The 48,381-nt window shown below is 37.0% G+C and carries 41 protein-coding genes and 1 pseudogene (1 of these 42 cut by a window edge); 15 read left to right on the plus strand and 27 right to left on the minus strand.

Annotated features, from left to right (window positions below):
* The 3 genes from M983_RS03550 to trmJ form a co-directional block, all read right to left on the minus strand.
* Nucleotides 1-418: the start of an IscS subfamily cysteine desulfurase gene (locus M983_RS03550; RefSeq protein WP_066747130.1), read on the minus strand. The gene continues 797 nt to the left of window position 1, outside the view; only the first 418 of its 1,215 coding nucleotides appear in the window; its start codon is at nt 416-418; its stop codon lies off the left edge, out of view.
* A gap of 70 nt (nt 419-488) precedes the next feature.
* Entirely contained in the window at nt 489-980 is a 492-nt protein-coding gene (gene iscR, locus M983_RS03555) for a Fe-S cluster assembly transcriptional regulator IscR (RefSeq protein WP_066747133.1), read from the minus strand.
* Nucleotides 981-1,110: 130 nt separating this feature from the next.
* Nucleotides 1,111-1,839, minus strand: coding sequence for a tRNA (cytosine(32)/uridine(32)-2'-O)-methyltransferase TrmJ (gene trmJ / locus M983_RS03560; protein ID WP_066747136.1), 729 nt, complete (start codon nt 1,837-1,839; stop codon nt 1,111-1,113).
* A 124-nt stretch (nt 1,840-1,963) separates the two neighbouring features.
* On the opposite strand from trmJ, the gene suhB reads away from it, so the two are divergent.
* On the plus strand, nt 1,964-2,767 hold the full coding sequence (gene suhB, locus M983_RS03565; RefSeq protein WP_066747139.1) for an inositol-1-monophosphatase: 804 nt from the start codon (nt 1,964-1,966) through the stop codon (nt 2,765-2,767).
* Nucleotides 2,768-2,863: 96 nt separating this feature from the next.
* Here the strand turns inward: suhB and M983_RS03570 are convergent, their stop codons facing one another.
* Both M983_RS03570 and glyA read right to left on the minus strand, forming a co-directional pair.
* Complete coding sequence (locus M983_RS03570; protein WP_066747142.1) at nt 2,864-4,021, minus strand: 3-phenylpropionate MFS transporter; 1,158 nt, start codon at nt 4,019-4,021, stop codon at nt 2,864-2,866.
* Between the two features lie 92 nt (nt 4,022-4,113).
* Nucleotides 4,114-5,367, minus strand: coding sequence for a serine hydroxymethyltransferase (glyA, locus tag M983_RS03575; protein ID WP_066747145.1), 1,254 nt, complete (start codon nt 5,365-5,367; stop codon nt 4,114-4,116).
* Between the two features lie 365 nt (nt 5,368-5,732).
* On the opposite strand from glyA, the gene hmpA reads away from it, so the two are divergent.
* Nucleotides 5,733-6,923 (plus strand): NO-inducible flavohemoprotein, encoded by a 1,191-nt coding sequence (hmpA, locus tag M983_RS03580; RefSeq protein WP_066747148.1) that lies wholly within the window; start codon nt 5,733-5,735, stop codon nt 6,921-6,923.
* 97 nt (nt 6,924-7,020) lie between these two features.
* Here the strand turns inward: hmpA and M983_RS03585 are convergent, their stop codons facing one another.
* The 7 genes from M983_RS03585 to purL form a co-directional block, all read right to left on the minus strand.
* Complete coding sequence (locus M983_RS03585) at nt 7,021-7,641, minus strand: hypothetical protein (protein ID WP_425415162.1); 621 nt, start codon at nt 7,639-7,641, stop codon at nt 7,021-7,023.
* 267 nt (nt 7,642-7,908) lie between these two features.
* Nucleotides 7,909-8,247 carry a nitrogen regulatory protein P-II gene (gene glnB / locus M983_RS03590; RefSeq protein ID WP_066747154.1) on the minus strand — a complete coding sequence of 113 codons (339 nt, stop codon included), beginning with the start codon at nt 8,245-8,247 and terminating at the stop codon, nt 7,909-7,911.
* A 15-nt stretch (nt 8,248-8,262) separates the two neighbouring features.
* The gene (locus M983_RS03595) at nt 8,263-9,879 is read right to left on the minus strand and encodes an NAD+ synthase (RefSeq protein ID WP_066747156.1); all 1,617 of its coding nucleotides are present in this window, start codon (nt 9,877-9,879) and stop codon (nt 8,263-8,265) included.
* A 68-nt stretch (nt 9,880-9,947) separates the two neighbouring features.
* Nucleotides 9,948-11,285, minus strand: coding sequence for a two-component system response regulator GlrR (glrR, locus tag M983_RS03600; protein ID WP_066747159.1), 1,338 nt, complete (start codon nt 11,283-11,285; stop codon nt 9,948-9,950).
* An 11-nt stretch (nt 11,286-11,296) separates the two neighbouring features.
* Complete coding sequence (gene qseG, locus M983_RS03605; RefSeq protein ID WP_245684004.1) at nt 11,297-12,253, minus strand: two-component system QseEF-associated lipoprotein QseG; 957 nt, start codon at nt 12,251-12,253, stop codon at nt 11,297-11,299.
* 53 nt (nt 12,254-12,306) lie between these two features.
* Nucleotides 12,307-13,755, minus strand: coding sequence for a sensor histidine kinase (locus M983_RS03610; RefSeq protein ID WP_066747166.1), 1,449 nt, complete (start codon nt 13,753-13,755; stop codon nt 12,307-12,309).
* A gap of 696 nt (nt 13,756-14,451) precedes the next feature.
* Complete coding sequence (gene purL, locus M983_RS03615) at nt 14,452-18,342, minus strand: phosphoribosylformylglycinamidine synthase (protein WP_066747169.1); 3,891 nt, start codon at nt 18,340-18,342, stop codon at nt 14,452-14,454.
* Nucleotides 18,343-18,605: 263 nt separating this feature from the next.
* On the opposite strand from purL, the gene mltF reads away from it, so the two are divergent.
* The 6 genes from mltF (at nt 18,606) to M983_RS03645 (ending at nt 26,522) form a co-directional block, all read left to right on the plus strand.
* Nucleotides 18,606-20,075: a membrane-bound lytic murein transglycosylase MltF gene (mltF, locus tag M983_RS03620; protein ID WP_066747171.1), complete on the plus strand. Its 1,470-nt coding sequence runs from the start codon at nt 18,606-18,608 to the stop codon at nt 20,073-20,075.
* Between the two features lie 787 nt (nt 20,076-20,862).
* The gene (locus tag M983_RS03625) at nt 20,863-21,414 is read left to right on the plus strand and encodes a fimbrial protein (RefSeq protein WP_066747173.1); all 552 of its coding nucleotides are present in this window, start codon (nt 20,863-20,865) and stop codon (nt 21,412-21,414) included.
* Between the two features lie 171 nt (nt 21,415-21,585).
* On the plus strand, nt 21,586-24,072 hold the full coding sequence (locus M983_RS03630; protein ID WP_066747176.1) for a fimbria/pilus outer membrane usher protein: 2,487 nt from the start codon (nt 21,586-21,588) through the stop codon (nt 24,070-24,072).
* 30 nt (nt 24,073-24,102) lie between these two features.
* The gene (locus M983_RS03635; RefSeq protein ID WP_066747258.1) at nt 24,103-24,867 is read left to right on the plus strand and encodes a fimbrial biogenesis chaperone; all 765 of its coding nucleotides are present in this window, start codon (nt 24,103-24,105) and stop codon (nt 24,865-24,867) included.
* A 24-nt stretch (nt 24,868-24,891) separates the two neighbouring features.
* Nucleotides 24,892-25,962 (plus strand): fimbrial protein, encoded by a 1,071-nt coding sequence (locus M983_RS03640; protein ID WP_066747179.1) that lies wholly within the window; start codon nt 24,892-24,894, stop codon nt 25,960-25,962.
* On the plus strand, nt 25,962-26,522 hold the full coding sequence (locus M983_RS03645; RefSeq protein WP_066747184.1) for a fimbrial protein: 561 nt from the start codon (nt 25,962-25,964) through the stop codon (nt 26,520-26,522). The genes M983_RS03640 and M983_RS03645 overlap by 1 nt, the downstream gene beginning before the upstream one ends.
* A gap of 36 nt (nt 26,523-26,558) precedes the next feature.
* Here M983_RS03645 and tadA read toward each other — a convergent pair whose 3' ends face one another.
* Entirely contained in the window at nt 26,559-27,074 is a 516-nt protein-coding gene (tadA, locus tag M983_RS03650) for a tRNA adenosine(34) deaminase TadA (RefSeq protein ID WP_066747188.1), read from the minus strand.
* Between the two features lie 486 nt (nt 27,075-27,560).
* On the opposite strand from tadA, the gene fruB reads away from it, so the two are divergent.
* Genes fruB through fruA form a run of 3 tightly spaced genes read left to right on the plus strand, consistent with a single transcriptional unit; the run spans nt 27,561 to nt 31,365 of the window.
* Nucleotides 27,561-28,706 carry a fused PTS fructose transporter subunit IIA/HPr protein gene (fruB, locus tag M983_RS03655; protein ID WP_066747191.1) on the plus strand — a complete coding sequence of 382 codons (1,146 nt, stop codon included), beginning with the start codon at nt 27,561-27,563 and terminating at the stop codon, nt 28,704-28,706.
* On the plus strand, nt 28,703-29,647 hold the full coding sequence (fruK, locus tag M983_RS03660; protein ID WP_066747194.1) for a 1-phosphofructokinase: 945 nt from the start codon (nt 28,703-28,705) through the stop codon (nt 29,645-29,647). The genes fruB and fruK overlap by 4 nt, the downstream gene beginning before the upstream one ends.
* A gap of 11 nt (nt 29,648-29,658) precedes the next feature.
* On the plus strand, nt 29,659-31,365 hold the full coding sequence (gene fruA, locus M983_RS03665) for a PTS fructose transporter subunit IIBC (protein ID WP_066747197.1): 1,707 nt from the start codon (nt 29,659-29,661) through the stop codon (nt 31,363-31,365).
* Nucleotides 31,366-31,446: 81 nt separating this feature from the next.
* Here fruA and M983_RS03670 read toward each other — a convergent pair whose 3' ends face one another.
* Together M983_RS03670 and M983_RS03675 are read right to left on the minus strand one after the other, a co-directional pair.
* A complete protein-coding gene (locus M983_RS03670) occupies nt 31,447-32,628 on the minus strand; it encodes an SGNH/GDSL hydrolase family protein (protein ID WP_066747199.1) in 1,182 nt (393 codons plus the stop codon).
* A gap of 26 nt (nt 32,629-32,654) precedes the next feature.
* Nucleotides 32,655-33,263, minus strand: coding sequence for a TetR/AcrR family transcriptional regulator (locus M983_RS03675; RefSeq protein ID WP_066747202.1), 609 nt, complete (start codon nt 33,261-33,263; stop codon nt 32,655-32,657).
* A gap of 234 nt (nt 33,264-33,497) precedes the next feature.
* Between M983_RS03675 and M983_RS03680 the strand changes: the two genes are divergently transcribed.
* Nucleotides 33,498-34,472, plus strand: a complete 975-nt coding sequence (locus M983_RS03680; RefSeq protein ID WP_066747205.1) for an alpha/beta fold hydrolase — start codon at nt 33,498-33,500, stop codon at nt 34,470-34,472.
* Between the two features lie 347 nt (nt 34,473-34,819).
* Complete coding sequence (locus M983_RS03685; protein WP_066747207.1) at nt 34,820-35,080, plus strand: YfhL family 4Fe-4S dicluster ferredoxin; 261 nt, start codon at nt 34,820-34,822, stop codon at nt 35,078-35,080.
* A 46-nt stretch (nt 35,081-35,126) separates the two neighbouring features.
* Here the strand turns inward: M983_RS03685 and acpS are convergent, their stop codons facing one another.
* The 12 genes and pseudogenes from acpS to trmN form a co-directional block, all read right to left on the minus strand.
* Nucleotides 35,127-35,507, minus strand: a complete 381-nt coding sequence (acpS, locus tag M983_RS03690) for a holo-ACP synthase (protein WP_066747212.1) — start codon at nt 35,505-35,507, stop codon at nt 35,127-35,129.
* On the minus strand, nt 35,507-36,238 hold the full coding sequence (pdxJ, locus tag M983_RS03695) for a pyridoxine 5'-phosphate synthase (protein ID WP_066747215.1): 732 nt from the start codon (nt 36,236-36,238) through the stop codon (nt 35,507-35,509). The genes acpS and pdxJ overlap by 1 nt, the downstream gene beginning before the upstream one ends.
* A gap of 69 nt (nt 36,239-36,307) precedes the next feature.
* Nucleotides 36,308-37,048, minus strand: coding sequence for a DNA repair protein RecO (gene recO, locus M983_RS03700; RefSeq protein ID WP_066747218.1), 741 nt, complete (start codon nt 37,046-37,048; stop codon nt 36,308-36,310).
* A 10-nt stretch (nt 37,049-37,058) separates the two neighbouring features.
* A complete protein-coding gene (gene era / locus M983_RS03705; RefSeq protein WP_066747221.1) occupies nt 37,059-37,967 on the minus strand; it encodes a GTPase Era in 909 nt (302 codons plus the stop codon).
* Nucleotides 37,964-38,643 (minus strand): annotated as a pseudogene (rnc, locus tag M983_RS03710) (ribonuclease III). The gene era and the pseudogene rnc overlap by 4 nt, the downstream one beginning before the upstream one ends.
* 194 nt (nt 38,644-38,837) lie before the next feature.
* The gene (lepB, locus tag M983_RS03715) at nt 38,838-39,809 is read right to left on the minus strand and encodes a signal peptidase I (protein ID WP_066747223.1); all 972 of its coding nucleotides are present in this window, start codon (nt 39,807-39,809) and stop codon (nt 38,838-38,840) included.
* A 14-nt stretch (nt 39,810-39,823) separates the two neighbouring features.
* The gene (lepA, locus tag M983_RS03720; protein WP_066747225.1) at nt 39,824-41,620 is read right to left on the minus strand and encodes a translation elongation factor 4; all 1,797 of its coding nucleotides are present in this window, start codon (nt 41,618-41,620) and stop codon (nt 39,824-39,826) included.
* A 314-nt stretch (nt 41,621-41,934) separates the two neighbouring features.
* Nucleotides 41,935-42,399 (minus strand): SoxR-reducing system protein RseC, encoded by a 465-nt coding sequence (gene rseC / locus M983_RS03725; RefSeq protein ID WP_066747227.1) that lies wholly within the window; start codon nt 42,397-42,399, stop codon nt 41,935-41,937.
* Between the two features lie 14 nt (nt 42,400-42,413).
* Nucleotides 42,414-43,382, minus strand: a complete 969-nt coding sequence (gene rseB, locus M983_RS03730) for a sigma-E factor regulatory protein RseB (RefSeq protein WP_066747234.1) — start codon at nt 43,380-43,382, stop codon at nt 42,414-42,416.
* Nucleotides 43,383-43,442: 60 nt separating this feature from the next.
* Nucleotides 43,443-44,063 carry an anti-sigma-E factor RseA gene (gene rseA, locus M983_RS03735; RefSeq protein ID WP_066747237.1) on the minus strand — a complete coding sequence of 207 codons (621 nt, stop codon included), beginning with the start codon at nt 44,061-44,063 and terminating at the stop codon, nt 43,443-43,445.
* Nucleotides 44,064-44,100: 37 nt separating this feature from the next.
* Nucleotides 44,101-44,679 carry an RNA polymerase sigma factor RpoE gene (gene rpoE / locus M983_RS03740; RefSeq protein ID WP_066747240.1) on the minus strand — a complete coding sequence of 193 codons (579 nt, stop codon included), beginning with the start codon at nt 44,677-44,679 and terminating at the stop codon, nt 44,101-44,103.
* A 293-nt stretch (nt 44,680-44,972) separates the two neighbouring features.
* Complete coding sequence (gene trmN / locus M983_RS03745; protein WP_066747243.1) at nt 44,973-45,728, minus strand: tRNA(1)(Val) (adenine(37)-N(6))-methyltransferase TrmN; 756 nt, start codon at nt 45,726-45,728, stop codon at nt 44,973-44,975.
* A 253-nt stretch (nt 45,729-45,981) separates the two neighbouring features.
* On the opposite strand from trmN, the gene srmB reads away from it, so the two are divergent.
* Together srmB and M983_RS03755 are read left to right on the plus strand one after the other, a co-directional pair.
* Nucleotides 45,982-47,322 carry an ATP-dependent RNA helicase SrmB gene (gene srmB / locus M983_RS03750; RefSeq protein WP_066747246.1) on the plus strand — a complete coding sequence of 447 codons (1,341 nt, stop codon included), beginning with the start codon at nt 45,982-45,984 and terminating at the stop codon, nt 47,320-47,322.
* Nucleotides 47,323-47,518: 196 nt separating this feature from the next.
* Complete coding sequence (locus M983_RS03755) at nt 47,519-48,352, plus strand: two-partner secretion domain-containing protein (protein ID WP_083954534.1); 834 nt, start codon at nt 47,519-47,521, stop codon at nt 48,350-48,352.
* The last annotated feature ends 29 nt before the right edge of the window (nt 48,353-48,381 follow it).

Genomic DNA, 48,381 nt, shown 5'->3' on the forward strand with positions numbered 1-48,381 from the left:
CGTTTTCAAGCTCGTTAAGGTCAATAAGGCCATCACTTTTAGGTGCCAAATAAGTTACTTCAAACCCTTCACGTTCAAGCTGGCGACAAGTATCTAGGATAGCTTTGTGCTCTGTTTTTGACGTAATAATGTGCTTACCTTTTTTTTGATAAAAGTTAGCAACACCTTTTAATGCTAGGTTATCAGCTTCTGTTGCACCTGATGTGAAAACGATTTCACGAGGATCAGCACCAATTAAATCGGCAATATGATTGCGGGCAATATCAATTGCCTCTTCAGCTTGCCAACCAAAACGATGTGAACGGGAAGCGGGGTTACCAAAAATGCCGTCCATAGTCAGACATTGCATCATTTTTTCAGCAACACGAGGATCAACGGGGGTTGTTGCTGAATAGTCTAAATAAATGGGTAATTTCATTGCTCACTAACTCCAAAGACGACAAATCTTTCTTTAATAATTTTGTTTTTTACTGGCTTAGCTGTCGTCACTACACTCGCATATTAACAATAGTTTCTTGTAAACGACCATTAATCGCATGACGTTTTTCATTGTCTTGACGATCAGCAACATCCATAACCTCTTCGTTATTAACTAACTCTTCAAGGCTAATACTACTTAAGAAACTTGTGATACGATCACTTAAATCACGCCACAAAGTATGAGTTAAACAACGATCACCACCTTGACAAGCTTCTTTACCTTGACAGCGCGTTGCATCGACAGATTCATCAACCGCAGAAATAACTTGAGCAATAAAAATTTGCCCAGATTCACGACCTAGTAGATAACCACCACCAGGGCCACGAACACTTGCGACTAATTCATTTTTACGCAAACGAGAAAAAAGTTGCTCAAGGTAAGAAAGGGAAATTCCTTGACGCTCTGAAATATCAGCGAGGGGAACAGGGCCCTGCTGCGAATGCAATGCAACATCAAGCATCGCAGTAACCGCATAACGCCCTTTTGATGTCAGTCTCATAACAAATACTCCGTGGTGAACAATAAGCAAATTGTGTCATTCCTGAGTATTTTAGTCAACTATTTATCTGAGTGTTTTAGTCAAGTATTATTTTCGTCATTTTACGATGAAAAATACTTAGCCTAACACCTTATTTTTTTGCCCATTTCTCAACTGAGGTTAAAATACCTCGTAATATATGAAGCTCTTGTGTTTCTGGTCTTGCTCGCGTAAAAAGACGACGCAGACGACTCATGACCTGCCCTGGATGTTTGGGTCTAATAAAGCCTGATTCATTAAGCACTTGCTCTAAATGAACATAAAAACGCTCAATATCTTCTGCTGGCGGATAATCAATCTCTAGAGGTGTATTTTCCTCTTGTTTTTCCTGTTGAGCAAGCGCCGCCATACGAATTTCATAACAAACCAGTTGTACTGCCATCGCTAAGTTTAGTGAGCCATATTCAGGGTTTGTTGGAACATATAAGTGAAAATCACACTTTTGAAGTTCTTCATTCGTTAATCCCGTACGCTCTCTACCAAAAATAACGGCCACGGGCTTATTAGCTGCTTCAATAACACAACGTTCACCGCATTCACGAGGAGCTAGCATTGGCCAAGAAAGTGTACGACTACGTGCGCTAGTCCCAATAACTAAGCCACAACCTTCTATTGCCTCATCAATTGTATCAACAATATGTGCATTACCAATGACATCGCTGGCACCTGCGGATAACGCAATAGAGTGAGAATCAGGTTTTTCTTTTGGATTAACAAAATAGAGATTCGTTAATCCCATGGTTTTCATTGCTCGTGCAGTAGATCCCATATTGCCAGTGTGCGAGGTTTCTACGAGGATAATACGGATATTTTCTAACATTGATTTTTAACTAATTGTTTTGTGATCCATCTATTTTATCACAAATGTAGCCAAAAACACGAATGGCTGTTATACTCCGACTCGTTTTTTATCCCCGTTCTTTAACATCTTGTGGAAGATAACCATGCATCCGATGCTGAATATTGCCATACGCGCAGTGCGTAAGGCCGGTAATTTAATCGCCAAAAATTACGAAAATCCTGAATCTGTAGAAACAAATCAGAAAGGTAGCAATGATTTTGTCACTAACGTTGATCGTGACGCTGAAAGAGCAATCATTGAAATTATTCGTAAATCTTATCCAAAACACACCATTATTACGGAAGAAAGTGGCGAGTTACTAGGTGAAGATCACGATATACAATGGGTTATTGATCCACTCGATGGCACCACTAACTTCATCAAACGTTTTCCACACTTCTCTGTTTCTATTGCTGTACGCATTAAAGGCCGTACAGAAGTTGCTGTTGTTTACGATCCTATGCGTAATGAGTTGTTCTCTGCTGTTCGTGGGCAAGGCGCGCAATTAAATGGTTATCGTATCCGTGGTTCGAATGCGCGTGATTTAGATGGTGCTGTTCTAGCCACTGGTTTCCCATTCAAAAGTAAACAACACTCAGCCGCTTACATCAACATGCTAGGTAAACTCTTTGTTCCTTGTGCTGATTTTCGCCGTACTGGTTCAGCGGCTTTAGATTTAGCTTATGTTGCAGCTGGCCGTGTTGACGGTTATTTTGAAATTGGCTTAAAACCATGGGATTTCTTAGGTGGTGAGCTTATCGCTCGTGAAGCCGGTGCAATTGTTTCTGATTTTACAGGTGATCACGGTTACTTAAACAGCGGTAATATTGTTGCTGGTAATCCGCGAGTAGTAAAAGCATTATTAGCTGAAATTCGTAGCGAATTAACAGACGCATTAAAGCGTTAATAATCGTTAATACGAAATTAGATTAAAAAATATTATGTAAAGTGCCCCCAATAGTTGAAAACCAATTATTGGGGGCCTTTTTAATTCCAAATAATGCTATTCGTTTTTCTGGGCCATTATTTTAGGGCGTATAAACATTGCAGGAATCGTTAACGCGGCCATTAACCAGAAAATTAATCCTTCTTGATGAGGTAGTTTTTCATATAACCAGCCAGAAATTACCGTCATAATAGCAATACTCCCTCCCATTGCTAACGCCGAATAAACGGCTTGAAGTCGAATAATTTCATGTTCATGACGAGCACTAATGAACCGCATTGCGGCTAAATGACAAACCGTAAATGTTCCGCTATGTAATATTTGAACAATAATCAATACAGGGAGAATAGTAAAACTGCCCATTAATCCCCATCGTAGCAATCCACAAAAGGCCGATAATAAGAGTAAGTTTCTTGCACTCCAGCGACGAAATAGGCGATGGCTTAGCATAAAAACAACGACTTCAGAGACAACGCCTAAAGACCAAAGATAACCAATTGTCGCAGTATCATATCCAGCTTGTTCCCAATACAACGCACTAAATCCATAGTAAGCAGCATGGGCGCCTTGTAATAAAGAAACACAGACTAAAAATCGCCATACTGGCCCATCGGAAATTAATTTAATAAAGGAAATTTCACTATGCTCTGCCTTTTTAATTTTACCTTGTGGCATCACTTTAGGTCGTAACATAGACGTTAAAAATAAAGCAAGCGTACTCGCAATCAAACCATACAGAATAATAGGATGACCAAAAGCATCAATCAAAATACCAAGTAATGACGAGCTGATAATAAATGCAATCGATCCCCAAACTCGAATTTTACCGTAATCAAAAGGAAATTGTTTTTGCCAAGTGCCAGCAAGAGAGTCGCCTAATGGTACCATCGGTGAGAAAAAAACATTAAAGCCTATCATTACAAAAAATAACCATGCCCAGTGAGTTCCTAATAAAAAAGCCACGGTAAAGAGCAGTGTTAAAAAAGCCAAAAGACGTAATGCAGTAATAAGTTTAGAAGGATCTTTAACCGCGGGCGTTAATACTAAACTACCAACAAAGCGAGCGGTTAATCCAACACCTAATAATAGGCCTATCATTGCAGAATCAACACCCTCACCTTTTAGCCAAATAGACCAAAAAGGTAAAAAAATGCCATATGAAAAGAAATACGTAAAATAATCTAAGACGAGCCACAATGTTGATGGAATAGCCATCAATTCCCCCATTTTTAGAATGCAAAAAAACCCGCCAAGAACAAGTTCTCGAAGCGGGTTTGTATAACGGGTTTTATTATATCTTTATAGACTTATGCGTAAACTGGAAACTTAGCACAGATATTCAAGACTTTTTGTTTAACTTCCTCAATGTTCGCTTCATCATTGATATTATCTAGAATATCACACATCCAACCGGCTAATTCACGAGCTTGCGCTTCTTTAAAACCACGACGTGTAATTGCTGGAGAACCAATACGAACACCTGAAGTAACAAATGGGCTACGAGGATCGTTAGGAACACTGTTTTTGTTTACTGTGATATTTGCACGACCCAGTGCAGCATCTGCATCTTTACCTGTAATATCTTTATCGACTAAGTCGAGTAAGAACAGATGATTTTCAGTTCCACCAGACACTACTTTATAACCGCGTTCTAAGAAAACGTCTACCATTGCTTTCGCATTTTTAGCAACTTGTTGCTGATAAACTTTAAATTCTGGCTCCATGGCTTCTTTTAATGCAACAGCTTTACCGGCGATAACATGCATTAAAGGTCCACCTTGATTACCAGGGAAGACAGAAGAGTTCAGTTTTTTATAAAGTTCTTCATCACCACCTTTAGCAAGAATAAGACCACCACGAGGACCTGCTAATGTTTTATGCGTTGTTGTTGTAACGACATGAGCATGAGGAACTGGGTTAGGATAAACACCCGCGGCAACCATTCCTGCAACGTGAGCCATATCTACAAATAAATAAGCACCAATACTATCTGCGATTTCACGCATTTTAGCCCAGTCAACAATACCAGAATAAGCAGAAAAACCACCAATAATCATTTTAGGTTTATGTTCTTTTGCTTGAGTTTCGATATCTTGGTAATCAATTTTTCCTGATTCATCAATACCATAAGGAACGATATTATATAATTTACCAGAGAAATTGACGGGAGAACCGTGAGTTAAGTGCCCACCTTGTGCTAAGTTCATACCCAAAACGGTATCACCTGGTTTTAGCAGTGCCATATACACAGCAGCATTAGCTTGAGAGCCTGAATGAGGCTGAACATTCGCATAATCGGCACCAAATAATTCTTTTGCGCGATCAATGGCTAGCTGTTCAACGATATCAACATATTCACAACCACCATAGTAACGTTTACCTGGATAACCTTCTGCATATTTATTTGTCAGCTGAGATCCTTGTGCCTGCATAACACGAGGGCTGGTATAGTTTTCAGAAGCAATCAGTTCGATATGCTCTTCTTGGCGAGCTACTTCCCCTTCCATTGCATTCCATAATTCTGGATCATAATCAGCAATATTCATTTCACGTTTTAACATTCACATCTCCTGACTCAGCTAACTTCACTAAAGGCAAACTCCCTTACGGGAGAAAGAATGGCATACAGTGTAAACTCTTTTTACTTATTGAGATAGTCCTTAGAGAAAAAATACGCAATCGATTGCTATAGCTTTACAACAACGAATGAGTTCTTTTTAACAACCTCATTTTATTCTGCACTTATTCCACTTTTGAGGCATACCTCGCCTATTTATGTAAACACTCCGTATCATTCTCTAATATTTACGTATTTTCTTAAAAAAAATAACCATACCCATTTACAAAAGTGTTAAAAATATATAAGTTGTATATAAAATACAATTTATAAAATTCACATTAAACTGAATAATTTTCAGGAGCAATTATGCTAGATGCACAAACTATCGCGACAGTTAAATCAACAATTCCCCTTATTACCAAAACCGGTCCAGCTTTAACCGCTCACTTTTATGATCGTATGTTTGCTCAACACCCTGAGCTTAAAGATATTTTTACGATGAGCCATCAAACGAATGGTGCACAGCGTGAAGCTCTCTTCAATGCGATATGCGCTTATGCTGCAAATATTGAGAACTTACCCGCTATTTTGCCTGCGGTTGAGAAAATTGCTCAAAAACATGCAAGCCTAAATATTCTTCCTGAACATTACCCTATTGTTGGTGAAAATTTATTAGCCACAATTGATGAGATGTTTAATCCAGGTCAAGAAGTACTTGATGCTTGGGGTGCCGCTTATCAGGTATTAGCGAATGTTTTTATTAATCGTGAAGAACAAATTTATAAGCAAAAAGAACAGACATCAGGTGGTTGGAGGGGGTTACGCACATTTAAAGTAAAACAAAAAATAAAACAAAGTGATGTTATTACAAGCTTTGAATTAATGCCTGAAGATGGATTAGAAGTAGAACCTTATCAAGCTGGGCAATATTTAAGTATTTATATTCGTGATAAACGTCTTGATAACCAAGAAATTCGCCAATATTCATTAACGCAATCACCCAATAATAAAACTTACCGCATTGCGGTAAAACGTGAAGATAAAGGTATTTTATCTAATTTCTTACATGATAATGTTAAAGAAGGTGATATTTTACAAGTCGCCGCACCAGGGGGTGATTTTTATTTAGACGTATCACCAACAACACCCGTTACTCTTATTTCTGCCGGTGTTGGCCTTACACCAATGTTAGCGATGTTGCACTCATTAGCTGGGCATAAAGCAAATGTCAATTGGCTTCATGCGGCACAAAATAGTAATGTCCATGCTTTTAAAAATGAGGTAGCAAAAGCTGGGGATGATATTGAACAATTTCATCAAGCAGTATGGTATAGCGCACCACATCAACAAGATATTTTAAATGAAGATTATCAATTCAAAGGGCTTATGGACTTAACATTAGTTAAAGAGTGGCTAACTGTTCCTAATATGCAATTCTATTTTTGTGGTCCTGTACCTTTCATGCAATTTATTGCAAATCAACTTATTGCATTAGGGATTGATAGTCATAATCTTCATTACGAATGTTTTGGTCCTCATGCAGTCATCACAGAATAATAAATAATATATAAAGAACACTTTTAAAATAATAAAAAGCACTGAAGTATATAAATATATTCAGTGCTTTTTTTATATATTTAATTAATAGAATTTTTTAATTTATATTTTTAACTCTATTAGATACTTTATTACTTATTCCATACCAAAGAACACTAATAAAACATAATGTATATCCAAATAATTCACAGCCTTCTTCTGCCATATTTTTAACAGTACGGTTAAAGTCATCTCCTAATATCGTCTTCCATAATATTCCCATTCCAAATAAACGAGAAAAAAGAAGAATACATAATAATCCTGAAATTAACATACCATTACTTGGATGAGAGATAAATTGAGTTAGCGCTGATAATGTATTCTTTCCTTCTCTTATCGCAATCGCAATACAAATAAAAGTGACCGTTAATGCAAACCAAACCCAAGAGCCATGGGCTAATTGGTCAAAAACACTATCTAACTCACGAATAAGAAGGCAAAGGAAAAAGCCCATAATCAAGGTATAACCGCCTCTCATTTGACTATTCTGATAGGCTTTAACAAAGAAAAAGAGACAAATAATCGCAAGAAGACTTTCTTGGGCATATTCTGTTATTGAGGCTTCAGAAATACCTCCATCAAATATTAAAATATCAATAAAAATACACCCCGTCGTGAGTGCGACAATCACTGCAGCACATAAAAAAAAAGCAAAACGCTTTAATAAGAAATTAAGCACAATCTCATCCATATTATTAGTAGAGAATAAACTGGCATGATAATAACTTTCTCTTAAAGTTATTAAATAACATTTCGTGCTTTACGTATTATCAATATTCGTTAAGTTAATTAACTGACACAATTTGCAAAATTAATTTTCATAATTTTAGCACTATAGGTTAAACATGAACAAATATTTTATGTATCTCAAAAAGAAAAGTTCCAATATTGATATATTAACAATATTGGAACTTTTAATAATAAATACATCTATTTGGCGTAATAATTAAATAGCGTCTTCGTCTTGTTCACCAGTACGAATACGAATAACACGACTAATATCAAACACAAATATTTTACCATCACCAATTTTACCCGTTTGTGCTGTTGCCATAATAGTCTCGATACAGGTTTCAACAATTTCATCAGAAACAGCAATCTCAATTTTTACTTTAGGTAAAAAATCAACCATGTATTCAGCACCGCGGTAGAGTTCGGTATGCCCTTTCTGACGACCAAAGCCTTTAACTTCAGTTACAGTCATTCCTGTAATACCCACTTCGGCTAATGCTTCTCTTACATCATCCAGCTTAAACGGCTTAATAATCGCTTCAATTTTTTTCATCGTGTTATCCTGATATTACCAGTTGTGGCGACCAAAACCGCTGGTAATAGGGTACCTGCGATCTCTTCCAAAATTACGACTTGTAATACGTGGCCCTACTGGCGCTTGGCGTCGTTTGTATTCATTAATATCGACTAATTTTATCACTTTACGGACTATTGCTTCATCAAATCCATCAGCAACTAGATCAGAAACAGATTTATCTTGTTCAACATAACCTTCAAGAATAGCATCTAAAATATCATAAGGAGGCAGATTATCTTGATCTGTTTGGCCTGGTGCAAGCTCTGCTGAAGGGGGTCTATCAATAACACGCTGAGGAATAGCAGGCGATACCGTATTACGATATTCAGAAAGCGCAAAAACTAATGTTTTAGGAATATCTTTTAATACATCAAACCCACCAGCCATATCACCATATAATGTGGAATAACCAACAGCAGATTCACTTTTGTTACTTGTCGTTAAAACTAATCGACGTCGTTTATTCGACATTGCCATCAAAATAACAGCACGACAGCGAGCTTGAAGATTTTCTTCTGTTGTATCAACGGCGCTATCTTTAAACATAGGCGCTAATTGCATCATAAAAGCATCAAACATAGGCTCAATAGAAACTGTATCGAATTCGACACCTAATAAATCTGCTTGCTCTTTCGCATCATGAATGCTCATTTCAGAGGTATAACGAAATGGCATCATAACAGCATGTACACTTTCTTTTCCTAACGCATCAACCGCGATTGCCACAGTTAAACCAGAGTCAATTCCCCCTGATAAACCGAGAATAGCGCCTTTAAAGCCATTTTTAGTCACATAGTCACGCGTTGCTAGTACAAGAGCCTGGTATACCTGCGCTAATGGTGTTAATTCTATAGCTGGGTTTTTCATTGGAATGATGTGCTTGTCATCAAGCTCTACAATAGTGATTTGCTCTTCAAATGCAGCTAAACGATGAGTTACATTACCTTGTTCATCAAATACTTTAGAACAACCATCAAAGACCAATTCATCCTGACCACCGATTTGGTTTAAATACACAACGGGTAATTGTGTTCTTTGGCAATGTTCTTTAATTAATTGTGTACGAATATGTGGTTTTTCACGGCTATAAGGCGATGCATTTATCGAAAGAACGAAATCGGCACCTGCTTGTTTTAGCGCATCAATAGGTTCGTTGATCCAAATATCTTCACAAATGAGTAAACCTAAATGATAGCCTTTGAAAGGTACTACACAACGCTCATTGCCTGATTGGAAATAGCGTTTTTCATCAAATACGCCGTAATTCGGTAGTTGTTGTTTAAAATAGCGTGCTTGTAACTCACCTTTATAGAAAAAAGACAGCGCATTATAAATATTGCCGTTTTGCCACCATGGATGCCCAACAACGATTGCTGTTTTTTTGCTGGCTTGTTCTAAGCGAATGAGTTGTGCTTCACAACGTTGTTGAAAGTCAGGGCGAAAAAGTAAGTCTTCAGGTGAGTAACCGCATAATGCAAGTTCAGAGAATAAAACTAAATCCGCCTCTTCTTGCTGTTTAACAGTTGATAGCATGCGTTCGCAGTTACCTTCAATATCACCAACTACCCAGTTTAGCTGAGCAAGTGCGAGTTTTAATTTACGACTCATAAAAATTCATCTCTCCAGCTATCTTTCTATTAAAAGAAAGCGAGTTTAAAAATAGTAGTTATCTAAATTTATTCTTTAAAATCATTAGCATCTAATTCGTGACGAGATAGTAACTTATAAAATTCTGTGCGATTTCGCCCTGCCATACGTGCAGCTTGAGTGACATTACCTTTTGTCATTTGTAATAATTTTCTAAGGTATGTCATTTCAAAATGTCCCCTCGCTTCTGCAAAGGTAGGCAGTGCGGTATTTTCACCTTGTAATGCTTGTGTCACCAAGGCTTCGCTAATAACGGGTGCTGTTGTTAAAGCAACACATTGCTCAATCACATTAACTAATTGGCGAACATTACCAGGCCAACTTGCAGCCATTAAACATTTCATTGCATCTGTTGAAAAGCTACGTACAAAAGGTTTATGACGTTTTGCTGAACTTCGTAATAAATGATTGGCTAATACAGGAATATCTTCAGCTCTTTCACTTAATGTCGGAATACGTAAATTGACAACATTTAAACGATAGAACAAATCTTCACGAAATTCATTACGTTCCATTGCTTTAGGTAAATCACGATGTGTTGCTGAAATAATGCGAACATCGATATCAATATCACGATTACTTCCTAAAGGACGAACTTTACGTTCTTGTAATACACGCAATAATTTTACTTGTAGTGGCATTGGCATATCGCCAATCTCATCTAAAAAGAGCGTTCCGCCTTCAGCAGCTTGAAATAGACCTTCACGACTGCTAACCGCACCTGTAAATGCCCCTTTTGCATGACCAAAAAGTTCAGATTCAAGTAATTGCTCAGGTAATGCGCCACAGTTAATGGCAATAAATGCTTTTTTAGCTCTAGGACTTGCGCGATGAATAGCTTGAGCAAGGACTTCTTTACCCGTCCCACTTTGACCATTAATTAGTACACTAACATCAGATTGTGCGACTAATTTAGCTTGCTCTAAAAGGCGTAACATAACAGGGCTACGGGTGACGAGATCTTTAGACCACTCTTCATCTGATACTGTTGTTACTAATTCTAAAGCCTCATCAATTGCTTTATAAAGTGCATCTCTATCAACAGGTTTCGTTAAAAAGCTAAAAACACCTTGCTGTGTTGCAGCGACTGCATCAGGAATAGAGCCGTGCGCAGTTAGTATAATAACCGGCATAGCAGGTTGTTGGCGCTGAATTTCTGCAAACAGTGCCATTCCATCCATTTCATCCATGCGTAAATCACTAATGACTAAATCTATTTTTTCTTTTGAAAGTAGTTTTAATGCTTCTTGTCCACTTTGTGCAGTGAGGATATGAAAACCTTCACTTGTGAGCCTCATTCCTAGTAATTTTAAGAGTCCAGGATCGTCATCGACAAGTAAAAGATTCGCTGACTTATGAGCAACCATATACATTCTCCTTATTTAGATCCTGATTCAACCGGTTTTTGCACATCCTGTTTTTCTACTGGTACCGATCCTGATTTGGGTGTTTCTGCGGTAACTTCTGATGAAGAGGCAGTGTGATTTTCTTCATTTTTAGTTTTTTGTTTTTCTGCTATTTCTGGCGTAGAAACACGCTGTTCTACAGATGTTTCAGTGGTATTTTTTTCTAGTTCTTCTTTTTCTACCTCTGTTTTTTCTGTTGGAACAGAAGTCGTCGTTTCAGTAATATCATCATCTGATGACATAGGATCTATTGCACCGCCTTGTTTTCGACTAGATAATTGACGCTCTATTTGCGTTAAACTTTCTAATTTTCTTAATGTTGTTTTCAGCTCAGATTCTAATGCATTGTTTTGCTTTTTGAGTAAATCTATCTGATTATCTGTTTCTGTAGAGAGGCGGCGATAGCGCATTTTTTCTTCAGCTAAAGATAACATATGCGTTTGATTATTAATCCATATTGATAATAAAACACGCATAGAGCTTGGAAACTGTAATTTATAGCTTTCTAATAAAACAAGCTGATTTCTACGTTCAGCAATAGAAAGCCCAGCCCGTTCTAATAAAATACTTTTATAAAAAGCATCACCCCAACTAGTAACAACGACATTATTAGCACGGCGCTGAGCTTCTGTTGACATCAAACGATTAGTACATTCAATAGTACGTAACCAATAAAGAGCGTTGTTCATACCTTCATGATAAAACGCATTTAAAGTGCCACATTCAGCCCATCGATAATCAATGGTTTTTTGTTTGACGATAGGTGTTTCAGGTTCAGCAATGGCCTCTTCAGTTGACGCTTTAGGTGCACAGCCTACTAAAATAAAAGGAAACAAAAGAGAAAATAGACAGGTTTTCCAGTCAAAGAGTCTATTTTTAGTAGATACAGAGGCCATAGATAGCGACTCAGTGCTGAGCGTGTTAGTCATTATTTTTTTAAGCTCATGATGAGGAGACACTCGTATTTGTGACCTGATTTGCATTATTTATTCTCAGAAAGTAGCGGTAGTTCAATACGAAAACAGACATCAGCATAATCAGAAGGAACCACTTTTAATTCGCCGTCCATTCTTTTGATACAGTCATGAGCAATACTTAATCCTAAGCCACTTCCTTTTACAGCACCCTTACGCTGTAACGAACCTTGAAAGAAAGGTTCAAAAATCATTTTTTGTTCAGACTCAGGAATAGGTGTGCCTTCATTGGCTATATCAATAACGATTTTCTGTTCAACTTGATAACTTGAGATCCAAATATTACCTGATTCAGCGCCATAGTGCACCGCATTAGAGTAGAGATTATCGATTACTCTTGATAAGAGCGTAGTTTGAGCCCTGCATTTTACTAAATCTAGCGAAATCGTCGTTTTAATATCCTTAGCTCTTGCTGGCAAACTATGTGCTAATACGACATCATTTATTAATTGGCGAAGATTAATGTCTTCAACTTGCTGAGGGAGTTCAGAAAGTTTACGATTATAATCAAGGAGTTGTTCAATTAATAATTGAAGTTGTTTGCTACTATTATCCAAAATAGCGACAACCTCTTGCTGATCCATCGTTAAAGGTCCTGCAACTTCATCTGCTAATATTTCTGTTCCTTCTCTCATACTTGCAAGAGGCGTTTTTAGCTCATGAGAAATATGGCGCAAAAATTCATGACGTTGCGATTCTAACCACGCTAAGCGTTCGCTTAACCAAATGATTCGCTGGGCTAATGAACGTAACTCTCGCGGACCTTGAAAATGTTCAAGATCATTATTTAATGTTTGTCCTTCTCCTAAACGATTGATCATTTTTTCGATACCTTTTACAGGCCCAATAATCATTCGAGTAAATAGTGCAATTAAAATAAGGCTGAAAACAAACACAATTAAGCTCTGCCAACCAAAATAACGTCCTTTCTCGGCAATCGCCATTTGCAGTTGCTCACCACGACTAAAAATAATTTCTTTGGTTAACACAACAATACGATTATTGGCATAAGAGAATTGTTCTAGCGCTTGTTGCATCTCTTTTGTGGGTTCACTGCTTTCGCATTGAATAGATTTCAATTTTTCTAAGGAAGCATTAAGCACATTCGCTTCTTTTGATGATGAGAGAGGGATTACGGTTTGTTGTAATGTAGAAAACATCTTGAAGTATTGCTGATAACGTTGCTGATACATATCATCATCAGTTTTATCACGTAATACACAATATCGGCGGTAATTTCCTTCCATTTCAATCGCTAAATTTCGCATTACCTCACTACGTTCAGTATCAGCAAGTGCGTTTTTATTAGTAATTGCGGCTTGATTACTCAGTTGATCGAGGCTTTGATAAGCCTGATAAGCGAGTACAAGTAAAGGTAATAGCACCATCCAAAATGCCATTATGACTAACTGTCTTAAAGAACGAGGAAAAATACGCCACTTTTTCAATGAAATCATCTCAACACCTATTAGAGTAATGCGATGCTACATGACTTGAAAACAAGAAAAAAGTCCGACAGTAAAAAATGAGGAGAGAAAAGCGAACATACAGCAAGAAAATGCGCAGGCTCTAGAAGTGGGAGAGCGGAATATCTTACTGAGATATTCCGCTCGTCAATATTTCATCTCTTTTTTATCTAAAAGAAAATGAAGGTGGTGCCTCACTCCACGTGTCGCCCTGAGTTTGATAAGGTCCGAAGACGAGTATCATGATGTTGGACGGTAGGCACCTTACTCTGGCGTCATTCCTGGCTTATGTGGTATGTTCCCACCCATTATTGTGGACCGACATAAAAAGTTGAATGAGCAACTGATTTATATAATGCACAAGGCGTGCCAACTTTAAAATAATCTTATTAACCCACTGTTTTAATTAATAAAAACAATCCTACCTTTATCTTTTGATAATATTTATCTTTTTTATAGTGTTATAAAATAAGCAAGCTGTCTCCATATACAGACAGTATAACTGCATTTTTATTTATTATTTAATTTTCAATTAGTTAAATGTCTCCAAAAAGAGACAGTAAAAATAGACAATGTCGTCTTTTTTATACGTTATTTTATTTTTGTTTATTTATCAATGTGTTATAACAAAAAAGCCTCTAATTAAATAGAGGCTTATCTGCATGAAACATGTATTAAATAATGTAATTAATCAAATTGCTTTCTAGCATTACGGAATAGACGCATCCATGGACTACCTTCACCCCAATTTTCAGGATGCCAAGAATGGCTGACTGTTCTAAATACACGCTCAGGATGTGGCATCATAATCGTTGAGCGACCATCTGTTGTTGTTACAGCAGTGATACCATTTACTGAACCATTAGGATTAAGTGGATATTGTTCTGTTGGTTTACCGTAATGATTAATAAAACGTAATCCAACTAAATTTTGTGCTTCTAATTGTATACGTTGCTCTTCTGATCGGAATTCAACCAATCCTTCACCATGAGAAACGGCTATTGGCATTTGTGAACCTGCCATGCTTTGTAATAATAAAGAAGGACTTTGAGCCACTTCAACTAAACTAAAGCGAGCTTCAAAACGTTCTGAACGATTACGTACAAATCGTGGCCATAAATCAGCACCAGGAATAAGCGTTGATAATGTAGACATCATCTGACAACCATTACAAACACCTAATGATAATGTATCTTGACGTTCAAAAAATTGGGTAAATTCATCACGCAAACGTGAATTAAAGAGAATAGATTTAGCCCAACCTTCACCAGCACCTAAGACATCACCGTATGAGAAACCACCGCAAGCAACGAGGACATCAAAATCACTTAATGAACGTTTAGCAGAATGTAAATCACTCATATGAACATCAATAGCATCAAATCCTGCTCTATCAAAAGCAGCCGCCATTTCAACATGAGAGTTCACTCCCTGCTCTCTTAATACCGCAATGCGAGGACGACTTCCTGTGGCTATATATGGAGCTGCAATATCATCAGCGGGGTCAAAGGTTAAATGCACATTTAAACCAGGATCAGTAAGATCTTGTTTTGCTTTATGTTCTTCATCAGCACATTCTGGATTATCACGTAAACGTTGCATCTGCCATGTTGTTTCAGCCCACCAAACACGTAATGTACTGCGTTTTTCGTGATAAACTTCTGTTTCACGGCTTTGAATAATAATAGCATCATCGTTTGTCGCTTCACCTAAGTAGTGTAAGCAATTCGCTAATCCATATTCGGTAAATAACGATTCCACGGCATCTTGATGTTCAGCACTGATTTGAATGACTGCACCCAATTCTTCATTAAAGAGCCCCGCTAAAATATCCTCATCATATTCACTGATATCAATATTTAAGCCACAATGACCAGTAAAGGCCATTTCAGCCAGTGTGACAAACAATCCACCATCAGAACGATCATGGTAAGCCAGCAATTTACTTTCACTCACCAATTTTTGTATCACGCTGAAGAACTGTTTTAATTGTTCAATATCACGTATATCAGCCGCCTTTTGCCCAAGTTGACGATAAACTTGCGCTAATGCTGTTGCACCTAATGCGTTATGGCCATTACCTAAATCAATAAGATATAAACGATTTTCAGCTTGAGTGGATAATTGAGGTGTCACTGTTTTGCGTACATCTTCAACGCGAGAAAAAGCAGTAATGACAAGTGAAAGCGGTGATGTAACTTCTTTTGTCTCACCCTTTTTATCTTGCCAGCGCGTTTTCATTGACATTGAATCTTTACCCACAGGAATGGTTAATTCTAATTGTGGACATAATTCTTCACCGATGGCTTTTACTGCATCATATAGACCAGCATCTTCACCAGGATGACCCGCAGCAGACATCCAGTTTGCTGATAGTTTAATACGATTAAGGGCTTGAACATCAGCACATGCCATATTTGTTAATGCTTCACCGACTGCCATACGAGCCGAGGCTGCATAATCAAGCAATGCAATTGGTGCTCTTTCACCTATAGACATAGCTTCGCCGTAATAGCTGTCTAGCGTTGCTGTAGTGACTGCACAGTTAGACACTGGGATTTGCCAAGGGCCCACCATTTGATCACGAGCCACCATACCAGTTACAGTACGATCACCAATAGTGATTAAAAATGTTTTTTCAGCAACAGCCGGTAAATGTAGAACACGATAAACAGCATCTTTTAATCCAATGTCCTTACGATCGAGGTAATTACCTTGCGTTTTTAAAGAAGTGACGTCACGCAACATTTTAGGCGCTTTACCTAATAATATATCTAAAGGCATATCAATAGGTTTATTGTCAAAATGTTTATCGTTTAAAACTAATTTTCGCTCTTGCGTTGCTTCACCAATTACCGCATAAGGCGCTCTCTCACGTTGGCATAACGCATCAAATAGTGACATTTTTTCTGGTGATACAGCTAATACATAGCGCTCTTGAGATTCATTGCACCAAATTTCAAGCGGGCTCATACCTCGTTCATCATTTAGTACATCACGCAGTTCAAAGCGACCACCGCGACCACCATCATTCACAAGCTCAGGCATCGCATTAGAAAGGCCACCCGCACCCACATCATGAATAAATAAAATAGGATTATCATCACCTAACTGCCAACAACTATCGATAACCTCTTGACAACGACGTTCCATTTCGGGGTTATCACGCTGAACTGAGGCAAAATCTAAATCAGCATCAGATTGACCTGATGTCATTGATGAAGCGGCACCGCCACCTAGGCCAATATTCATAGAAGGACCGCCAAGGACGATTAACTTAGCACCTACAGAAATCTCACCTTTTTGCACATGATCTTCACGAATATTACCAATACCACCCGCTAACATAATTGGTTTATGATAACCGCGGATTTCCATACCATTATGGCTATTGACCTGTTCTTCATAGGTTCTGAAATACCCTAATAACGCAGGACGACCAAACTCATTATTAAACGCAGCACCACCAAGAGGACCTTCAGTCATAATATCCAATGCACTGACAATACGCTCTGGCTTACCAAAATTTTCTTCCCATGGCTGTTCAAATTCTGGAATGCGTAAATTTGAAACTGAAAATCCCACTAAACCGGCTTTAGGCTTCGCACCACGACCAGTGGCACCTTCATCTCGAATTTCACCACCAGATCCTGTAGCCGCACCAGGCCAAGGGGAAATGGCTGTTGGGTGGTTATGTGTTTCTACTTTCATCAAGATATGAACAGGCTCTTGATGATATTGATATTCGCCTTTTTGTGATGAAGGATAAAAACGACCTGCAATTGAGCCTTCCATAACCGCAGCATTATCTTTATAAGCTGACATGACATAATCAGGCGTTTGCTCAAATGTATTTTTAATCATTTTAAATAATGATTTCTCTTGCGCTTTACCATCAATAATCCAATCAGCATTAAATATTTTATGGCGACAATGCTCTGAGTTAGCTTGTGCGAACATATAAAGCTCAACGTCAGTTGGATTTCGATTTAATCGCGTAAAGGCCTCAAGAAGATAATCAACTTCATCATCAGCAAGTGCAAGCCCCATTTCGATATTTGCTTGCATTAAAGCCTGCTTACCTTTCTCTAACACATCAATTGTGATGAAAGGCGCTGGCGATTGCTCTACAAAAAGAGCGTTGACTGATTGATTATCTAAAAAGACGGTTTCCATCATTCTATCGTGAATAAAACCGTATAATTGTTGCCACTGCATTTCATTCATAGAATCGCAGTTAATAAAATAGGCAATTCCACGCTCAATTCGGCTGACTTTTGTCAGTCCACAATTATGTGCAATGTCTGTTGCTTTTGTAGACCATGGTGAAATAGTACCTGGTCGAGGTGTAACAATACGCATTTCGCCAACAAGCTCATGCTCTGCTGATGAAGGACCATATTGTAATAGTTTGCTTAATTTACGTTCTTCATCTTCAGATAATGCCTCGTCTAATTTGATGAAGTGGGTAAACTCAGCGTAAATACCACGAACAGGAAGGTGACTCTCCTGACACTGGGCTAATAATTTATTAATACGAAACTCAGATAAAGCGGAGGAGCCACGCAGGATTTCCATAGTATTGAATTCTCTCTTTTAGCAGCAAACCTGACCCTAATTCAGGGAAAACACGACTAGTATAATAGAATAATTCATTTGACGAAACCGTTTGCGTAAACAAAGCAACACCATTTAACTTAGTGTGTTTTCGTAATTAATTGGTGTAATCAAGTTGCGTCTTCTTAAGATGTTGAGCAAAATGTCAGATTACTGTTAATTTATCCATGCTAAATTAACCTTTTTACACACAAGAACAAACAACGTTAACGAGAACCAACCTATTGAATAATATAAGGATAAACTATTTCGTTATCGTTATCATCGCGCTATTTTCAGCGGCAATTATTGCTTTGAACATTAATTGGCCTGATGGGCAAAAAGTGCAGATAAATAAGATTTTATCTCGTGGTGAACTCAGAGTAAGTACGATACCGTCACCATTGATAACGATAGATAATAAAAAGGACCCCGTAGGTTTCGATTATGAATTAGTGAAGCGCTTTGCTGATTATCTAGGCGTCAAGCTTGTCGTTAATATGCGGACAAATATCAACCAACTTTTTGATGATTTGGAGAATAACAAAGCCGACTTTATTGCAGCGGGACTTCTTTATGATAAAGAGAGATTAAGCGCAACACGCAGTGGACCTGCTTATTTTTCAGTCTCTCAACAACTGATTTATCGTAAAGGTACATTACGTCCACGTAGTTTTGATGCTATTGATGGTAATCTTGTTGTCACGGCAGGCTCTGCTCATGCCAGTCTATTACGTACATTAAAAGAAACACAATACCCCGAACTAGAATGGGAAGAGTCACAAACACAAACCACATCACAACTATTAGAAGCCTTATCTGAAGGCAAAATTACCTATGTTTTAGCAGATTCTATTAGTGTTGCAGTACAACAGTGTATTCACCCTAATGTTGCTGTTGGATTTGAAGTGACAGAAAGTCGCCCATTAACATGGTATTTGCCAAATAATGAAGATAATAGCCTTTATGCCGCGATGTTAGATTACTTTAATCAAATTTCTCAAGAAGATGTTTTAGCACGATTAGAAGAGAAGTATTTTGGGCATGTCGGCTCATTCGACTACTTTGATACTATTTCTTTTATTACTGCAATTGATTCTATATTACCTAATTATCAACCATTGTTTGAAAAATATGCTGATACCTTCGATTGGCCATTATTAGCAGCAATGGCTTGGCAAGAATCTCACTGGGATCCTCATGCAACTTCTCCTACAGGAGTTAGAGGCCTTATGATGTTAACTCAGCCCACTGCATCAAGTATGGGAGTTGAAGATAGGTTAGACCCGGAAGAGAGTATAAGAGGAGGAACGCAATATCTTAAATACCTATTATCACGTTTACCTTCTTCTATTCCTGAAGATGAACGCATTTGGTTTGCCTTAGCTGCGTATAATATAGGTTATGGTCATATGTTGGATGCAAGAAGATTAACAGAACAACAAAATGCCAATCCTGATAGCTGGCTTGACGTTAAATCGCGGTTACCGCTATTAAGTAAAAAAGAATATTATTCCGAGTTACCCTATGGCTACGCCAGAGGCCATGAAGCTTACCGCTATGTTGAGAATATTCGTCGCTATCAACTTAGCCTTGTTGGTTACCTACAAGCAAAAGAAAGTAAAAATAAAATTTTATCCAAAGATAAAGACGAGATATCACTTTCATCACAGTCAAAAAACACATTATCTAAAGCAGTACCGGTAGAACACTAGATATATATAGCCTCTTTTTAGAGGCTCATTTGCTTTATTTTCTTGCACGTTAATTGAGTTCTTCTCTATCACTACAATCACATCGCATTATGAAAAAAGTTATAACTTATAAAACTTTGTTATATTTTTTATCTGATTTTTGTTAAAAATCATCAAAAAATTTGTGTTAAAAAATGTAACACAATATTTAAAAAAGATTACTCTTTCTTAAACAGGTCTTTAAAATCGCTGAAATGTTCTTTTTTTGATAAGAAGAATAGATAAATCATAAGCAAAAATTAACTTATTTTGCCAAAAATAATATCATCAGTAATTATTATTTTAAGAAATATTGCCTTAAGAATACTCTCATTACTAAATTATTAACTAAAACCTCACATCACCAACACATAACACAATGAAAAATAAATATTTTTATAATATGTTATTTATTTTATTAATTTCATTAATGCAATGTTAATAATATCACAAAGTGTAAAGTTAATTTATTGTTAACAGTATCATCAGTTAAATATATCTACCGAATAAACTTTTTTACCCATTATAAGAGTAATAAAAATAATAAACTTATATAAAACGCTATTAATGTGGAATAGATAAAACAAAATATGAAAATTGCGTAAACTGACAAAATGTTATATCAAAACGGGTGAGCTTATTGATATCATATAAACCAGTCACAATTCGAAATAACTCGAAATAGAATGCAAATCAATTTATTGCATTTTAACAAAGTTACGATTTTTAATTAATAACAACACGTATGACCTTCAAGGGATTATTTATAATGAAACTGAGTAAAATTGCTTTAGCTGCGGCTTTAGTTTTTGGTATTAATTCTGTTGCTACAGCTGATGAGCCTTCTACACCTAAAATTGGTTCAACTAAAGGTGAAATTCAATTAAAAGGCGAGATTGTTAATTCAGCTTGTGGATTAGCGTCTTCTTCAAGCCCTGTTATTGTTGATTTCAGCGAAATTCCAACATCTGCTTTAGCAAACCAACAAAAAGCAGGTAACATTAAAAAAGATATCGAATTAAAAGACTGTGATACTACTGTCGCTAAAACAGCAACAGTCAGCTACACACCTAGCGTGCTTAACACAGTAAACAAAGATCTTGCAGCTTTCGTTTCTGGCTCAGCTTCTGGCGCGGGTATCGGCTTAATGGATGCGAGTAGCAAAAGCGTTAAATGGGGCACAGCCACAACACCTGTACAGTTAATTAATGGCGTTTCAAAAATTCCATTTGTTGCTTATGTTCAAGCTGAATCAGCTGATGCAAAAGTAACGCCAGGTGAATTCCAAGCAGTAATCAACTTCCAAGTTGACTATCAGTAATATATTAATTTATTAAATTTAAGCAACTATTACTGCAATAACGCAGAGGGTTTCCTCTGCGTTTAATTCAATAAATATTCCTATTAATAATAAAATAAAAATGAGATGTAATTAAATAAATATTAATTATTTAATTACTTTTTATTAAAAATAATAATTAGGCTTTTATTCATGTTAATTCCTTTTTTATATCGCACAATATGGAAATATATTCTTTCCTTTTTGTTATTAGGTTTGAGCTGTTTAGTTCAAGCTGAAAATGGCGATTCAGTGGAATTTAACATTCATATGTTAGATGCAGAAGATAGAGATAATGTTGATCTCTCTCGTTTTGCGACATCAAATTACATTATCCCGGGCATATATTATTTAGATATACGTCTAAATGGTCGTGATTTTCCTCGTCAAAATATTAATTATGTCGAAACAGCCCCCAATCACTCTATTGCGTGTATCGATCCTACTTTATTAAAAAAATTAACCATCAGCGAAGAAAATCAAAAATACATAAAAGAAATATCACCTGAATGCTTTGATATCAGTGAACTACCCGGTATTACTGTTAAAAATGATGGTGGCGTTCTTGATATTGTTATTCCTCGTTCATTGATGAAATATGAAGATACCAATTGGACACCCCCGGAATTATGGGATCCTGGTATTTCAGGATTTTTATTAGATTACACCTTAACAGGAACATCGTTACATCCTAATCAAGGAAGTAATAACAATTCACTGACAGGTTATGGTCAAGCAGGGATAAACGTCGGTGAATGGCGTTTACGTGCTGAATATCAAGGGAGTTATTCTTCTGAATCCTCATCAAGTAATAGTTTTGATTGGAATCAAATTTACGCCTATAAGCCACTGCCAGACTATGCAGCTAAATTGACTGTTGGTGAAACCTATTTGAATTCTCAAATTTTTGATAGTTTCCGTTTTACTGGTGCAAATATCCAAAGTGAAGAAAGAATGTTACCGCCTTCGTTGCAAGGCTATGCTCCAGAAATTCATGGTATAGCAAATACGAATGCAAAAGTCACCGTGACTCAAAATGGCCGCTTAATTTATGAAACAACCGTACCTGCGGGGCCTTTTGTTATTAAGCATTTACAAAATACTGTGCAAGGCCAATTAGATGTTACAGTCGAAGAGCAAAATGGAAAAATTAATGAATTTCAAGTACAAACCGCTAATTTACCTTACATGACAAGGCCTGGCGCTATTCGCTATAACACCTCAATCGGTCAATCATCAATTACTAACCATAAAATGCAAGGTCCCGTTTTCTATCAAGGCGATTTTTCATGGGGTGTAAACAATACATGGTCCCTTTATGGCGGAGTATTATTAACAGCAAAAGATTATAACGCTTGGTCTATTGGTTTAGGCCATGACATTGGTCGTTTTGGTACATTATCAGGTGATGTTACTCAATCGTATAGTAAGACATTTAATGATGATAAAATTAACGGTATGTCCTTTAAGCTTAACTACGCAAAAACATTTGATGAATACCATAGTACTATCACTTTCGCGGGTTATCGCTTTTCAGAAAAAACTTTCCGTTCTTTTTCACAATATATTGATGAGCGTTACAACGGCATAAACAATAACGGTTATGAAAAAGAGATGTATACCATCACTGGGAATAAAACATTCTGGGCTGATGATATTGAAAAAACGACCACATTATATCTCTCTTATCGCCATCAAAACTATTGGGATCAAAATACTCAAGAGCAGTATGGCGTCACCGTTAGCCGTAATTTTTCTGTCATGGGTATTGAACAAATTAATACGAATTTATCAGCATTTCGTACTCAACATAAAGGTAATACCGATGATAGTCTGTCTTTTAATGTTTCAATCCCATTAGGAAGTGGACGAAATATTGGTTATAACCTACAAGCAAGTAATGGCAAAGTAAGCCAAATGGCTTCTTATTCTGATAATAGCGATTATAACAATTTATGGCGTGTCAGAGCGGGTCTCAGTACTGATAGAAAAGCTAGCACAGATGGTTATTTTCAACATCGTTCTCAGTATGCTGAAATCAATGCAAATGCAAGCTATCAGCAAGATAATTATACGGCTGTTGGTGCAACCATTAAAGGTGGCTTTACTGCAACACGTCATGGTGCTGCCCTGCATAGTAGCAGTATGACATCAAGCACAGCACGTATGATGGTCGATACTGACGGTGTTAAAGATGTACCATTTAATAACCAAAGTGCCAAAACAAATTCTTTTGGTATTGGTGTATTAACGGATTTAACCAGCTATAACAATGTCGATGCTCGAATTGATGTTGATAAAATGAATTCAGATATTGAAACACGTAAAGCCATCACCTCAACAACCTTAACCGAAGGTGCAATTGGCTACGCTGTTTTCCCTGTTAGACAAGGTGAGCGTTTAATGGCGATATTGCATACGAAAGAAAAAACGTATCCGCCATTTGGTGCAGAACTAACGAATAAAGACGGCGAAAGCATGGGTATGGTGATGGAAGATGGTCTTGTTTATATTGCTGGCGTTAGCCTTAATGAATCACTAAATGTTATCTGGAATGGTAAAACACAATGTACTATTACTATTCCAGCCCAAATCGTCGATCCATTGAAACGTGAATCGCTTTTATGTCAGACACTTTAATGAATATGATGAATGATTAGAGATAATAGTATGAATGCATTAAATACATTGAAAATATTATGTTGTGGCTCCCTTTTTGCTTTTACTGTTGCAACAAATACGCAAGCAGGCGTGTCGTTAGATAGAACACGTTTAGTGTTAACCGGAGATGAAAACTCAGCCAGTGTTAATTTAAAAAACACGAGTCCTGATATTCCATTTTTAGCACAATCTTGGGTTGAAAATGAAAGTGGCCAAAAAGTTTCCTCACCTTTAGTGGCATTACCTCCACTACAACGCCTTGATGGCGATCAAAAAGGTGTAGTAAGAATAACTAAAACCGCTGAAATTGGTTTATTACCACAAGATAGGGAATCTCTGTTTTATTTAAATGTGCGTGAAATTCCACCAGCACCAAAGCAAGCCAACGTATTACAAATGGCAATGCAATCTCGTATAAAATTATTCTATCGCCCTACTGCTATCATTCCTGAAAAAGCAGGAATGGTTTGGCAAGATAAACTTATCTTTAAAAAACAAGGTGATAAATTTATTGCAGAAAATCCAACACCTTATTACATCACTATTATTGGCCTTTCTCATAAATTAAATGGTGAAGATAGCGATAAATTTACGACCTTCCCTGGCCTAATGGTTGCACCAAAATCATCACTCGATATTCCTGTGAAAACAACCAACGTTAATCAATTCTATATGATGTACGTAAATGATTATGGTGGACATCCTGAGCTAAAATTTGTTTGCCAACAAAATAGTTGCACAGCAGCCCCTAAAGACCAACAACCTAAATATTAATTGACTGATGCCGGTAGGAAGAAAATGACATTCAATAAAAAAAACATTCATTCCAAATCATTAATGCTTTTTTGTACCGGCATTTTCTCTTTAATGCCCCTCACCTCTTTCGCCTATTTACAAGGAGAAGTGACGACAAATGGTGGTCCTAATATTTTTTATGCTGTATTAGATAACACCACATTTCCTAATAATCGTCCTGGTGAAATAGCAACGGTGAGATTCTCATTACCTCAACGTTATGATGGCACAGTATATTGCCCTAATGGTTCTATTGATAAAAGGGCTCTGACTTATTTTAAAGCAACGACGGATTTACCTTCTGTTGGTAATAATTTTTTCCAGTTAAATGAATATGTTGATATACGGATTAAATTTGAAATTTGGGGCCCAGACCCACTACCTACAGTTCCTTTTATTGATAAAGAAAATAATAGAAATGACCTTCAAGGTTGTACAGTGCCTAGTTCGCCAAAACCACATATTTCATCAGGTAGTAGTGGTGAATTAACATTCCGGTTAAGAAAGCCCATTATTAATGGGGTTAGCTTAAGTGGTAGTGCAATAGCACAAATGTATGCAATGGTAAGTTATCGGGGTAAACCAAGTGGTTATGGTTCTGAGCCCATCTCTAAACTTATCATCACATCAGGAATAATCACGACGGAAGATAAATGTATCTTTAATAATGGAGCACCAATTACTTTTGATTTTGGTAATGTTGGTAATACATCAACCTATTTAAATGGGCAAAATTACAAAATTACTCGTAATATCCCAATAAAATGTGAAGGTGGCAGTTTCACAAACCCTAGTAGTAAAATTATGTTTAAAGTCCAAACTGGTAGCTCTGGTATTGCTAGCTTTAACTCTGATTATTTAGGCACAACAGGTCCAGTAGATCGTTCTAACCTTGGCATCGTCTTAAGAGATAAATCGGGTATTATCGCACCTAATAAATACTTCTCTGTTGGCAAATTAAATAATTTTACAGGCAGCTGGGAAGTTACAGCGGCGCCTATCGCAAAATCAGGAAGTAACATACCTGAAGGCGAGTTTTCGGCGCACGCTACTTTAGTTGCGGAATTTATGTAATGAAAAATAAAACGTTAATATCATTTAAACAGCCATTATTTGCTTTAGCTCTGCTTTTTTCTTCCAATTCATTTGCCTCAACTGAATTAATTGGCGGTGATATGGAATTTAAAGGCGTCGTAGTTGCGCATGGTTGTACTATTGTTGCTGGTGATGAGAATAAGGTGGTCGACTTTAGACAAATATCAGCCAAAGATCTTTATACGTTTAAAAAATCTAAACCTGTTGCTTTTAGTATTAGTTTAGAAAATTGTAGCCAAGACGTTTATAAGAGTGTCACGATAACACTAGGGGGGACAGAGCATCCTTCAATGAGCGATCACCTTGCTGTAACGGGTACACAAGGTGAAGATCCTAAAAGCATTGGTATTGTCTTTCTCGATCAATATCAAAATAAGGTTAAGTTGAATAAACCGGTTTCGACACAATCACTTAAAAATGACCGTATTCAGTTTAATTTTACAACTTATGTTGAAGCTTCTGATGATGCGATTAAAAATCAAACCTTATTAACAGGACCGTTTCAAGGCCAAGCAACCTATACCCTTAATTATCAATAACAGTAAGTCAGTCTATTTAATATAATGCGTTGCTGATTATTCACTTTTTACCGTCAATGTTGCGCTTCTTTGTTGCTTTAACTGTTTTTTTTCCGCCCTTCTTTTTTTAAAGAATTGGCTTAATAACATAGAACATTGCTCACCTAAAATGCCTGACGTTATTTCAACTTTATGATTCATTCCTGGGTGTTGCAAAATGTCAATAAAAGAACCCGCAGCCCCAGTTTTGATATCAGATGCGCCATACACAACTCTTTTTATTCGACTATGCACAATGGCACCAGCACACATAACACAGGGCTCTAAAGTGATATAAAGAGTCGCATCAAGTAAACGATAATTTTTTAAGTGTTTCCCACCTTTACGTAATGCAATAATTTCAGCATGAGCAGTCGGATCATTATCGATAATAGAATGATTCCATCCTTTCGCAATGATTTTATTATCAACGACTAACACAGCACCTACAGGTATTTCACCTATTTCCTGTGCTTTTAGGGCTTGTTCTATCGCCTTATTCATCCAATAAATATCATCTTTAATTTCGTTCACAAGGATATCTCTTTATTATCGTATAGAGGGTTGTTGTCACTATTTTTCAATTAATAGCTAAAGATATCATATTGATTTCTATGTTGGATAATATTTTAGTAACAATTAATTTATCAAGATATAGACTCTCGATTTTGCTGAAACGCCTTCCATAAATTCTAAACTAAAATACCAAAAAAGTGATTATGTTTGTTTACCTATCACTAAATTAGCAACAATAATGCCAACTTTCAGCTAAACGTCTATTTTTATAAAAATTAAAGACAAGCGTAAGCACACTTCAGCAAATATTCTGCAAATAGGAAATTTAATCCTCTTAAGAGAGAGATCGATCACAAATATATACAAATAAAAGCAGATTTTTAAATCAAAACGAAACGATTCAGCTATACTGGTAACGCTAACAAGACAAACTTAAGTAAAATATCAAGCGTTGTACGATAATTAGCTGAAACGATTCTTTAATAATAATACCCAGGAGATACTATGTTTAACCTGTCAGTACAAGATATTCATCTTGCTGCGACGGCAGATAGCAAAGAAGATGCTATCAAACAAGTCGCTGCTGCGCTCACTGATACAGGCTATGTTAAAGATGGCTATGTACTAGGGATGCTTGAAAGAGAAAAACAAGCACCAACCTTTTTAGGTAATGGGATTGCTATTCCTCATGGCACAACAGATACTCGTGACCAAGTCATTAAAACCGGAGTAACCGTCTTTCAATTTCCTAAAGGCATTGATTGGGGCGATGATCAAATCGCTTATATTGTTATTGGTATTGCAGCGCAATCTAATGAACATTTAACATTACTACGCCAGCTCACTCATGTAATTAGTGATGAAACCTTAGCTCAAGCAATGGCACATGCTGATTCAGCAGAAGAACTACGTAGCATTCTTATGGGTGAGAAAAAAATTATCCCCCTTAAATGTGATGGTTCAATGCTAACATTAAATGCCGAAGCTAAGACATTGAATGCACTTCAAGCACTTAACCTTGTTCATTTGCAAGATTTAGAAACAGTCACATCTGCATTTGTTTCTTATGTTTTAACACACAAGCCTCATTATCTAGGCCAAGGTATTTGGTTAAGCGATAGCCCTGAAGGCAATTTACATAGTGCCATTACACTGGCAACACCTAAGCATATTTTCAATCATGAAGAACAACCCGTTAAAATGTTGATAACGGTATCGTATGCTGATGAACAACCAACAACATTTCTTTCTAATATAAATCAACTACTTCAGAGCCAAAAAATTGATGAGTTGCTAAAAATTACTGATGCCAATGCATTAGCTTCATTACTTACAGGTATAGAAGATACAAGCGCTGACAGTGCTGATGGAATTACTGAAGAGTTCACTATTCGTAACCCTCATGGATTACACACCAGACCAAGCACTTTGCTCGTCAATACAATCAAACAATTCGAAAGCAAAATTACGGTTGCCAATCTTGACGGTGCAGCAACACCTGTTAATGGCCGTAGCTTAATGAAAATCGTTAGTTTAGGTGCTAAAAAAGGGCATCGACTACAGATTAATGCTCAAGGTTCAGATGCAGCTGAAGCAATTTCAGCTATTGGAAAAGCAATTAATGATGGTCTTGGAGAGGAGGTAGCATGAGCCGTAGAGTCGCCACAATAACCCTAAATCCAGCCTATGATCTAGTAGGATTATTACCTGAAATTGACATAGGTGAAGTTAATTTAGTTAAAACAGCGGGGCTACATGCTGCAGGAAAAGGTATCAATGTCGCTAAGGTTCTAAAAAATCTAGGTATTGATGTGACTGTAGGTGGTTTTTTAGGAAAAGAAAACCAAGATGGTTTTCAAAAGATTTTTAGCGAAACGGGTATTGCGAATCGTTTTCAGGTCGTCGAAGGTAGAACTCGTATCAATGTTAAGCTGACTGAACAAGACGGTGAAGTTACTGATTTAAACTTTTCCGGTTTTGAAGTGACAAAATCAGATTGGCAGCGATTTGTGAATGATTCACTGAGCTGGGCTGGTCAATTCGATATGATTTGTGTCAGCGGTAGCTTGCCTAAAGGCGTTGCATTAGATGAATTTACCAAATGGATGAAGCGTTTACGCAATGAATGTATGTGCGTTATTTTTGACAGTAGTCGAGACGCCTTTGTTGCCGGATTAAAAGCATCACCTTGGCTAGTCAAACCTAATCGTCGTGAATTAGAAATTTGGGCAGGAAGAGAATTACCGACTTATAAAGATATTATCGAAGCAGCTAATCAATTACGTGATCAAGGTATCGCGCATGTCGTTATTTCATTAGGTGCTGATGGTGCTATGTGGGTTAACTCATCAGGCGCTTGGTTTGCAAAACCACCAAAATGTGAGGTAATCAGTACAGTAGGTGCAGGTGATTCAATGGTGGGTGGCCTTATTTATGGCCTGATGATGAGCCAAACTAGTGAGCACACTTTACGTCTCGCGACTGCAGTTTCAGCTATTGCTGTTTCACAACCTAATGTGGGTATTACTGATCGTGAACAGTTAGCCCGAATGATGGCTCGTGTTGATCTACAACCTTTCAAGCCAGAGTAAGGAAGGAAATAATGAAAATTTACATTACAGCAAATCGTCAACATAATCCTGCAACATCTTGGCTTGCTATTGATGCTTTAAAAAGTATCGCCTCAACACAAGATGTTACTTTAGCTGAAAATTTATCTGACGCTGATATTGTGATTATTACTGGAGATAAAGCACCTGATAATTGCGATCTTTCTGGTAAAAAAGTTTTTTTCGGAACACTAGAAAAAGCAATTCAGCATCCAAGTGAATTTCTACAAGAGGCATTAAAAGAAGCGACATTATTTCAAGCTGACGCCACGGTTGCTGATACTTCATCAGCGCCGTTTTCAGTACTTGCAGTAACCGCATGCCCTACTGGTGTCGCTCATACTTATATGTCAGCTGAAGCGCTGGAAGCAGAAGCCAAAAAGCGTGGTTGGAATATAAAAGTTGAAACTCGTGGTTCTGTGGGTGTTGGTAATGAAATCACACCAGAAGAGATAGCAAAGGCAGATTTAGTCGTTGTCGCTGCTGATATTGAAGTTAATGTCGATAAATTTGCAGGTAAGCGAATGTATCGTACTTCAACAAGTGCAGCACTAAAGAAAACGGCGCAAGAGTTAGATAAAGCGCAAAAAGAAGCGACTATCTTTACTCCTGAAGGAAGCAGTTCAGCAGAGAAATCAAGTTCATCTGGTAGCAAAGGTCAAAAAAGAGGCGTTTATCGTCACTTGCTAACAGGGGTTTCTTACATGCTACCAATTGTGGTTGCAGGTGGTCTTTGTACAGCACTCTCTTTTGCCTTCGGTTTAGATGCTTCAAATGTTGAGGGCTCACTAGCATGGGCATTAAGCTTAATCGGTGGTCATACTGCATTAGGATTAATGGTTCCTGTATTATCTGCATATATTGCCTACTCAATTGCAGATAGAACAGGTATCACACCAGGTTTAGTTGGTGGTATGCTTGCAACGACACTAGGGGCTGGTTTTATAGGGGGGATTATCTCAGGTTTCCTCGCTGGTTACTGTGCCCACTTTATCAGTACAAAATTAAAACTCCCCCAAACAATGGAAGCACTAAAACCGATTTTAATAGTGCCTCTTATTTCAACGCTAGTCACAGGTCTTGCCATGATCTATGTGATTGGTCATCCTGTCGCTTGGTTAATGGATTGGTTAACTAATTGGCTAAATACCATGGGTACAACTAACGCAGTGATTTTAGGTGCTATCCTAGGTGCGATGATGTGTACTGATATGGGTGGTCCTGTTAACAAAGCCGCTTACGCATTTGGTGTTGGTTTATTAAGTTCACAAACTTATGCACCAATGGCTGCAATTATGGCTGCAGGTATGGTTCCACCATTAGCAATGGGTGTTGCAACATTACTGGCTAGACATAAATTCGTTCAAGCAGAACGTGAAGCAGGTAAAGCATCTTTAGTACTTGGTTTATGCTTTATTTCAGAAGGTGCGATTCCTTTTGCCGCTAAAGATCCGATTCGCGTATTACCTAGCTGTATTATTGGTGGTGCAGTTACCGGTGCACTATCTATGTACTTTGGTATTCATTTAATGGCGCCACATGGCGGTCTGTTTGTCTTACTGATCCCTGGTGCAATTAATCACGCATTGCTTTATTTATTAGCAATTGCAGTGGGTACTGCTATTTCAGGTGTTGTGTATGCTATCGTCAAAAAAGCAACACCAAAAGAAGCACAACAAGAAATGGCAAGCATTGCTTAAGCTTTAATCTATAAGCACCCCAAAAGTGAATACCAACTTTGGGGTGTTTTTTTATGTCTAACTCTTCTCTTTAATTTAAACTTAATCTTGAGAAAATAGTCTATCAAGCTCAATCGAATGCGCGATTAATTGATGTCCTTTATTATTAAGGTGAAGGTGATCGCCAACATCATATTCTAAGCTCAGTTGATGAATATGCAGTTCATCACGAATTAAACTATCACTATCAATCAGTGCATCAAATTCACCACCGTCTCTCATCCATTGATTAACCTGCTGGCGAATGACTTCTTTTTCAGGCTGATAGAAATGTTCTAAACCATATTCATCAACGCTTCTTAATGGTGTTATTGTCACACCTACCACAGAAACCTGATTTTTATGCGCGAGATTAAGTAATTGCCGATATCCATCAATGAGTTTATCTGCTGTTGGTATTTCGCTTGAAGGATCGATTGCTGTACCGGCTAACCCAATATCGTTTAAACCAACTTGTACAATACATCCTTTAACACCGGCTTGATTTAACACATCGCGTTCAAAACGAGACAATGTACTAATACCAATACCGTCTTTAAGTAAACGAGAGCCAGATTGGCCTGCATTGACGACAGCAATATTTTTGGGTACTAAACGCTCTGCAAGATAATCAGTCCAGCGATGATAAGTGTCCATTTCAACACCATTACCATCAATCATAGAATCGCCAATAGCAACGATCGTTTTTCCTGTCGATCTAGGTAATACTTCGATGCGCTCTAATAATAGGCGAGAAGTTATTTTTTCATTATTCTTTGCAATGCTTTTAGCTCGATTTCCATATTCTAATGTAGAAAAATGCCGAGCATCCCAGTGAAAAGTATCGATAGAGACTAATTCTAGCAGATAAACACTAAGATAAATAAGAGATAATGACGGAATATTAAGTGTAATTTCGTCACTATATATAATTTCACCTATAGGAATAACAGTATGAATATTGCCATTAAATGTAATACGAATAGGTGAATGTGATAATTTATTCAATGAAAAATAGCTATCACCTAATATTAATGGCTGTTTACCATAACGATTAGAAAAAACAAACCGTAGTTTTTGTCCACCTATACTAATACGCAATGCTTGTTTTATTGTTTGATTATGTAATGTCTTAGGTATTTCTAATGGAAAAGGAAATGCATCACCCGATGTTGGCTGTGAGGTTGAAAGCCAACTACATACCCAGTTATCTTTTTCTATATGCAAAGAATTTAAAGACGGCATTTAATCTAATTCCTTAACTAAAAATATTAGCGCGAAGATGTTGAAGAAATAAACGCATCTAAGGTACTCATTGCAATTTGTACCATAGCTAATAAACGCGCTTTACTTACACCGTCTCTAGCTTGAATTGATATGCCATGTAAGAGTGTTGCAAAATAATCGCCCAACGCTTGTATATTGGTATTTATAGGAATATCACCTAATTCAATACCTTGATTGATACGCGAAATAATGGCTTGAGTTCGAGATTGTCGATAACTAGCAAGCCACGCCATAATTTGTTCATTATCACGCGCATAATTAGTTAATGAGAGCACGACCATACACCCTAATGGTTTATCTGTTTGTGTATAGGTTTCAACCGCATTTACCAGTAATTTCTCAATGGCTAAACGAGTATTGGGCTCTTGCATTGCAAGTTGCGCGAAAGCACCTTCTTCTGAAAGATATAATTCAATTGTTTCACGAAAAAGTGATTCTTTTGAGCCGAATGCAGAGTAAATTCGTGCTGAAGCAAGTCCTAAAGCTTCGACTAAATCTGATATAGATGTACCTTCATAACCTCGTTGCCAAAATAGCATTTTAGCCTTTCGTAATGCATCTTCACGATCAAACTCTCTAGGTCTACCTGCCACGATAAATTCTCCACTTAATTCATTATGTTTAAATCCTATCAATTTTTTAGTGAATCACAAAGAATTATTTTTTAGTGATTGACAAAGAATAAGAGATCCTCTTATTCTATTATTTGTCGATTGACAAAGAATTAATAATAACATGAGTAAAGAAATATACTAGTGAGTCTAGATATGATTTTCTGTTATTGATGATGTTGAAAAATATGAATAAATTACTTTTATGGAACATAAATGAAACGATTAAATAAGGCATTATTTATTGCTGTAATAACATTAGCCTTACCTTTTGCTGTATCTTCAGCAGAAAGCACGTCTAAAAATCACGCTATAACAACAAATTCAGCGACGATTTCAGTCAACGAAGCTGATTTTCAGCATCATTATGTGAAAGTAGATGGTAAACGCATTCACTACGTTACTGTTGGTAGCGGTGAACCTGTTTTACTAATACCAGGCTGGCCTCAAACTTGGTATACATGGCGATATGTGATGACAGAACTTGCCACAAATGGTTATACCGCAATAGCGGTCGATCCTATAGGAACAGGTTATTCTGATAAGCCAGAAAGTGGTTATGATACAGGCTCTGCGGCGACAATTTTATATAAAATGATGAAGCAATTAGGTTACACAAAATATTCTGTCGTCGGTCATGATATTGGAATGTGGGTAGGTTATGCTTTAGCCAGCGATTATCCTACTGTGATTAAAAAGATTGCTTTAGCAGAAGCTGTTATCCCGGGATTAGCGTCAGCACCGACTATATTTGTTAAACCAGAAGAGAATATTTTCCTTTGGCATTTTATGTTTAACCAAGTGCCGGATTTACCTGAAATGCTAACAGCAGGCAAAGAAAGTGAATATCTCAATTTTATTTTTGACCACTGGTCTTATCGACGTGATAGTGTCGCTGCACAAACTTATATTGATGCTTACACTTCACCAGGTGGATTACGAGCAGGCTTTGCCTATTACCGTGCTATTCCACAAACGATAGAGCAAAATACATTACGTGCTGAGAAAAAATTGACTATGCCAGTACTAGCGATAGGCGCTGATCATGCTACCCGTGATGCGCCTCAATTAACGCTAGAAGGAAGAGCAACAAATTTAAAAGGCGTTATGCTAACGGAGTGCGGTCACTTTGTGACAGAAGAATGTCCTGAGCAACTATTAGCAGAACTCTTACCTTTCTTAAATAAATAAACTATCTATTAAAATTATTAAACCCACTTCATTATGAATGGCACCCTAAAAGTTGGGCTCCAACTTTGGGGTGTTTTTTATTGTTATATGAAAGCACATAGGCTTTTTCATATTTAGTGATTTCATATTTATTGGTATACTCTAAAACAACTCTAGCAAATTTATCTTTAAGATTATGTATAGAGTAATCACCTCACTGCGTATAACATGATATGCAGTAAAACAATGTGTATAGTGGCGAATATTTTTAGCACATCACATTGAATTAAAATAGAAATGTGAGAGTAACATATAAGTGCAAGATATAAGTTACTGAAATTTAATAATTTATATGTTAAGTGACTGATATGGCTTTACTAATTACGAAGAAATGCATCAATTGCGATATGTGTGAACCCGAATGCCCTAATGATGCTATTTCAATGGGAGATGATATTTATGGAATCAATCCTAACCTTTGCACTGAATGTGTAGGTCATTACGATAAACCCACTTGCCAATCGGTTTGTCCTATTACCAATACGATTATCATCGATCCTTCTCATACCGAATCACAAGATGCATTATGGGAAAAATTTGTCTTGATCCATCATGCCGACAAAATTTAGCCTTGTAAGGTAATCTTAAAATAAATGGACGATAAATTTAAGCGCGTTATTTTTCTAAAATAACCGTTGCACATGCATAACGTTGTTCGTCAGCAAGTGTGACATGAATTGAATTTATCCCCGCTTTTTCTGCCATCTCTTTTGCAACCGCAAGAAAATGTAAAGTAGGTTTTCCTAATTCATCATTACGTACTTCAAAATGGTTAAAAGCAAGACCTAAACGTATTCCTGTTCCCAATGCTTTTGCCGCCGCTTCTTTTACAGCAAAGCGTTTTGCTAGAAAGCGAACAGGTTGTTTATGTTCTTGATAAATATCCCATTCACTATCAGTAAGAATTCTGCGAGCAAGGCGTTCACCAGAACGCCCTATTATTTCTTCAATACGTGATATCTCAACGATATCCATACCTAAACCAATAATAGCCATTAACGACGCGCTTCTCGCATTAAGCGTTTCATTTCTTCAACTGCGGGTGCTAAGCCACTAAATACCGCTCTTGCGATAATCGCATGACCAATATTTAGTTCATACAGTTCCGGTAAAGCTGCAATGCGTTGTACATTGTGATAGTGCAACCCATGCCCTGCATTTACTTTTAATCCTTTTGATGCTGCATAAGTTACCGCATCTCTAATTCGAACAAATTCTTTTTCTTGCGCCATTTCATCTTCAGCATCAGCATAAGCCCCTGTATGGACTTCAATAAAAGGCGCGCCGACTCTATCTGCTGCATTAATTTGTTCATGGTCTGGGTCAATAAAAAGTGAAACTTTTATACCCGCAAGCGCCAGTCTCTTAATGGCATCTGCTATTTTTTCTTCATTACCCACTACATCGAGTCCACCTTCTGTAGTGACTTCTTGGCGTTTTTCAGGAACTAAACAGCAGAAATCAGGCTGTGTTTGACAGGCAATTTCTATCATCTCTTCTGTGACGGCCATTTCCAAATTTAAGCGAGTCTGAACTGTTTGGCTTATTAACATTAAGTCACGATCAGTAATATGACGTCTGTCTTCGCGTAAATGGATTGTAATGCCATCAGCCCCTGCTTGTTCAGCGATAAATGCCGCTTGAACAGGATCTGGATAAGTTGTACCGCGAGCATTACGTAAAGTGGCAATATGGTCAATATTAACGCCAAGTAGAATATCAGACATGCTGTTCTCCTGAAAAATAATGTTGCATAACCTTAGTTTACACATTCCATAGAGAAGAAAAAGACAATATTATTGATCTGCTATCAATGCCCTTTTCTTTGGTATTTTTTTAATGGCAAATTGCCTAAAAAGCTCTCTACTCTTTAACGGTTTTCCACCTAAATAAGGTTTTAATGCCATTCGAGTAAATCGTTTTGCTGCCTTTAATGTATCAAGGGTTGGAAATTCACCACTCGCGAGTGATTTTAATTCGAACCCAGTAAAACTGTTATGATCAACCACTAAACTTGCGATAAAACCTTTTTCTTCTCGATATCGATAAGTCATTAAGTCAGAAACAGGCTCACCACTTCCTGCACAATGTAGAAAATCAACACCGTAACCAAGTTGAGCAAGTACTGCCAATTCAAAGCGTCTTAACGAGGCTTCTGGCGTAATTTCACTAGCAGCAAGTGTTTGTAAACAAGAAAGATATTCAAAAAAAAGCACACTATATGAAGTGCCATTTTCCAAGACACGAGAGAGTAGTTCATTAAGATACAGGCCACTATAAAGAACGGTGCCTGTTAATGGCAATGCTAAAGAGATAGGATCAGCATCTCGAAGTGTTTTTATTTCTCCTCGCCCACTCCAACGAATGAGCAAAGGAGTAAAGGGTTGTAAGGACCCTTTTAAAGGAGAACGGCGACCTCGTGCGCCTTTCGCTAAAATGCGAACACGCCCTTCATTTTCAGTGAAAAAGTCGAGTAACAGGCTCGTTTCACTGTAAGGTCGAGCATGGATAACAAATGCACGTTGCCAGCCATCCACTTTTAAGTACCTACTTTAAATCGTCCACATAGCCAAGGCTACGTAACGCACGTTCATCATCTGCCCAGCCCGCTTTTACTTTCACCCAAAGTTCTAAATGTACTTTGTTTTCAAATAATTCTTCCATATCCATACGAGCTTCAGTACCAATTTTCTTAATTTTAGCGCCTTTATTACCGATGACCATTTTCTTTTGGCCTTCGCGTTCAACTAAAATCAGTCCATGAATGGTATAACCACCTCGTTCATTTGTCACAAATTGTTCTATTTCAACAGTGACTGAGTAAGGCAGTTCTTCACCTAAAAATCGCATTAATTTTTCACGAATAATCTCTGACGCCATAAAACGTTGTGAGCGATCCGTGATGTAATCTTCAGGGAAATGATGAGTCGCTTCTGGTAAGCAATTACGAACAATTTTCGCAATAGTATCCACATTCATATTTTTTTCAGCACTGATTGGTACAACATCAAGAAAATCCAGTTGCTGACTTAAAAAACCAATATGTGGAAGTAATTTGCTTTTATCTGTTACGTTATCTACTTTATTAATCGCTAATAAAACAGGACAACGCAAGGTTTTTAATTTATTTAATACCATTTCGTCGTCAGGTGTCCAATTGGTACCTTCAACAACAAAAATAACCAGTTCCACATCACCTATTGAGCTACTTGCTGCTCTGTTCATTAAGCGATTAATCGCTCGTTTTTCTTCGATGTGTAAACCTGGTGTATCTACATAAATCGCTTGGTATTCGCCTTCAGTATCAATTCCCATGATACGATGGCGCGTCGTTTGCGGTTTACGCGATGTAATAGAAACTTTCTGACCCAATAATTGGTTCAGTAATGTTGATTTTCCCACATTTGGGCGACCAACTATTGCAATAAATCCGCAATAGGTTTTTTCTTCGCTCATTCAAGCTCCAGTTGTATTAATGCCTGTTCAGCAGCGGCTTGTTCAGCTTTACGACGGCTGGTACCCATCCCTTTTACAGGTTGATCGATGCCACTTATCTGACAATGGATCGTAAACTCTTGATCATGGGCTTCACCTCGAACCTGAACAACAACATAGGAAGGTAGAGGTAAATGTCGCCCTTGCAAATATTCTTGCAAACGAGTTTTAGGATCTTTTTGCTTATCGCCAGGGCTAATTTCAGCCAAACGATTCTCATACCATTTTAAAATGATATTTTCGATATTTTGAATATCACTATCAAGGAAAATAGCGCCAATTAAAGCTTCCACCGTATCCGCTAAAATTGATTCGCGGCGAAAACCACCGCTTTTTAATTCTCCAGGTCCTAAACGTAAACATTCACCTAATTCAAATTCACGTGCTAATTCAGCAAGCGTATTTCCACGAACGAGTGTTGCTCTCATACGGCTCATATCACCTTCATCAACACGAGGAAAACGATGATAAAGCGCATTGGCAATCACATAGCTTAGAATTGAATCACCTAAAAATTCTAAACGTTCATTGTGTTTACTGCTGGCGCTGCGGTGCGTTAAGGCTTGTAGTAATAATTCATTTTGTGAAAAAGTATAACCCAGTTTTTTTGTAACTGGTTTATCAATATTGTGTTCATGTGCAATCAAGTTCCATTACTTAGTTTGAAGCACACGCAACAAATCTGTTTAAGTCAACGAGAATTAATCGGGTTGGATAACAGAACTGTTGCGTTTGCACTGGCTTCTGTTATTACAGAAGCCAATCGTATTTAAAGAAGTGACATATTCTACACTGAGATAAGTAGGAATGCTGTAGCTATTTTGTTAATAGTTACTTAATGCCACCAATGCGGTTAAGACGAACACCCGTTGGCCATTCATTCTCTTGCTTTTCAAAGCTCATCCAAATCGTTGTTGCTTTACCTACCAGATTTTTCTCTGGTACAAAGCCCCAGAAACGACTATCAGAACTACCATCACGATTATCACCCATCATGAAGTATTGGCCTTCTGGTACTATCCAAGTTCCTAGTGGCAAACCAGGCTGAATAAAATCAGGCGTGGTCATATCACCAGGGATAGTCATGATACGATGTGCAACATCGCCAATTGTTTCCACTCTCTCTTCTTCACGTAATTGTGTTGTTGTCGAGATAGGGTCTTCAATTGGAATAGACTTCATACCATCAATAAGTTGTCCACCAGGAACATTTTTTAATGTTAATGTCCATTCACTTGGGAAAGCCGTACCATAAGTGACTGCAAATTCTTCATCACAAACAGCTTTATTACAATTTGGATAGATATGCAATTTTTTCGATGTCATATCATAAACAATTTTATCACCAGGCAAACCGATAACACGCTTAATAAAATCAGTTGATGGATCACGTGGATATTTGAATACGGCTATATCTCCACGTTTTGGTTTACCGGTGTTAATCAATGTTGTTTGTGTAATCGGATCCTTTAGACCATATGCAAACTTTTCAACCAAGATAAAATCACCAACCAATAAAGTTGGCATCATGGAACGAGAAGGAATTTGAAAAGGCTCATACACAAATGAACGCAGAATCAACACAATAAGCAAGACAGGAAAAAGTGAACCAAAGTTCTCAATCCAACTTGGTTTATTAATTGATTTTGCTAACTCTTGCTGATCTTCTGTACCTTGCGTCATTTCTTGCAGATGCTTTAGTTTAGCTTTACGAGCAGGTCTAAACTTAAAGCGTTCAAGGCACCAGAGTATCCCTGTAATCAGCGTTGCCAGCGTTAAGATCAAGGCAAACGTGTTAGCCATGTTTTCTCCTTAAATTATTTATCTTTACCAACATGAAGAATGGCTAAGAACGCTTCTTGTGGTAATTCTACATTACCAATTTGTTTCATGCGTTTTTTACCATCTTTCTGTTTTTGTAACAGTTTTTTCTTACGGCTAACGTCACCACCATAACATTTAGCTAATACGTTTTTACGTAGCTGTTTAACTGTTGAACGAGCAATAATGTGGTTTCCAATTGCAGCTTGGATTGCGATATCAAACTGTTGACGAGGAATAAATTCTTTCATTTTTTCCACCAACTCTCGTCCACGATAAGGAGCATTATCATTGTGAGTAATCAATGCTAATGCATCAACACGATCGCCATTGATTAACACATCAACACGAACCATGTTAGAGCCTTGGAATCGAATAAAGTTGTAATCTAAAGACGCATAACCACGTGATGTCGACTTTAAGCGGTCAAAGAAATCTAACACTACCTCAGCCATTGGTATTTCATAAGTTAATGAAACTTGATTACCATGATAGACCATATTTGTCTGAACGCCGCGTTTTTCGACACAAAGTGTTATTACATTACCTAAATATTCTTGTGGTAATAACATGTGACATTCAGCAATTGGCTCTCTGATTTCTTCAATATTATTTAATGGCGGTAGCTTAGATGGGCTATCAACTGATACAACTTCCCCACTGGTTAGCTCAACTTCATATACAACTGTTGGTGCTGTGGTGATAAGATCAAGGTCATATTCACGTTCTAAACGTTCTTGAATAATCTCCATATGAAGAAGACCCAAGAAACCACAACGGAAACCAAAACCTAATGCTGATGAACTTTCTGGTTCATAAAAGAGTGATGCATCATTAAGACTTAATTTACCTAAAGCATCGCGAAATGATTCATAATCGTCTGAGCTAATTGGGAATAATCCAGCATAAACCTGTGGTTTAACTTTTTTAAAGCCTGGCAGTGGTTTATCGGCTGGTTTTTGTGATGCGGTTAACGTATCCCCAACTGGAGCCCCTAAAATATCTTTAATACCACAAACAACCCAACCTACTTCGCCACAGCTTAATGAAGTGGTATCAATTTGTTTTGGTGTAAAAATACCAATGCGATCAATATTGTAGACCTGCCCAGTACTCATTACTTTGATTTTATCACCTTTGTTCACTTTACCGTTTTTAATACGGATAAGCGAAACAACACCAAGATAATTATCAAACCAAGAGTCAATAATTAATGCTTGTAAAGGTGCATCAAGTGAGCCCTCAGGTGCAGGAACTTCTTTAACAAGGCGTTCAATGACTTCTTTTACGCCAACACCTGTTTTTGCAGAACAACGTACTGCATCCGTTGCATCAATACCGACGATATCTTCAATTTCTTCAGCAACACGTTCTGGCTCTGCTGCAGGTAAGTCGATTTTATTTAAAACGGGGACAACCGTTAAATCCATATCCATTGCAGTATAGCAATTTGCTAACGTTTGAGCTTCAACGCCTTGCCCTGCATCAACGACTAATAAAGCCCCTTCACAAGCGGCTAAAGAACGGGAGACTTCATAAGAGAAGTCAACGTGTCCTGGAGTATCGATAAAGTTCAGCTGATAAACTTCACCGTCATCAGCTGCATAATTCAGTGTGACACTTTGCGCTTTGATAGTGATACCACGTTCACGCTCAAGATCCATAGAATCAAGAACCTGCGCAGCCATTTCACGATCTGTTAAGCCACCACAAATTTGAATAATTCGATCAGATAACGTCGATTTACCGTGGTCAATATGCGCGATAATAGAAAAGTTACGTATGTTTTTCATTCTGAAATTATTTTTCTCTGTTGCCTTGCTCTATAAATCTGGCTTTTGCGTCATTCATGGACACAAAGCGAAAACTCTATATTGCAGATGAGTTATGATTGATGACGCATTCTACACACTAGAGACATTATACTCAAAGAAACGTTCATCAAATATCAACATTTATACTAAGGTGAATAATTATTTTGTATCTATTTAAAGCCGTTAAAATGAAGGATATAAGTTCTTTTTAGCAAGCTATCATTAATAATAAAAGTATTACATACAAAAACGGAGCTAATCGCTCCATTTATTTTATATTTATTTATGTGGATTCATTCTTGAAAGTGAACGTTAAGTTCATTAGGTGGCAATCCTATTTGCAAAATTACGGGTTCAAAGTTTTTATCTTTACTCCACCATGTGGCAACTTTTCTCGCCAATAAAAAACCAACAATTCCGCCTATCGCTCCGCTACAAAAAATGGAAAATTCGTTAGATAACCAAAAACTTGCAATACCTGCAACAATAAATAGCCCAATTAAAGGCGTTAGATAAACCAACATGGCAGAAAGCAATAAATTATTTTCAGGGATACCGACTTCTACTTTTTGCCCAGTAACTAAAGGTTGTTTTACTGAAAGCTCAAGTTGATGAACCGTTTCTGGGCCAATTTTATTTAATAAATAAGAACCGCAAGCCGCTCTTGCTTGACAGCTTCCGCAACCAGCAGAAGAACCGTAACGTAATAAAACCCGTCCTTTATGCCAATGCACGACAGTAGCCCACTCTTTCACCATAACGTTATACCCTTTTACTTTTTCGTAAAGACAACACTATTTGCAATTTTCTGTGCTGTAGCAAATGGTAATTGTCCAATGAAGGTTATCTCTTTACCCTCTTTGTCATAAGTATAAATTGTATTACGACCATACCTGGACATTTTATCGCTTTCGGGCGAATTAGTGCGTTGTTCACTTTTATTCACATAAATTGAAAAATCAAATAGCCCATCACTATATAAAATAGACTGATTAAATTCGGTTTCAGAAATTTGGTTATGACTTCTTTTTACCTCTTTAAAACCTTCAGGTAATGCTGTCACTGACCAATCATAGGTGAGTTCTTTCGTTTTAGGTACAATCAATAAGGGAGGCATATTAACAGTACGCAATGAATTTAACTCGTCACTAATCTGTTGACCTTCAGTAGCCGTTATAACTCTAAACTGTTCAATAATATTGTTATTTTTATCTAATAGGTCAATACGTAAAGGAAGGTAACTCGTTTCATCAATAAACAAAACGTAATCATAACGGTCATTATTTTTTGATAACACACGAACAACACGGCTAGGCACATCGCCAATATGCGTTCTTCCTGCATCAATAAAATTATAGTGCAAAGATAATGTTTTAAAATCTTGATAGATAATAGCTGGAATGTAATCAACGATATGATCATTACGAAGACTGAACGCATCTAACCCGGGTTCAAAGTAACTAATTTCATCACCACGTTGAACTATTTCGCGTCGAGTACTATCCATTTGCATTAATTGAGCAAGTGGCTTACCGTCAACAAGAGTATGACGATAACGAATAGGAACAATACCTTGAGAGTTGATATTGATAAATGATAATTCGTAGGTGGATGTCTGACTAGTAGTACCCATCTTTTGCAACAAAGCCTCGACATTTCCCATTTGAGGTTGTGCCAAGGCTTGTGTTGAAACTGACAGGCTACCCACCAGCAGTAAGGTGAAGAACCATATTTTTTTCATTACGACTGTTTTAATCCTACACGTTATTGATTAATTCGTATCGTTATTGTCACTGAATAATTATTGTGCAACGCTTTTTTGCGTATCTATAGATGCAGGCACTTCATCTTGTTGCGCATTATAAATACGGCGATCAAGCTCATATTGTTGCAACATTAACCCGAGACGTTGATTACGTTCTTGTAAACGTGTTTGTTGATCATTTCCTAAAGCGTCATTATGAAGATTTAAACTCACAGGTGCACCACTCCCCATAATAGGTTGAGTGTTGAACACAGGAGAATCAACTTGGAAATCTTCAGATCCGCTCTTTCCATTATATTGCTGAACACCAACAATAACAGCTAATGAAACGCAAGCTGCAACACCGATTTGTGTTAACTGACTTGCCCAAGGACGTAATGTTTGTAAAAACGAGTGCTGACGCCATTGAGATGGTTTAGGTTGCTGCTCTCGTTGTTGTTCAGGACTTATACGGACTGGTTCATTTTCTAATGCAAGCGCAACGCGACTAGCGATATCAAAATGGATAACCTCACCAGTATCGCCACGCATTGTGTCACGAATTAAATGGTAACGTTGCCATGTCTCTTTCATTGCATCATCACGGCCAATGTTGCCCATTAATTCTTTATTAAGAACTTCACCATCCATAAATGCAGAAAGTTGTTCTTTTTGCATATAAAGTACCCTTCAGTAAATGATGGTTCACCCATTATTATGACTCTTGTATTAATGGTTGAACCTTATTATCAATAGCTTCTCGTGCCCTAAAGATACGTGAACGTACGGTTCCAACAGGACAATCCATAATAACTGCTATCTCTTCATAGCTCAGTCCGTCAAGTTCCCGAAGTGTAATTGCAACTTTCAAATCTTCTGGGAGTGACTCTATGGTATGAAAAACCACACGCCTTAACTCTTCAGACAACATTAAGTTCTCAGGGTTCGAAATTTCTTTTAATGCATTTGATGATTCGAAATTTTCGACATCACTAGCATCTAGATCATTCGAAGGCGGACGACGCCCTTGTGCAACCAGATAATTTTTGGCCGTATTCACTGCAATACGATAAAGCCAAGTATAAAAAGCACTATCACCACGAAAAGAACCGATAGCACGATACGCTTTAATAAAGGCCTCTTGCGCAACATCTGGCACATCTCCCTGAGGTACATAACGGGAAATCAAACTCGCTACTTTATGTTGATAGCGGATAACCAGTAAATTAAATGAATTCTGGTCACCATTTTGTACCTTTTCAACCAACATTTGGTCCGTTAACTGTTCGCTCATTAGAGATGGACTCTCCCGAAGTCAAGCCTCATACTATTTTTCAATGACTCCGTCATATTACTCTTGTTATTCCTTCTCGTTTTTATGAGCGACAAGACTTAGAGCACCAAAATAGAATGAAGTTCAATTCAATTATTATTTTAAAAGATGAATCACAAAAAAACATTGTAATAACCATCAACTAAAACGCAATTTGCCAAGAAAAAAACGATAACACAATGATATTAATTAAATATATACTTTTATTTACAACAATATAGACTATCTTAATCAAGCTTGTATTAAATATAAATTCAATAATATAAATAAAAATCAGTTACCCAAGACTGAAACTTATCGGTATAGCATCCTTCACTATTACGAATGATAAGCTCTTCAAGTTTACAATCAATTCTATCGCTATTATATCTTTGAAATGCTAATAAAATACGGTGATAAGGTTTATCCTCACTATCTTTTATATTGACTCTCTGAGTCACATACCACTGTTTTTTTTCGGCGATTTCAATAAATTGCTCACCTATTGAATAAGGTAATACAACACAAAGTGTACCATTTTCAGCGATTAGCCGTTGAGCATTATCAAGTAAAGCCTCGTGCGTTAATGTTTTAGTATAACGGGCTTGCTCTCTAACATCATTACGACAAGCGATAGCTGGCTCAAAATAAGGGGGATTACTTACAATTAAATCATAGAGTTTTTTAATTTGTTGAGCATAATTATCAATATTTTCATTATAGATATGAATCAAATTAGACCAAGATGTTCCTTGTGCATTTTCCTCTGCCTGTATTGCTGCATTCTTATCAAGCTCAACGCAATCTATACATTCAACTTGCCTAGCTCGTTGCGCTAGCATTAATGCAATAAGACCACTGCCAGTGCCAATATCAAGGATATTTTTTACGTTTTCAACACAAGCCCAGGCCCCGAGTAAAACGCCATCAGTACCGACTTTCATTTCACATTTATCATGTGCAACAAAAAACTGCTTAAAGGTAAAACCGCCTTTTCGCAACCCTGCTTTTTTCACTTTCTTTTGATTCATTGACCCACTCAATTATTCGTATAGCTATATCTTTAATATTATTGAAAAAGAGATATATGGTAATATAAGGAAAACTCCACCTCTAGTTTAACATTAAACCTTTTTATATACGCGATTGCGTTTTACTTATTGGTTCTAAGCGCAAAATGATGAATAAGGTCTGTAATCGATAATATATAGTGTAATAGAGGTAAATCCTCTGGCTTTTAGCGGGGGATAATGTCAAAATCCGCGCCCTAAACAGAGGTATACAATGACAGCCACGACATTTTCCAGTCTCGAACTTGATGAAAGTTTATTGACCGCATTAGACGAAAAGGGATATCAACGCCCAACAGCAATCCAAGAAGCGGCTATTCCAGCGGCAATGGATGGACGTGATATTTTAGGCTCTGCACCAACAGGTACAGGGAAAACTGCGGCATTTTTACTTCCAGCAATTCAACATTTGCTTGATTATCCACGTAAAAAATCAGGCCCACCACGAATTCTTATACTCACGCCAACTCGTGAGCTTGCCATGCAAGTTGCCGCTCAAGCAAAAGAGTTATGCGCGCATACTCATGTTGACATTGCCACTATTACGGGTGGTGTTGCCTATATGAATCACGCTGAAGTATTCAGCGAAAACCAAGATATTGTTGTTGCTACAACAGGCCGACTATTACAGTACATAAAAGAAGAAAACTTTGATTGCCGTGCTGTTGAAATGCTTATCTTAGATGAAGCCGATCGCATGTTAGATATGGGCTTTGCTAATGATATTGAAACTATTGCTGGTGAAACTCGCTGGCGTAAACAAACATTACTCTTCTCTGCCACACTTGAAGGTAATGCGGTTATTGATTTTGCACAACGCATCCTCAATGAACCTGTTGAATTAAATGCAGACCCTTCTCGCCGTGAACGTAAAAAAATACAGCAGTTTTACTATCATGCCGATAATCTTGAGCATAAAACAGCCTTATTAGCGCATTTACTGAAACAAGATGATGTTAAAAAATCGATTGTCTTTGTTCGTAAAAGAGAACGAGTACGTGAACTTGTTACTGCGCTTGAAAAAGAAGGCATTAAATCAAGTTATCTTGAAGGTGAGATGGCACAAACCCAACGTAATGATGCAATTAACCGCTTAGAAACAGGTCGAGTCAATGTATTGATTGCAACAGATGTCGCATCCCGTGGGTTAGATTTAGATGATATTACTCATGTATTTAACTTTGATTTACCACGAACAGCAGATGTGTATTTACACCGTATAGGTCGTACAGCACGTGCAGGTCGCAAAGGTATTGCTATTTCATTGGTTGAAGCACATGATCACCCATTATTAGGCAAAATTGGTCGCTATGTTCAAGAGCCAATAAAATATCGTGTTGTCGCACAATTAAAACCTGAAACAAAAGCACCAAGCCAAAAGGCAACCTTTAAACCCTCTAAAAAAGTGCTCGCTAAGCGTAAAGCGAAAAAAGAAGAAGGGAAAAAAGGTGTTAAGGCTAAAGTACGCACACGTGATCGTAAAAATATTGGTAAACGCCGTAAAACATCGACAGATAATGTAGAGAGCAATAATCAGATAACCTCTAAAGAGTAATATCTAAATTATTCTTTTTCTACATCATTCGAAATATTAAACCGTAGCTACGTATACAGTTACGGTTTTTTATTACTGTTTTATTATTATAAAAAATAAATTGCAAAAAAATTAATTAAATTAAAATGTTTTATTTATAATATGAAATTAAATTATTTTTATTAATATTAATACCTTATAATATAAGGAGATATTAATGAAACCATCAAAATTTTTTTTCATATTATTACCACTAATCCATATTAATCCGGCATTAGCTAATCAAGATATTATTGTTGATAAATCACTTTCACCCAATGTAATAGTTACAACTGATGAAAAAAGCAAAAAAGAAATTGTCAATATTAATTCAGCAGATAACAATAATATTTCTTTAAATTTTTATGAAAAATTTGATGTATCAAAAAATGGAATTATTATTAATAACAAACAAGCACAAGCAGATATCATTATTAATGAAGTCACTGGTGATAAAATCACATTCATTAATGGGAATATTAGCGTTGATGGCAAAAAATCCCATGTTATTATTGCTAACCCAAATGGAGTGGAATGTTATACTTGTGCAGGCTCTCGCTTAACCGATTTAACCTTAATCAGTGGTCAAACTAATAAAGACAATAAAACTCAATTTATTTTGTCTGATAAAAATTACGTTTCTATTCATAATGTAGGTTATCTATCTAGTAAAAATTTAAATATTATTTCAAACGAAGTATTTATAGGTGGAACATTATCGAAACACATAAGTACTATAAATATATTTAATGGAATGTCTCATTATAATCTTTTAGGAGAAAATGTTTTTGATAGAAGAGGTAGAGTTTCCATCTTTGAAAGTTTTAAACATAACCTAGAAAGAGTTAATATTTATAAAAATGAGAATAATCATAATAACGTTTATTTAGATGAAAAAATTTATAAATTAAATAATGAAATAGATAAAACAGATGAAAAAATTAATCTATTAAATAATAAAGTTTTTATTAATAATAAGCCAATTAACAAGCGTGATATTGATTTATATTAATAACAAAAGCCCCAATAAATAACTCTATT

This window comes from Proteus myxofaciens ATCC 19692 (assembly GCF_001654855.1).
Taxonomy (GTDB): Bacteria; Pseudomonadota; Gammaproteobacteria; order Enterobacterales; family Enterobacteriaceae; genus Proteus; species Proteus myxofaciens.

Excerpts from the sequence above, each read along its gene's own strand:
- rseB (WP_066747234.1), bottom strand. The coding sequence starts at position 43,382 with ATGAAAAAAATATGGTTCTTCACCTTACTGCTGGTGGGTAGCCTGTCA.
- M983_RS03685 (WP_066747207.1), top strand. The coding sequence starts at position 34,820 with ATGGCTTTACTAATTACGAAGAAATGCATCAATTGCGATATGTGTGAA.
- M983_RS03625 (WP_066747173.1), top strand. The coding sequence starts at position 20,863 with ATGAAACTGAGTAAAATTGCTTTAGCTGCGGCTTTAGTTTTTGGTATT.
- glyA (WP_066747145.1), bottom strand. The coding sequence starts at position 5,367 with ATGTTAAAACGTGAAATGAATATTGCTGATTATGATCCAGAATTATGG.
- acpS (WP_066747212.1), bottom strand. The coding sequence starts at position 35,507 with ATGGCTATTATTGGTTTAGGTATGGATATCGTTGAGATATCACGTATT.
- iscR (WP_066747133.1), bottom strand. The coding sequence starts at position 980 with ATGAGACTGACATCAAAAGGGCGTTATGCGGTTACTGCGATGCTTGAT.
- M983_RS03645 (WP_066747184.1), top strand. The coding sequence starts at position 25,962 with ATGAAAAATAAAACGTTAATATCATTTAAACAGCCATTATTTGCTTTA.
- trmN (WP_066747243.1), bottom strand. The coding sequence starts at position 45,728 with ATGAATCAAAAGAAAGTGAAAAAAGCAGGGTTGCGAAAAGGCGGTTTT.
- M983_RS03640 (WP_066747179.1), top strand. The coding sequence starts at position 24,892 with ATGACATTCAATAAAAAAAACATTCATTCCAAATCATTAATGCTTTTT.
- M983_RS03570 (WP_066747142.1), bottom strand. The coding sequence starts at position 4,021 with ATGGCTATTCCATCAACATTGTGGCTCGTCTTAGATTATTTTACGTAT.
- lepA (WP_066747225.1), bottom strand. The coding sequence starts at position 41,620 with ATGAAAAACATACGTAACTTTTCTATTATCGCGCATATTGACCACGGT.
- glnB (WP_066747154.1), bottom strand. The coding sequence starts at position 8,247 with ATGAAAAAAATTGAAGCGATTATTAAGCCGTTTAAGCTGGATGATGTA.
- glrR (WP_066747159.1), bottom strand. The coding sequence starts at position 11,285 with ATGGTTGCTCATAAGTCAGCGAATCTTTTACTTGTCGATGACGATCCT.
- M983_RS03635 (WP_066747258.1), top strand. The coding sequence starts at position 24,103 with ATGAATGCATTAAATACATTGAAAATATTATGTTGTGGCTCCCTTTTT.
- qseG (WP_245684004.1), bottom strand. The coding sequence starts at position 12,253 with ATGACTAACACGCTCAGCACTGAGTCGCTATCTATGGCCTCTGTATCT.
- fruB (WP_066747191.1), top strand. The coding sequence starts at position 27,561 with ATGTTTAACCTGTCAGTACAAGATATTCATCTTGCTGCGACGGCAGAT.
- hmpA (WP_066747148.1), top strand. The coding sequence starts at position 5,733 with ATGCTAGATGCACAAACTATCGCGACAGTTAAATCAACAATTCCCCTT.
- fruA (WP_066747197.1), top strand. The coding sequence starts at position 29,659 with ATGAAAATTTACATTACAGCAAATCGTCAACATAATCCTGCAACATCT.
- rseC (WP_066747227.1), bottom strand. The coding sequence starts at position 42,399 with ATGGTGAAAGAGTGGGCTACTGTCGTGCATTGGCATAAAGGACGGGTT.
- lepB (WP_066747223.1), bottom strand. The coding sequence starts at position 39,809 with ATGGCTAACACGTTTGCCTTGATCTTAACGCTGGCAACGCTGATTACA.
- rseA (WP_066747237.1), bottom strand. The coding sequence starts at position 44,063 with ATGCAAAAAGAACAACTTTCTGCATTTATGGATGGTGAAGTTCTTAAT.
- M983_RS03630 (WP_066747176.1), top strand. The coding sequence starts at position 21,586 with ATGTTAATTCCTTTTTTATATCGCACAATATGGAAATATATTCTTTCC.
- purL (WP_066747169.1), bottom strand. The coding sequence starts at position 18,342 with ATGGAAATCCTGCGTGGCTCCTCCGCTTTATCTGAGTTTCGTATTAAT.
- M983_RS03670 (WP_066747199.1), bottom strand. The coding sequence starts at position 32,628 with ATGCCGTCTTTAAATTCTTTGCATATAGAAAAAGATAACTGGGTATGT.
- fruK (WP_066747194.1), top strand. The coding sequence starts at position 28,703 with ATGAGCCGTAGAGTCGCCACAATAACCCTAAATCCAGCCTATGATCTA.
- M983_RS03595 (WP_066747156.1), bottom strand. The coding sequence starts at position 9,879 with ATGAGTCGTAAATTAAAACTCGCACTTGCTCAGCTAAACTGGGTAGTT.
- M983_RS03680 (WP_066747205.1), top strand. The coding sequence starts at position 33,498 with ATGAAACGATTAAATAAGGCATTATTTATTGCTGTAATAACATTAGCC.
- srmB (WP_066747246.1), top strand. The coding sequence starts at position 45,982 with ATGACAGCCACGACATTTTCCAGTCTCGAACTTGATGAAAGTTTATTG.
- M983_RS03755 (WP_083954534.1), top strand. The coding sequence starts at position 47,519 with ATGAAACCATCAAAATTTTTTTTCATATTATTACCACTAATCCATATT.
- suhB (WP_066747139.1), top strand. The coding sequence starts at position 1,964 with ATGCATCCGATGCTGAATATTGCCATACGCGCAGTGCGTAAGGCCGGT.
- era (WP_066747221.1), bottom strand. The coding sequence starts at position 37,967 with ATGAGCGAAGAAAAAACCTATTGCGGATTTATTGCAATAGTTGGTCGC.
- M983_RS03610 (WP_066747166.1), bottom strand. The coding sequence starts at position 13,755 with ATGATTTCATTGAAAAAGTGGCGTATTTTTCCTCGTTCTTTAAGACAG.
- trmJ (WP_066747136.1), bottom strand. The coding sequence starts at position 1,839 with ATGTTAGAAAATATCCGTATTATCCTCGTAGAAACCTCGCACACTGGC.
- rpoE (WP_066747240.1), bottom strand. The coding sequence starts at position 44,679 with ATGAGCGAACAGTTAACGGACCAAATGTTGGTTGAAAAGGTACAAAAT.
- pdxJ (WP_066747215.1), bottom strand. The coding sequence starts at position 36,238 with ATGTCTGATATTCTACTTGGCGTTAATATTGACCATATTGCCACTTTA.